A 46,823-nucleotide genomic window follows, 5' to 3' on the forward strand; every position below is an offset into this window, starting at 1 on the left:
GGACCGGGCGCTCGCGCTGACGGACGCGGCGGCGGCGGGGGAGTTGCTCGTGGGCGCCTCGGTGAAGGCGCTGCTGGTGGAAGCGGGTGGGGTGCGCTTCGGCCCGGCGCGCGAACTGCCCGGCGGCACGGCGTGGCGGGTGGAAGTGGGCCCTCCTCCGGTCCGCGTGGAGTCCCTGGTGGGGCGCGACGAGGCGCTGGCCGAGGCGCGAGCGGTGGTGGATTCGGCGCGCAAGGGCGAGGGCGGCGCGCGGCTCTTCGTGGGCCCCACGGGCGTGGGCCGCAGCCGCTTCCTGGAGGCGGTGGAGGACCTGGCGGCGAATGCCACGCCGCTGCGGGTGGTGCACGCCTGGGGCGGAGACCCCCGGTCCGCGGGCGCGCTGGGCCTGGTGCGCACGGTGTTCGTCGCGCTGTCCCGCGCCGCGATGGGGACGGACGTGTCGGGCCCGCCGCTGTCGGGGCTGGGGCTCTCCGAAGCGGAGGCCCAGGCGCTCTGGCGGAGGCTCGCGCGGGGCGCGCCGATGGGCGGCCACCTGCCGGCGGGGGACGGGGCGGTGGTGGAGGCGCTGCGGCGCGTGGCTCAGCCGTCGGGCCTGTTGCTGCTGGTGGACGACGTGCACCGCGTGGACGGTGCGTCGTTGGAGCTGCTCGCCGGGGTGCTGGCGACGAAGGACACGCGCGTGGCGCTGGTGGGCACGGGCGACGTGGACGCGGTGCCCACGGCCCTGGCGTCGTTGCCGGTGACGGTGCTGGAGGGCCTGTCGTCCTCGGAGCTGAACGCGCTCCTGACCGCGAGCCTGGGGACGTCCCTGTCGCCGTCGCTGGAGCGCGCGGTGGGCGACCGGGTGCGAGGCAATCCCGCGCACGCGCTGGCCCTGGTGCGGCTGCTCGTCGCGGTGGGCGTGTTGCAGCGCACGGAGGAGGGGTTCCAGGCCAACGGACCGCTGTCCGCCGCATCCCTGCCGCAGGACCTGGGCCAGGTGCTTGGGGCGCGGCTGGAGCTGCTGCCTTCCGCGTCGCTGCGCTTCTTGCAGCGCGCCGCGGTGGAGGGCTCGCTCTTCTCCGCGGAGCTGGTGCGGGCGTCGCTGCCGAGCGCGGAGGGCGCGGAGGTGCTCGACGACGCCGAGTGGGTGGTGCCGGTGCCCCGGCAGCCCGGCAGCTTCCGCTTCACGCGGGAGGAGGCTCGGCAGGTGCTGCGCGAGCGCCTGTCGCCCATGCAGTTGCGGAACGCCCACGAAGAGCTGGCGGAGACGCTGGAGCGCGAGGCGTTCGCCAGCGAGCCGGCCCGCGAGGTGCGGGTGGCGGATCACCTGCTCGGGGCGGATGCACCCGGTGCGCAGGCCGCGTGCGAGCGGGCGGGAGACGGGTTCGCGGCGCGGGGCGAGTGGCGCGCGGCGGTGGAGTTCTACCGCTGGGCCCTGGGCCGCGCGCCTGGAGCGACGGCGGCGGTGGTGCGCTGGCAGTTGGGCGTGCTCGCGAGCGCGGCGCGGTGTCTCACGCAGGTGGATCCAGCGTCCGTGGACGGGCTGGTGACGCCGTGGCTGGACCGCGTGTCGGTGATGCAGACGCCGGGCACGTGGGCGGAGGCCGCACGGCGGCTGGCCATCGCGGAGCTGAAGCTGGGACGCATCGCGGACGCGGAGGTGCGCTTGAGCATGGCGCAGGGCCCGGCGAGCGCGGATCCAGAGGTCGAGGCCCTGGTGCTGGGAGAGCTGGCGCGGGTGCGCGAGGCCAAGGGCGAGACGACGGCCGCGGTGGAGTTGCTGGCGCGGGCCTTCCAGCGCATGGGCAACCGGACCGCGCGGGCGCCGGACTTCTACTGGGAGCACTACCTGTTGCTGGGCCGGTTGCAGCAGCGGCTGGGGCAACTCGACCGGGCGCGGGTGGCCTTCACGCGCGCGGCGGAGCAGGCGCGGTCGGTGGCGAGCGCGGTGGGACAGGCGCGGGCCCTGTCGCAGCTCGCGGGCCTGCGGGTGCTCGCGGGGGAGCCGGCGCAGGCGCTGTCTGAGCTGGAGCGCGCGCTGGTGCTGGCCGACCAGGGCGGGGATGCCCAGGAGGTGGCTCGCATCCACTTCAACGCCGGAAGGTTGCTGGTGGCGGGAGGGCGGGTGCCGGAGGCGCGCGAGCGGCTGGAGCAGGCCCGGGAGCGTGCCCGGGTGGCGGGTTGGCGGGAAGGTGAAGCCCTGGCCGCGCAGGTGCTGGGGACGATGGAAGGCCGGACCCCGCGCCGCTGATGTGCGAAAAAAATGTCAGCAGGCGTGCAGGCGTGCTGACTTCGACAGGGAGGGGCGTGGTTTTCCCGCCCGTCGCGCGGTGGGTCGATAGACTCCGGTGTCTTCCCTTCCGCCCTTTTCGCCTGCCATCGTGAATACGTTGCGTCTTTCTTCCCGTTCCCTGTGGGGTCTCGTCGCGCTGGGTGTCCTCGGTGCGTGTGGCCCGTCTCCGACGACCATCACCGTGGATCCGCCCGAGCTGCGCTACCTGCGCACGCAGGGGCAGAACCTGCCGTTGAAGTACACGGTGCTGGATGCGGATGGGCGCAAGATGATGGACGCGCGGCTGCGCTGGACCAGCTCCGCGCCGGAGGTGGCCTCCGTGCAGGAGGACGGCACGGTGGTGGCGCGCAAGTCCGGCAAGACCATCATCGGCGTGCAGGGGGGACGGGCGAAGGCGGCGCTGCCGTTGGACCTGACCATCCTCGCCACGCTGGAGGTGCGAGCGCCGGGCGCGGACTTCGTGGAGATGGGGCGCACCATCAAGCTGCGCGTGGTCGCGCGCAACGAGGTGGGCCACGTCATCCCCGACGCCATGCCTGCCTTCCGTTCCAGCAATGAAGCGGTGGCGCACGTGGAGAACGGGGAGCTCATCGCCTCGACGGCGGGCGTGGCCACTGTCACTGCGACGCTGGGACACCTGAGCCGCGCCATCGCGGTGCAGGTGGTGCCGCCGGACTTCGCCCGCCTGGGCCTGAACCTGACGTCGTACACCTTCAAGAAGAAGGGCCAGTCGGTGCAGGTCCAGGCGCGTGCGTACAACCGCAACGGCGCGGTGCTGGAGCGCGTGCCGCTGGAGTGGTTCAGCTCCAACGCGGCCGTGGTGACGGTGTCGCCCGAGGGCCGGGTGACGGCCGTGGGCACGGGCCGCGCGGTGGTGTCGGTGGTGGCCGGCCGTCGCCGCACCGCCGCGGACTTCATCGTCGAGTAGGCCTGTTCCGCTGCGTGGGTGCCCCGCCGTCATGAAGCGGCGGGGGCGAGCAACCAGGCCAGCCCGCTACTTCTTCTTCGCGGGCGGCGCGGACTTCGGCGCGGAGGGCTTGGGCGCGGTGTTCTTGCGGCCCTTCTTCGGCACCTCGTCCTCGGGGCAGGGCGGGCGGGGCCCATCGACGGGCGGCTGGATGGTGAACTCGACGCGGCGGTTGAGGGCCATGCCCTCTTCCGAGGCGTTGTCGGCCACGGGCTTGCTGCGCCCGAAGCCCTGCGAGCACACGCGCTCCGTGGCGACGCCGCTCTCGATGAGGAAGCGCTTCACGCTGGCGGCGCGGCGCTTGGACAGCTCCAGGTTGTAGCTGTCGCTGGCGCGCGAGTCGGTGTGGCCCTCGATGAGGATGCGGTCGAGCTTCGGGTTCACTTCCATCACCCGCGCCACCTCCTCCAGCACGGGGAAGGACTCGGACAGGATGACGTCCTGGTCGGTGGCGAAGTTCACCTGCTCCAGGATGACGATCTTGTTGCCCACGGTGCGCGCGAGCGGACAGCCGTCCCGGCCCCGCGTCCCAGCGGGCACGTCCGGGCACTTGTCGATCCGGTCCACCACGCCATCGCTGTCGCCGTCGGAGTCCGGGCAGCCGCCGTTCTCCACCGGGCCTGCCACGGTGGGGCAGCGGTCCTTCTCGCCAATGACGAAGTCGCCGTCCGGGTCGATGGGCGGCGGGGGCGGCTCGGGCGGCTCCTTGAAGCGCTCGATGGCCTCCCACTCACGCGTCTTGGCGGGCACCCAGATGATGGACGTAAAGAAGCTCAGGTTCGGTGACGCGAGCGAACAGCCGCAGCCCAGGCCGCCGCCGAAGGTGAAGGTGATGCCGGTGGAGCTGTACCAGCGCAGACCGATGAGCAGCTCGGCGGGAATCTGCCGGGGCTGATCCGGCTCTTTCTCCAGGCCCACCGCGCCGTTCACCATGCCGAGCAAGGTGATGCCGCTGCCGCGCAGCAGGGGCACCTCCGTGCCCAGGCCGAAGGGCGCCATGTCGCCCATGTTCACGCCGCTGAAGATGCGGTCCGGCCGCTTCCAGAAGCCGCCGTTGAGGGCCAGCAGGATGCCGGACTCGAAGCGGTAGTCGAGCACGAGCCCCGGCGCCCAGGTGAGTTCTCCATCACCCGCGAAGGCTTCCTGCACGCCGGTGGGGAAGCTGACGTTGAGGGTGAGCGCGCTGCCCCAGCCGTGGCCTTCCGCGGAGCGGCGCAGGCCGGGGAGGGCCACCTTGCCGGTGAGGCGCAGGTCGCCGAGCGCGAAGCTCTCCACCGGACCCTCGGTGCCGATGACCTCCAGGTTCTGGCCGCCCTGGAGCATCACGAGCGGCATGTCCACGCCCACTTCGGCCCAGTCGAAGAGGCCGACGGTGGCCATGACATCCAACTGGAGCCGGTTGCCCACGAGGCTGATGGAGCCCAGGTCTCCGTCCTTGGGGACGAGGGAGAGTGGGTTGAGGGAGTAGCTGAAGTAGGGCCCGGCGGAGACGGACAGGTGGGACAGGGGCCGGGACTGGGTGACCATCACCAGGTCCTGCGGCGCGCCGGACGGACGAAAGAGCTGGAGATTGAAGCGCGCATCCGGCGCGGCGCTGGCGGCGGTGGACAGCGACAGGGCCAGCAGCAGCAGCGGGAGGAGCGGCGTGCGGGAAGGCTTCATCGGACGCGGCGTGCGGAGCGCAGGAAGAGGAAGCCCATGGCGAGGGTGACCAGGATGGCGGCGCTGCCGGTGGGCGTGTCCTCGGCGGTGGTGCCGCAGCAGAAGGCGCCGCCCTGCGGTTCGGTGCCGGGCTTGCGGCGGCCGCGCTCGCACTGGAGGGTTTCGGCCGAGCAGAACTCGACGCCCAGGCAGTCGCCGCTGTCGGCGCAGGACTCGCTGCAGGTGTTGGAGGCGAGGTCGCAGGTGCCGCCGCAGGGGCAGTGGGCATCGGCGAAGCACTCGACGCACGCGGCGCCGTCGCACACGAGGCCCTCCGCGCACGTCACGGCGCAGGCGCCGGTGTTGGAGCAGGTGCGGGTGGTGGGGTCGCAGGTGCCGCTGCCGCAGTCGGAGTCATTGACGCAGCCCACGCAGACGCTGTTCTGCACGGAGCCGTCGGTGAGGCAGAACGGGGTGGCGTCACCGCAGGCGTCGCAGCGGTTGCCGCAGCGCTCGTCGGTGGTGCAGGCGCTGCATTCACCGCTCAGGCAGAACTGGCCGTCGCCGCATTCGAGGTCGGTGCGGCATTCGACGCAGACCTCGCCGTCGAGACAGAAGGGGCGCTCGCCGGGGCACTTCGAGCAGCCGGGGCCGCAGCGGTCGGCGGTGTTGCACTCCGGGACGGCGTCGACGCAGGCGCCGTTCAAGGTGTCGCAGCGCTGGCCGTTGGAGCACTGGCTGTCGGTGGTGCACTCGACACAGGACGGCGGGGCGCCGGGAGTGGGCGCGGCGCACTGGGTGCCATTGGGGCAGCAGTTGCAGGAGTTGCCGGCGCAGGCGTCGTTGGAGTCACAGAGGACGCAGACGTGGTTGGAGCAGGTCAGGCCCCGGTCGCAGTCGCTGTCCTGGTTGCATTCCGCGCAGGTGTTCGAGGTGGGGTCGCAGACCTGTCCGTTGGCGCAGTTCTCGTCGCCGGTGCACTGGACGCAGGTGAAGGTGGGCTCGTCGCAGACCTGACCGGAGCCGCACTGGGCATCGTTGACGCAGCCCTTGCAGGCGTTGTCGGTCAGGTCGCAGCGGCCGGTGGGGCAGTCGGCGTTGTCATTGCATCCGCGGCAGAAGTTGTCGGTCGGGTCACAGCGTCCATTGGGGCACTGGGAGTCCTCCGTGCACTGGACGCAGGTCGTCTGGCCGTTGAGGTTCGCGCAGTAGGGCGTGGACTGGCCGCACGGGGAGCAGCTCGCGCCGCAGAAGAGGGCGGAGTCACAGGGGGCGCAGAGCGCGGCGGAGTTGCAGTAGTAGTACGGACCGCAGGTGCTGTTGTTCTGCGCGTTCGCGTCGTTGCGGTTGCACTGTTCGCACTGGTTCAGGTTCGCCGGGTAGGACGGGCGCCCGTTCTCCGACTGGTAGAACTGGGCGGGCTGGACCAGGGAGAAGCCAGAGGAGGACAGGGGGACGAGAGGAGGCGTGTTCGCGGGGCGATCGAAGTCCGTGAACGTGCCGTCCAGGATGGCGAACTCCAGGGCTCCGTGCTCCACGATCTGCACGTAGAGCAGTTCGATCGGGTAGAGCCCTGACTGGGTGAAGGTCACGGCGTTAGTCGTGCGCCGTGTTGGAGCCCCCAGTTGCGGTGGGCGGATGATGACGTTGTAGCGCGCATTGGTCCGGTCGAAGATGACCAGGCTGATGGCATCGTCGGCATAGAAGCCGAAGTGCAGGACGCGCCCGACCATGTCCTGCGTGACGTTCAGGTATCCGCGAAACCGCGAGACGAAGGACGTGTCGGGGTTGTTGTAGTGGAAGCCGCAGCCTCCAATGGGGCAGCCCGTGACCACGTTCACGTAGTCGCCGTAGCTGAGCGTGCGACCGTCATTCAGGTTGTTCGACAGGTCGAACGTGGAGCGCAGCACGGAGGTCTGCCGCGTCGCGCGGTTCTCCTCCATGTATGTGTTCAGGTCGCCCGTGTAGTTCGTCTGGCTCTGCGGAAAGTCATTCAGGGCCCGCGTCCACACGTTGGACGCCATGCAGAGGCCGGTGCCGACCTCGCTGTTCGGGGACGGGGCCACCGGTGCTCCGGTCACCACCACATCCGGCAGCTTCTGGGCCACGGCAGGCGCGCTCGCGAGGCACACAGCGAGCAGGGACAGCGCGGCACACGCGCGGAAGGGGAGGGGGGAGGGTCGCACGTCGGGGCGCAGCCTTTCAGATTTGCTTGACGTTCTCAACTTCCTTTCCCACGTCACACATCCCAGCCCTTGGATGCGACCTCCAGGGTCCTCCGCCCGTCAGACGACGTCCGTCAGGAGCGAAATCAAACTCAGTCCGTACAGCAGGCAAAACTGGAAATTAGTGCGGTGACGAACGGGTCACGCGCGACGGCACGCGACATCACCGTCCTGCGAGCGGATGAAGGCCGCGGCCAGCTCCCCGCCCAGCGCCGCGCAGAGCACCTCGAAGGTCCGCCGCCGCGCGCCACCGAAGAATGCCGGTTGCCGGGCGAGCGTCTCCGGGTGACGCACGAAGACGTTGTACCCGAGGATGCACCCGTCCGCGCGCAGCACGGTGATTCCGTCGGTGGCCATCATGCCACGCAACAGTTGCGCGCTCGCCCGCACCGCGGACGCGGCGCTGCCATCCGGCGTCGCGTGGTGCCGGTCCAGCAGCGCCACCACGTCCATGGGCCGGGGCAACAGGATGCCGTCCACGAAGAGCGCGGAGCCCGCGCGTTCCCGGGGCAGCACCGCCACCAGCGTGCCGTGCGAGGACTGCATGACCTCGAACAGCACCCGCCGGAAGAAGCCTTTCGCGTGCTCGCGGCTGGAGGGCAGGACCTGTTCGGTCACCGCGCTGGCCAGTGAGTCCAGCACCACCGAGGGCGGCTCCAGGTCGATGCGCGCACCGGACAGGTACACGTGCCGGACCAGTCCGCCGCCCGCGCGCAGCTCGATGATGTTGTCCGCGAGCTGCAACACGCCCACCACGCGCACGCCCCGGTCCTGCGCATGCCGCAGGCGCTCCAACGGCGTCTCCGCGAGCGGGAACGGATCCGTCCGGAAGATGCCGTAGGTGAGGCCCTCCGGCTCGCGCAGCAGGTACAGCGCCCACCAGCGCCCCTGGCCCAGCGGCGCGCACTGCTTGAGGGCCCGCTGGATGGTGGCGCGGTTGCGCGGCCCCGAGCCGATGGGGATGGGGTCGTGCCCGCCCAGCAGCTCCAGCATCGCGCCCAGGTCGTCGCCCAGGAACGCGGTGGGGAACAGGAGCGCGCCCTCTTCGCGGTAGCGCGACAGCGTCACCAGCAGCTCGCTGAGCGCATCCGCCGTCAGCGGGCACGTCATGTCCGCCTCGTCGAGGAACGCCCCGACGGACTCGGTCAGCAGGTGACGGAACGACAGGATGTGAGGAGAACCCGCCTCCGGGCCCGGACCGGTCATGGCGGATCCAGCATGACGCATCGGTGGTGGCGTAGCACGAAGTCTTCCCTCCGCCCGGAAGGCCGGAGGGTGTTCGGAAGCGGCCGCCTACTCCGTCGCCGCCCGCGCCGCCTCCAGGGTGGCCGCGGTGCGCAGCCATCCGTCGGCCTGGGCGTCCAGGTGGGACAGCAGGTCCGTGAAGAAGCGCGTCTCCAATGCCTGCGCCAGCGTGGCCCCATGGGCATCCGCCCATTTGCGCGTCACCGTCGCGCGCACCTGGGCCCCCAGCAGGTCCACGAAGCGCTCCAGGAGCGGCGTGGACAGGAGCGTCCCCGCCCACACCACCGCGTCATGTCCCAAACCGCCGGTGGCCACCGTCACCACCGCCGCCGCCCCCGACGGCACCGAGTACACCAGCGTGGTGAGCGTCTGGAGCATCTCCTCGCGCATGCCGCCCTGCAGCTCGCGGCCCACCAGCTCACGACAGAAGTCATACAGCGTCGCCCGGTCCGCCGCGTGCGCGTGCAACGCGCCCAGCTCCAGCGGCGCATCCAGTCGGCCGAGCATCGCGGGCCCGAAGGACTCCGCCAGCTTCTGCTTCGTCTCCGCGTCCCCGCGCCACGCGGCGACCTCCGGCGCGAAGGCGTCCACCAGGCGCCGCAACCCGTCCTTCAGTGAGTCGTCCACCGCCTGCGTGGGCAGCGCTTCGTGGGGCCGGGGACCGGTGAAGGACTCGCGCACCTTGCGGGTCACGAACGTGAGCGCCGTGGCCAGTCCCCGGAACGGCAGTCGCACCATCCGGTGGAAGGTGCTGCGCGCGTCCAGTTCGTCGCGGAACGCATCCACGAGCACGTCCGCGGGCACCGCCTTCAACGCGGCCTGCGCGCCAATGCCCCGCAGGTCGTGCCGCAGCCGTTGCCGCAGCCGCTCCGGCTCCCGTGCCGCGCGGGTCGCCGCCCGGGCCACCGCGTCCAGCTCCGCGCGTGCATCCGACAGCGATGCCTCCAGCGCCCGGGCCTTCAACTCGCGCGCATGCTCCGCCTGTCCCAGCAGCGCGGCGAGCGGAGGCCGTCCATCCAGCGGCTCGGTGGAGAGCGGCTTCAGTCCCGCCTCCACGTCCGGCTGGTGCGGCGCCAGGTAGCGCGCGAGCGGCGGGTGGCCCACGTCCTGGGCCAGCTTCTCCAGGTGGCCCCGGGCCACGTCCTCGCGGGTGGCCTCGTTGTAGACGAGCAGGTACGGACGCCCGTGGCCCACGGCCGCGCGCAGGAAGTCCACCAGCGCCGCGTTCTGGTACGTCTGCCGGCTCACCACGAACACCAGCACGTCCACCGTGACGAGCAGCGCTTCGGCCCGCTCGCGGTTGTCGCGGTACACGCTGTCGAAGTCCGGCGTGTCCATCACCAGCAGTCCGCGTGGCACCGCGTCCGACAGCACCAGGTACAGCCGGCCCGCGGGCCCGGGCGCATCCACGGGGGCGACCGTGCCCTCCACCACCGGGACGATGTCGTAGCGCTGCGTGAGCACGTCCTTCAGCTCGCCCGTCCACGTCTCCGGATTCGCCGCGGCCAGGCACTGCTTGGTCAGTCCGCCCTCGGGGCGCGCGGGGGACAGGGACGCCTTCGCCAGCGCGTTGAAGAGCGTGGACTTGCCGACGTTGTTGGGTCCGGCGATGGCCACGAGGAGCAGGGGCACGTCCGCCGTGCCGGAGCCCAGGCGGGGCAACAGGTCGCGGCGCAGGCGTTCGGCCAGGCGGCGGGCCATGTCGGCATCGGTGCCTTCCGGAAACAGCTCCGAGGCGGGCAGGGCTTCCAGGGCGGACGCGAGGGCGGTGCGCAGGGCGCGAGGGTCCTTCATGGGCATAGGGGCCCGCGCAGGACAGCACGCACGCGCGCCGGTGCCCAGACAATGTGTGCGCGCACTGTCCACCGGGGACATCCACGACGGTGCCGCGCCGCGCTGGTAGGGTGCGCCGCATGCGCTCCCTCCTCGTCTGCCTGCTTCTGTCGGGGTCCATCGCCTGCACCGCCACGCACGCCAACGCGCCCGTGGCCGACGCGCACGCTCAAGGCCCGCTGCCCTTCATCCCGGACGACTACGCCCGCGCGCTCGCCGATGCGAAGGCGAAGGGCGTGCCCCTGTTCGTCGACACGTGGGCACCGTGGTGTCACACCTGCCGCTCCATGCGCGCCTACGTCTTCACCGACAAGGCCCTGGCGAAGCACGCGGACCGCTTCGTTTGGCTGGAGCTCAACACCGACCTGACCCAGAACGCGACGTTCCAGGAGAAGTATCCGGTGGAGTTCTGGCCCACCTTCTTCATCATCGATCCGCGCGAGGAGAAGGCCCTCCTGCGCTTCGCCGGCAGCGCCACGGTGCCCCAGTTGGAGCGCCTCTTCGAGGACGGCGAACTCGCGTACAAGGGCGGCGCCACGGGCGCGGATGCACTGCTCGCCCGGGGCGACGCGCTCTACGGTGAGCGCAAGCCCGCGGAGGCCGCCGAGGCCCTGTCGCTCGCGCTCGCGGAGGCCCCCGCCGACTGGTCCCGCCGGGGCCGTGCGCTGGAGTCGCTGCTGATGGCCCAATACGGCGCGAAGCAGTACGTGCCGTGTGCCCAGAAGGCCGTGGCGGAGCTGCCGAAGGTGCCGCGCTCGCTCAACCTGGCCAACGGCGTCCTCAACGGCCTCTCCTGCGCGCTGGCCATTCCGGCGGGCACACCCGAGGCCGCCGACCTTCGCCACGCGCTGGAGGCGAAGGCGCGTGAGGTGCTCGCGCCTCCCGCCATCGCGATGGCCGCGGATGACCGCTCCGGCCTGTACGAGGTGCTGGTGGAGGCGCGCAAGGCGGACCAGGACACCGCGGGCGCGAAGAAGGTGGCGGAGGAGTGGCTCGCATTCCTGGAGGGCGAGGCCGCGAAGGCGCCCAACCCCGAGGCGCGCACCGTGTTCGATTCGCACCGCATGCTCGCGGCGATGACGCTGGAGCAGCCGCAGCGTGCCATCCCCGCGCTGGAGCAGAGCGAGCGCGACCTGCCGAAGGACTACAACCCGCCCGCGCGGCTCGCGACGCTGTACCGCCTGTCGGGGCGGCTGGATGACGCGCTCGCCGCGAACGACCGGGCCCTGGCGCGCGTGCAGGGGGCGCGGCGGCTGTCCGTCCTTTCCGGCCGCGCGGACATCTACGTGGCCCGCAAGGACACCGCCTCCGCGACGAAGACGCTGGAGGAGGCGCTCACCTTCGTGAAGACGCTGCCCGCTGCCCAGGTGTCGCCGCGTCAGGTCGAAGGGCTTGAGAAGAAGCTCGCCGGCCTCAAGACTCCGGCCGCATCTCCAGGCGCGGCGCCGTAGTCCGCAGTCCAGAGCATCCCCTTCGCGCGTGCCGTGAATCCGGACCGCGCGAAGGGTCCACGCGGTTCGGAGCGTCGACCCGCGCGGACGAAGAGCGTTGGGCCTGGGTTCGGCGTCTCGATGCGGAGTCAGGCCTCGCGCAGGCGCAAAGCCCGTGTTGAAGCGGTGCCGAGCAGCCTCAAGAAGCCAGGGGCACCGCGCGCCGCGTCTCCAGGTCGAACAGTTCGAAGTCCTCGGCCCTGCCCTCGCGCATGGCGCCATCGGTGAACACCATCACCGCTTCACTCGGGCCTGTGTCCCGCGGAGGCCCGTGCGCGTACTCCACGCGCGTCCCCTCCGTCACCAGATGGCGCAGCACTCCGTCCCGCACCGGCCCCGGGGACACCAGCTCTCGGACCCGCTTGTCGCGCGTGTGGCCCACCACCTGGGTCAACCCGAGGGGCAGCCGCCGGGGATCGAACCGCCGCCGGGGCGTCCCGCGCACGCGCTCCGCGTCCTCCGCCTGGAGGCTGGGCCGCTGGTAGAAGATGCCCGTTCCCTCGCCCGACGCCGCGTTGCCCGGGTGGTGCAATCGCGGCAGCACCAGCGGCCCGTCCGTCCACGCCGCCACCGTCCGGTCCATCACGCCGTTGAGCGCGTCCGCCACCGCGCGCGCATCCGCCCATCGCTCGCGCTCAAGCCCCACCACCTCCAGGTCCTCGCGCGTGACGCCCGCGTGCAACACCAGCAGCGCCGCCCCCGCCGCATGCGCCACGCGGAATCGCCGCGCCCGCAGCAGGTGCTCCACCCACGCACGCTGCTCCTCGTTCCACGCACTGAAGTCCCGCGCCACCAGCTCCACGGTGGGCAGCCCCGGCCAGCGCGCGATGAAGTCCCGTTCGGCCGCCGCGTCCGTGTCGTCCCCCCGGTAGAGCCCATCCGCCTCCACCTGCGCCTCGCGGAAGGTCGCATCGGTGAAGTCCGCCAGCTCCCCAACGCGTCCCAGGTCGTGGTTGCCCAGGAGCAGCACGGTTTGATCCGCTGGATGCGACGCGAGCCACGCCACCAATCGCAGGCCGCTTCGGGCCACACGCTCGCGCTCGGACGCGGGGCCCCAGTCGAAGTGGTCGCCCACGGACACCAGGCACACGTCCGGGTGCAGCCCTCCGTCCTCGCCCAGCAACCCGTGCAGCGACAGGATGGACATCACCCGCTCGAAGTCCGCCTGCGGATCTCCCATCGCCACATGCCGCGTGCGGCGGCGCCCGTCCGGGGGCGTCGCATGCGGCCCCTTCGCCACGGCCGCGTCGGCGCGGGCCAACGCCTTCTTGAGGAGCGCTTCGTCCATCCCCTCATCCTACGCATGCCCCGCGCGGCGCCCCACCTGCCTCGGAGGGGCCTCGCGTCAGGACTGGAAGAAGCGCGAGATGAGCGCGGAGCGGCTCTCCACCTGGGCCTTGTTCAGCAGGTGCGTGACGTGCACCTCCACCGTGCGCTCGGCGCAACCCAGGTGCAGGGCGATCGCCTTGTTCGTCTCCCCCTGCACCACGTGCTCCAACACCTGCGCCTCGCGGGCGGTGAGCCCCCAGCGCTGGGCCAGCACCGGGAGCTTCGCGCTCGGCTCGATGGCCGGTGGGCCCGGATCCAGCACCAGATAGTGGTCCGGCAGTCCCGCCGTGCGCAGCGGCCCGGAGGAGAAGAGGGGCCCCGTGCCCGGAGGGCTCCGGATGCAGTCGCGCACCTGCGCCGTCAGGCCCTGGACGTCCTGGTCCAACCGGGTCCGGCCTGCCTTGTTGGTGTGCATCACCCGGCCGCTGAACGTGACGACCCACGCGGGCCGCCCCAGCACCTCCAACGCCGCCCCCAGCGCCGAACCCAGGAGCCCCGCTTCCCGCAGCCTCCGGTCCATGGCCATCCGCCGCTGGATGGCCGGCGTCAGCATCTGGAGCATCTGCTGCTCCCGCTCCGTGAAGGGCTCGGGGCGGAAGGCCCCCACCCAGCCGAGCAGCGTCTCGCCCTCGCACACCAGCACCCGCAACTGGGCCATGTGCTCCAACCCCAGACGTTGGTACAGGCCCATGGCGTGGACGGCGAGCTGGGTCCGGGCCCGCTCCCACTCCGCCTCGCTCAACCCCAGCCGCTCCCACAGCGTGCCGTTGCCAGCCAGGGGCAGGGCGCGCAGCGTCTCCGTCAGCCCCAGCGCGGAGAAGCGCATCGGTTGGTTGCGCTGGGCCGGTGGCGGCCGCGCCGGGTCGAAGTAGCCAAAGCCACTCCCCGCCGGCGGCAACGACGCGTCGAACAGCTCCGCCAGCACCGGGGGCGGTTCGGGGAAGCCCACGCCGTGGACGAAGGTGGTGTGGTAGCGGTCCGCACCTGCGTCCACCCCGTAGGCCGCCGTCCGCTCCGCGCGCAAGGCGTCCCGGAGGGCCACGAGGACCGTGGGCAGGGCCTCGGAGCCGGGTTCCACCACCCCCAGCAGGCCCTCCAACTCCCTCAGCAGGCGTTGGTCCTCGGAAATCAAATCAATCACGGTTTCTTAGTATATCCATTGGCGCCAATTGGAAGACTTGTGAGGTCGGAAGTGGAATCCACAGCCCTTCCCTCTGTCCGGGTGGGAAGTCATTCCAGGCATACCGAGTCGTTTAGGACTCGCGTGCTTTCCTCAATAGAAATGGCTTTCGGCGGGGGGCACGATGCCGCTCCGTGCCCTTCCGGGGGGGTGGGCCGACCTGGAGTCGAAGAAACCGTGTGTGCGCGCGCCGGCGTTCCCCCAGGGATGTCCGGCGCGCTGCCCCTTTTTCCGACGACCCTTCCTGGAACGCCGGTGCGTGTCCGACACCCCACGCATCCGGTGTCATATCGCGCCAGGGCGTGACGTGGCGCGGCGATGATGGCTGCTCTCTCTGCCTGCCCGCACCGAGGAGGTCCTGACGTGACGCGTGACCATGCCTATTACGCCCGGGCGCTGGAGGGGCGGCGGCTGCCGTTGGCCTTCGCGGACGTGGACCTGCTGGGTGAGAACGCGGCGGCGCTGGTGCGGCGCGCGGGGGGCCGGCCGGTGCGCCTGGCCACGAAGTCGGTGCGGTGCGTGGCGCTGCTGCGGCGGGTGCTCGACGGGCATCCCGGCTTCCAGGGCCTCATGTGCTTCAGCGCCGACGAGGCCGTGCGGCTGCGCGAGCGCGGCTTTACGGACCTGCTCATGGGCTACCCCATCGTGGATCCGGAGGCCCTGGCGGAACTCTGCCGGCCCCCGGCGCCAGTGACGCTGATGGTGGACTGCCAGGAGCACGTGGTGCTCGCGGCCCGGGCGGCCCGGCGCCAAGGCACGCGAGTCCCCCTGTGCCTGGACGTGGACCTGTCGGTGGACCTGCCGGGGCTGCGCTTCGGCGTGCACCGCTCCCCGGTGCGCACGCCCGAGGACGCGCTGGCGGTGGCGCGGAGCATCGCGGCGGAAGGTGACGTGTTCCTCGCGGGCGTCATGGGCTACGAGGCGCAGCTCGCGGGCGTGCCGGACGCGGCGCCGCACGCCCGGGCGAAGAACCTGGCCATCCGCGCGCTCAAGCGGGCCTCCGTGGGGCCGGTGCGCACGCGAAGACAGTCGGTGGTGGCGGCGCTGAAGGACGCGGGCTTCCCGGTGCGCTTCGTGAACGGCGGCGGCACCGGCAGCCTGGAGACCACGCGCGAGGACTCGAGCGTCACCGAACTCACCGCGGGCAGCGGCCTGTACTCCCCCGCGCTCTTCGACGGCTATCGCGGCTTCCACCACCTGCCCGCGGTGGCCTTCGCCATCCCCGTCACGCGCCGTCCCGGCCCGGGCCTCTTCACCCTTCAGGGCGGCGGCTATGTGGCGTCTGGAGCGGCGGGCGCGGACAAGCTGCCCGTGCCCTACCTGCCCGAGGGCGCGAAGCTGTTGCCATTGGAAGGCGCGGGCGAGGTGCAGACGCCCATCGCGTACACGGGGCCGGTGCCCCTGCCGCTGGGCGCGCCCGTGTTCTTCCGGCACGCGAAGGCAGGCGAAATCTGCGAACACTTCCGCACGCTCCTGCTCATCTCGGAGGGACGTGTGGTGGATGAAGTCCCGACCTACCGGGGCGAGTGGGGATGAGGGCATGGCGTCCGTGACGGCGAAGACGAAGACGTGGCGCAACTGGTCCGGCGCGGTGGTGGCCCACCCGTCGGAGTTCCTCCAGCCCGCGTCGGTGGACGCACTGAAGGCCGCGCTCCGCGATGCCCAGGCACGGGGTCGCACCGTGCGGGTGGTGGGCAGCGGCCACTCCTTCCCGCCCCTGTGCGCGACGGACGAAACCATGGTGTCGCTCGGCGCCCTCTCCGGCGTCGAAGCGGTGGAGCCTGCCGCGCGCGAGGCCACCGTGTGGGCCGGCACGAACCTGCGCGAGCTGGGCTCCCTGCTCGCGGCGCACGGCCTGGCGATGGAGAACCTGGGCGACATCAACAAGCAGTCACTCGGGGGCGCGCTGGGCACGGGCACGCACGGCACGGGCGTGGGGCTGGGCATCCTCTCCACGCAGGCGAAGGCCATCACGCTCGTCACCGCGAGCGGCGAGGAGGTGACGGGTTCGGAGGACTCGGCGCCGGAGCTGCTCCAGGCGGCGCGCGTATCGCTGGGGGCGCTGGGAGTGGTGACGCGCGTGCGGCTGCGGCTCCTGCCCGCGTACCGGCTGCGGCTGACGCGGCGGAACCTGGGGCTGGAGGAATGCCTCTCCGGCCTGGATGAAGCGCGCGCTCGCCACCGGCACTACGAGTTCTTCTGGTTCCCCCACTCGGACCGGGTGATGACGAAGGCGATGGACCTCACCGACGAGGCGCCACACGGGGTGGGCGTGGGGCGCTGGCTCAACGAGATGGTGATGGAGAACGCGGTCTTCGGCGCGGTGAGCCGCGCGTGCCGGATGAACCCCGCGTGGTGCGCGCCGGTGAGCCGGCTGTCGGCGAAGCTGGCGTCGGAAGGGGTGCTGGCGGGACAGAGCCATGCGTTATTTGCCACGCCGCGCTTGGTCCGCTTCCAGGAGATGGAATACGGCGTGCCGGTGGAGCGGGGCCCGGACTGCCTGCGCGAGCTGTCCGAATACATCACGCGCGAGAAGCTGCCCGTGCACTTCCCGGTGGAGTACCGCTTCGTGCGCGGGGACGACGTGTTCCTGAGCCCGGCGCACGGCGGGGACCGGGCCTTCATCGCGGTGCACCAGTACCAGGGCATGCCCCTGGAGCCGTACTTCTCCGGCGCGGAGGCCATCTTCCGCAACCACGGGGGCCGGCCGCACTGGGGCAAGCTGCACACGCAGACGGCGGCGACGTTGAAACACCTGTATCCGCGCTGGGACGACTTCCAGCGCGTGCGCGAGCAACTGGACCCGGAGGGACGGTTCCTCAATCCCTATCTGCGACGTCTCTTCGTGGAGGAACAGCCTGCCCGTGCGCGGAGTGAATCCGAGAACGCACGGCTCGCGTAGCGCCGGCCTGCCTGACGCACACGGGCGCGAAATCCGCGACGCACCCTGATACATCCGTTGCGCGCCTGACGCGCGAGGTCATCGTCCAAGCCGCTGATAATGCACCCGTCCCGAGCCGGCATGCGGTTGGCTAGGGAAGGGCCGCGCAGGACGCGGTGATGACCTTCGAGGGGGATGGATGCGGATGGAGCACTCGTGGAAACGCGTGGTGATGGTGTCGATGGTGGTGCTCGCGGTGGGCTGTCGCACGCCCGCCGGAGGCCTCAGGGCCGCGGGGGCATCGGACTCGGGCAACTCCAGCGCGGGTGATTCGAGCAAGTCGGACTCGGGCAACTCGAGTCAGGGCAACTCCAGCCAGGGGGATTCGAGCAAGTCGGACTCGGGCAACTCCAGCGGCGGAGATTCGAGCCGCTCCGGCTCCGGTGATTCGAGCGAGTCGGGGTCGGGGGACTCCAGCGGCGGAGATTCGAGCCGGTCCGAGTCCAGTGGCACCAGTGAAGAGGGTTCCAGCCATTCGGGCTCCAGTGATTCCAGCGACTCCACCGACTCGGACTCGGGCAACTCCAGCGAGTCGGATTCAGGCAGCTCCCGCGAGGGCCACGCCAGCCACTCGGAGTCGAGCGAGAACAGCAACTCGGACAGCAGCAAGTCGAGCCAGGCGGACCAGGGCGAGGACTCCAGCTCGCGAAGCGCGAGCAGCAACGAGCGGGGCAACCAGTTGCTGAGCACCGCCGCGGTGGCCCTGACGGTGCTGGGCCTGGGCGTCGTCATCTGGCAGGTGCACGAGCACTCGGAGCGGCGCAAGGGGTTCAAGCCCTCACCGCAGGAGGTGGGGCGCGCGGCCCAGGTGTACCTGCGCGCGCGCACGCACCAACTGCGTGAGGACCTGGCCCTGGGCGCGGGCCCGACGGTGGAGGACCTGGCCCAGGCGGCGCGCATCCGCCGTGAGAACCTGGATGTCTTTGGCCGGCTGCTGCGCTCGCACCGAAAGGAGCTGCTGGCGATGGCGGAGACGAAGGCCCTGACGCCCGACCGGGCCCGTGAGTGGCTGGAGCGGGTGGGGGAACTGGCGCGCACCGAACCGCGGCTCGAAGAGGACCGTCAGGCGTTCCTCCTGCGGCAGGAAGGGGAGGCTCCGTCGGTCGAGGTCACGCGTTGAGGCCCCGTGAAGCGGCGCTCCCGGCGCGAGGCTTCCGGATCAGGATGGGCCTGCTCGCGCTGCTGGTGTTGCCCGTCGGAGCCTGGGCTGGTGAACAGGCTGCCTCGGAGGTTCCGTCCGAGGTGACGACCGCATCCGGCCCGGTCCATGCGCCCAGCGTGGACGAGGGCACGGGCACCCCGTCCCAGGTTCCATCCGTCTCAAGCGCCGGGGCGAGCGCGAACGACGCAGCGGTGTTCCCGAGCGCGAAGCCCCCTGTGATGCAGGCGGCGGAGTCTCTCGACGAAGAGCCCCGCAGTGGTCCCGTTGAATCCCTCTCGCTTGCGTCCCGCGTGGCCGCGCTGGAAGCCACCACGGGCATCATCCTGCACGGCGCGGCGGCGCGGGATGCCGAGCTGATCTCCGACGTGGAAGCAGGCCTCGCCGCGTTGCCACCCGCGATGCGCCGTCCTCCCGGAGGCCGCCTGGAACTCGTGCTCCATCCGGAGTCCGCGCCGCTGGGCCTGGGCGACGGCTCGAAGGAGCACCCCGACTGGTCCGAGGACCGCGAGCAGTTCCACCTCTACCGCTACGCCCCCACGGCGGAGCGTCGTGCCACCCTGCGCCTGTCACGTCTCACGGAGGCGGAGGCCGAACACCTGTGGCGCCGCCGGGCCGTGGTGCACGCGGTGATGCAGCGCTGGGATGACTTGAAGAACTGGAGCCGGAGTCGGCAGTGGCGCCGGCTGGACGGGTGGATCCTCCCCTTCGAGCGCCCCCTCACGTGGAAGGAGTCCGCGAGCATCACCTACGCCGGAGCCTTCAGCCGCGCGCGAGGCCAGGTCAGCGCCTCGCTGGACCTCGTCACCTTCGCGGAAGAGCTGTTCATCCCCGCCGAGTCCCTGCGCGCGGACGCGCTGCCCGTGGATGATCAGGTGCGCTGTCAGGAGATGTCCAAGGCGCGCGCCCTGTCGGAGTTCGTCGCGGAAGCCCACCTGGGCGACCTGCCCGCGCGAGGTGACTGCCCTGCCTTCGACGCCTGGGCGGACGCGGACGCGCTCTCCCACCTGGAGGTCCTGCTGGTCGCGGCCACGGGCCGGCAACCCCAGTCCCTCTTTGGCCACATCCTCCTGCGTCCGGTGTGGCGCGAGGGTGCCGTGGTGCAGGGCCCCGGCTTCGAGCGCGTGGTGCAACTGGTGGCCCTCACCGGCCTGGAGTCGAAGGGCCTGGGCTACCTGATGAAGGGCATGACGGGCGGCTTCAGCACCGTCTTCCTCACCGGCACCCTGGGCGACATCTCCCACGAATCGCTGGAGCTGGAGCAGCGCACCATCCGCCGCTTCCGGCTGAACCTCACGCAAGGCGAAGCCCGACGCATGCTGGAGCGCACCTGGGAACTCGAGCGGCGCGGGTACCTGGGCTACTACTTCTTCACCGACAACTGTGCCGCCGCGCTCCTCTTCCTCCTCAACGGAGCGCTGGAAGACGACCGCTACGTGCGAGCCCCCGGCACGCTGTGGGTCCTGCCCACCGCCACGCTGGACACGCTGGCGAAGACCGAAGTGGTGGACGCGAACGGACGCGCGGTGTCGCTCCTGGAGCACCTCCCGGATGCGCTCGAATCCACGGGCGACCGGGCCCGGCGCGCCCTCACGGAACAGGAGCGGATCCTCACCACGCTCGCCACGCTGCTTCCGTCCCACGCCCTGGAGCCCCTGCGCGGCGTGCACCGCATCCTCCAGTCCGCCGAACCCGACGTGCGCCGCAATGGCTACGAACGCCTGACGCAGGCCGTGACGACGGCGCTGGCCTCCTCCCGTCCTGCATCGCGCGCGGAGGTGCGGGATGCCCTGCACGCCTACGTCGCGCACGCGGTGCGGGTCGAGCGCGCGGCGGTGGATCAGTCGGAGGCGGAGACGCTGGCCATCGACCGCGAGCGGCTCCTCGCCCTCGACCTGAAGGACGGCAAGGCCTCCGACAACGCGCTCGACCGGCAGCGCCTCTTCGAGCGCGAAGACGCCCTGCAGCGGAAGCTCGCGGTGCTGGACCGCACGGCGGTGCTTCAACAGGCACTGGCTTCGGCCACCAAGCGCCCACCCACACCCGATGAACTCAAGGCGCTGGTGCGTGCGCAACACACCGAGGCCGCCTTCGCCGCCGCCACCGAGGCACAGGGCGCGCTCAACGATGGACCGCTGGCGGAAGTGGATCCGCGCGCGTTCCTCGCCCGGGACCGTCAGCGCAAGACGGAAGCCGAAGCCACCTGGGCCCAGGGCGCCCTGCGCGAATCCGGCGCATCCCGCACGGTGGTGAGCGCCGGCATGGACTTCCCGGACATGGGAGAGGCAAGGCCCGTGGTGAGCCTGCGCACCTCCGCGATGAACGAAGCGCTGGGCGACGCGCGCCTGCACGGCTTCCAGTCCAGCAGCGAGCTGCGCGTCCTGGACGGGGAGCTCTCGGTGGAGCCTCGCTGGGGCGTGCCGCGCATCCTCGGCTCGCGCCTGACGCTGGTGGGCTACCGCACGCTGCTACCGGAGCTGCCCCAGCAACGGCGCTCGGTCTCGGACTCACTGGGCTGGGGCGCGGAGGCGGGGATGTCCACGAATTTCGAACGCCTGTTGCCCTACCGCGTCTCGGTGCAGGCGGAGGCGCTGGGCGTGGTGGCCTCGTCGGAGCGCTTCGACACCTTCCTCGCGGTGGGCGTGGGGGCTCGGGCCACGATGGACTGGAGCCAGTTCCAGTCCGCGCCGGCCGTGGGCCCCCGCCTGTCCTTGTCCCACCGCGCGGGCCTGCCCGGACCGGGCGGCAGCGCGCTGCGGTTGGAGGCCGCGTACGTGCCCGCGTGGCGTTCGGGCACGACGTCGGGCTTCACGCACGAAGCGGACGCGACGCTCCAGGTGGAGTGGTACCTGGGGAAAATCGCCCATTGGAGCGTGCTGCTCACTCCCCGCGCACAGGTCCACTGGGAGGGACGACTTGCGTCGTGGTCAGGTCCCGGGAGTAGTCGTGCGAGCCTTCCGGAAGGATGGGCGCGGCGTCGCCTTGCGCTAGGAGTGGAGCTCCGCTGACGCGCGGGACGGTGAGGATGGGAACCTCGCCGCTGAAGACGGGCCGGCTGGCGGCACCGGAGATGGCGCCCACGAAGACCCCGATGGCGTGCAGGACGCTCCACGTCGTGAAGCCCAGGCCGGAGAAGATGCGCACGCTGCCCACGCCGAAGACGTAGAAGAGCGTGTAGAGCACGCCGGGCACCACGAGCGCGGTGACGAGCGCGGCCCCCAGCGCACGGCGCGGCCTGCCCGCGTGGAAGCCGCCGAACACACCCGCCAGCAAGCCGTTGACCAGCGGCGCGAAGAAGGTGGCGAGGCTGATGAGCACCATCGTCACCACGCTCACCTTGAACCGGTTGTGCTTCCAATCAATGTGCGCGTGCATCACCCGGGTGTTCGCCGGGTGGCTCTCATACTCCAGCGTCTCGTTCGGCAGCGGCGGCAGGCGGTGCGAGGGCCTCTGGCGCTCAGGGGCGTCCGTATAGGTCTCATCCATGGGGCGTTGGCCTCCGTGCGGGCGGGGGAAGGACGGTGCCCGGACAGGATTTGAGATGGTGCTGGAAGCGGGCAGGTGGAAGGGCTGACGGCCCCTCCGGACCCCGAGAGGAAGGGCGCCCGCCATGCCTGCCCGCCGGGAATTTTCGCGACGCGGCGTGGGGGCGGCTGCCGCACGCCGGGGCCGTGACGCATCGGAGACTTGGCGTCTGGTAGCTGGCGGCTATGCTGCCGCGCCTCTGACGTACCGCTTCCCAGCCTGGATGGACCCCATGAGCCTTCGCCGCAACCTGCTGACCGTCGCCCTTCTCTCCTCCGCGCTGCTGTCGGCGTGCTCGCTCTCGCTGCGCCCGCGCTACAAGGACCTGGTCCAGACGAGCGGCCCGCAGCTCACCGAGGATCAGCTCGTGGTCCTGCGCGTGACGGACTCTGCGACGGGCCAGCCGGTGAAGGGCGCCAAGGTGTCCGGCGGTGAGTACCGCAACCGCCTCAACGCCGTCAGCGACGCGAACGGCGAGGTGTCCCTCAAGGTCAACCAGGCCCTGCTGACCGAGAACCCCCTGGTGGAGGTCGTGCTGCCCAAGGGCGTGCACGGCTACAAGCTCAACCTGGTGCCCTCCGGTGAGGCCCCTGCCTCCGAAGGCGCTCCGGTCGTCGCGCCCCCCAGCATCCCGAACGAGCCCACGTCCCCCGCCGCTCCTACCGCGCCCACCGAGCCCGTCGCGCCCGTCGCGCCCGGTGCCCCCACCGAGACGCCCATCCAGCCGGCGCCCGCCAGCGGCACCTGAGCCGCGCTCAGGTGAACCAGCGGACCAGGCGCTTGCCCTGCAGGCGCCGGTACGCGACCAGCCGTCGCTGGAAGTCCCCGTCGATGCTCACGAAGCGCACGCCGTAGCGTCCCCGCGCGCGCTCCCCGGCGGAGCGGCGCGTCCACATCACCTCGCCCTGGAAGGGAACCTCTTCGTCCCCCAGGAGCAGCGCGCCCTCCAGCACGTCGCCCGCCTTCATCGGCTGGAGCATGTCCGCGCAGAAGCCACTCGCCGACACGTCCCGCGTGTACACCGGCAGCATGCCGCGCAGACGGACAGCCAGGCGATGCTCGAAGCGGGGCACGGTTCGGGGCAGGTGCATGCCGCCCAGTCTGGCAGAGTCCGCTTCGGCAATAAAATTGCGTCGGAGTGAAATCAGGCAGGGGGGCGTGCCCGGCGTGCAAATCCCGGGAAACGTTGAGAAATCTCCCGGCAGGAGGGCGTGACCCATGTCGAAGGCGTTCACGAAGGAAGACGGGGGCGGTGACGAGGGGCTCACCCCCATGCGTCCCCGGTCGGCGTCGGGGGAGCGGCGCTACATCACCCCGGAAGGCTACCGCGCGCTCCAGGAGGAGCTGCTGGCCTCGCAGGGGCCCATCCCCCAGGACTGGCCGGAGCTGGAGGCGGGCGTGCGCAAGCGCGAACGCGAGCGCCGGGCGCGTGAGGTCGCCGCCATCCTGGAGGAGGTGCGGGTGGTGGAGCCGGATCCTTCGCAGGCGGGTCGCGTCTTCTTCGGCGCGTGGGTGGTGCTGGAGGACGAGGACGGCGAGCCCCTGCGCTATCGCATCGTCGGGCCGGACGAAGCGGACGTGAAGGCGGGGCGGTTGAGCGTGGAGTCCCCGCTGGCGCGCGCGCTGCTGGGCAAGGAGGCCGGAGAGGTCGTCCTGGTGGAGCGTCCGCGCGGCCCGGTGGAGTACGAACTGCTCGCGGTGGAGTACGCGGAGTCGGAAGTGTCCGCGCCGGGGCCATGAGTGGCGCTCAGCGCTTCGTGGCGTGCACGGTGACGAGGCCGGTGAAGGGCTTCGGCATGCCGCCCTCGCGCACCTCGACGGTGAACCCCTCGGCCTCCAGCAGGGTGCGGGCCCGGGGCACGAGGAACGTCAGGTAGTACATGACGAAGGGCGGCTTCCAGAGGGCGTTGCGCACGCGCATGGCCGCGTTGAAGCCCTTGGCCACCCAGTAGCCGGGGTTGAGCGCGGACGGCGGATGGCCGGTGACGAAGACGAACCGCCCCCCCGGCTTCAGCGCTCGCGCGATGCCCTTCACGAGGCGCGGCTCGTCCTCTTCCAGGATGTGTCCGAAGGCGCCGAAGCTGGTGACGAGGTCGAACTCCGCCGTGAAGGGCAGCTCCAGCGCGTCACCCCGCACGAAGTCGAGCCTCGCGTCCCCGGGCGCATCCCCCAGCAGCCTCCGAGCCTCGTCCAGCATCCCCTGGCTCAGGTCGAAGCCGACGACGCGGTCGCGACACAGCGGGCGCAGCACGCGCATCGCGGCGCCGGTGCCGCAGCACACGTCCAGCGCGGCGCCCACGCTCCTCTCCGGGCCCACCTGCGCGAGCGAGGCCTTGAGCACCGCATCCGGCGTGCGGAACGGGGTGTGCTCGAACTTGGGGGCGAGCAGGTCATAGCCCTGCTCGACGGAGGTGAGGGCCTGCCGGGTCAGCTCCCGGAAGGTGGGGCCATCGCGGTGGAACATGGGATGAGGTGTACCCACATCCACCGCCTTCCGTCACCTGGGGGGCGTGGGACCCGACCGACTTTGAATGTTTCGGCGGGGCCTGCGTCAGTCAGGACAAGCAACACAACGGAGGATGGAAGACATGGCTTTCAAGACTGCGCTCTCGACCCTGGCCTTCGGTGCACTGCTGCTCGGTTCCTCCACGGCGTTCGCGGAAGACTGGCGCGGCCAGACCCGTGCGGATGCGAACTGGGGACACCAGAGCCGGGGCGGTTGGGAGGCTCCGCAGGGCCAGGCGTTCCGTTACGACGATGACGACGCGCGCACGCGCCGCTTCATGGGGTGCCGCGGCCCGAACTGCGATGCCCGCCCGATGCCGCGCCCGGTGGACTCGCGGGGCCGCTACGAGTTGCAGACGGTGGAGCGCTGGGTGCCGGCGCGCTACGAGCAGGTCTGGGTGCCGGAGCAGTGCGTGTCCCGCGGCCGCCGCGGTCGCCAGGTGCGCTGCACGCCGGGCTACTACGACCAGCGCCTCATCCCGGCCAACTACCAGGCCGTGACGGAGTGGGTCTGGGTGCCGTACGCGGGGCGCCGTTGGGTGACCGTGCAGGCGGCGGCCTACTACCCGTAGTCGAAGCTTTCTGAGGGCAGCACGGGACGAACGCAGCAAGGGGACGAACGCAGCAGGCAGGGGACACGTGGGGCGGTACCTGGAGAGGGGGTCTCCAGGTGTCGCCCCGCGGTGTTTTGTAGCCGAAGGCGCCGGGTGCCTTTCGCGAGCGGGCCTGTTAGGCAGGGCCCGCATATGGGGACCGCATTCATCACGGGCGCGGGCGTGCGCGTCGGAAGCGCGGTGGCCCGCGCGCTGGGCCGTGCCGGCTATGACCTGGCGCTCCACGCGAACCGCTCCGTGGGCTCGCTGGAGTCGCTGGCGGACGAGCTGAGGGCGCTGGGCCGCGACGTCACGCTCTACAGCGCCGACCTCTCCGACCCGGAGGCGGTGGACGCGCTGGGCGCGAAGGTGGCGGGGGCGCATCCCGCGCTGGACGTGGTCGTCCACAACGCGGGCCTGTACGAGCGCGTGGCCTTCGCGGCCATCACCCGGGTGCAGTACCGCAAGATGCTCGGCGTGAACGTGGACGCGCCCTTCTTCCTGACGCAGGCGCTGTTGCCGTCGCTGCGCGCGGGGAAGGACCCCGTGGTGGTGCACCTGACCGACATCGGCGGCGAGCGGGCGGTGAACCACTACGCGCACTATTCGGTGAGCAAGGCGGGGCTGGTGATGCTGACGCGCGCGCTGGCGGTGGAGCTGGCGCCGCACGTGCGCGTCAACGCCATCTCCCCGGGCGTGGTGGCCTTCCCCGAGCACTTCGACGAAGCGGCGCGACAGGCCGAGCTCCAGCGCGTCCCCATGGGCCGCGAGGGCAGCGTGGAGGATGTCGCGCGCACGGTCCTCTTCCTGGCGCGCGAGGCGCCGTACCTCACCGGACAGGTCATTGCCCTGGACGGTGGAAGGAGCGCCCAACTGTGAGTGACGAGCCCGCGTTGATCCACCCCCTCGTCACCGACGCGCAGGGCCGTCCGCTGGACGTGATGCAACTGCGCGGGCTCACGGTGGACTGCATCGTGGGCCTCTACAACCGCGAGCGCGTGACGCCGCAGCCGCTGCGCCTGGACGTGGCGCTCTTCCTGGACGCAAGGCAGGCGGCGGTGGGCGGGAAGCTGGCGAACACGGTGCACTACGGACGGCTGGCCGGAGAGCTGAGATTCCTCCTGGATGCCTGCCGCTTCGAACTGCTGGAGTCCGCGGCGGAGGCGGTGTGCCGGTACATCCTGGCGCCACCCACGGACGCCGCGCCGCACGCGCGGGTGCGGGCAGCCACGGTGCGCGTGACGAAGCCGGAGGCGCTGGGCGGGTGGGCCATCCCCTCGCTCCAGGTGCACCGTACGGCGGAGGAGATGCTCTTCCGTACTGAGGAGAAGCCCTTCGGCCGGGTGGACGTCATCCACGAGGGCGCGACCTACGGCATCTACCGGCTGCGGGTGGACTCGGGAGGACGCATCCCCGTGCGCACGGACGGGCACACCGAAGGGTGTGAGCTGGTGCTGGGTGCGGGGTTGTTGCTCCAGGGCCAGCCGGTGTCGCGGGGCATGGCCTTCCACGTGCCGCGCGACCGGGTGCACCGCTACGACAACCCGACGACCACCGAGCAGACGGTGCTGGGCGTGTACCGGCCGCGCCTCGTGCCGCAGGGGGAGGGAAGTCCGGACGCGGTGGAAGCCGCGCCGGGGCCGGGGACGCTGTACTACCTGCCCGAGTAGGCAGCATCGCTCGCCTCGGGGGTGGGCGGCCAGGCGACGCCCCCGGTAGGGTGTGCTTAGCTCCGGGGTGTTCCGGGGACGGCCCCCTGGGCGTGGCGTTGGCGCACGAAGGACTCGTCGGATGAACCTGGACAGGCGGATTCAGCTCTTCATGGTGCTCGCGGGGGTGTTCATCACCTCGCTGGTGGTGGGCGACATCATCGGAGTGAAGCTGTTTGAAGTGCACCTGGGCTCGATGCCGGTGGTGCTGTCGGCGGGGATGTTGACGTTCCCGGTGACGTTCCTGCTCACGGACATCCTCAACGAGTTCTACGGCAAGAAGGCCGCGCGCTTCATCACGTGGGTGGGCTTCTTCATGGCCATCTTCACCTTCGCGGTCATCGCCGTGGCGGTGCGGGTGGAGTGGGCGCCCATGACGCTGGCAAAGGACTACAGCGGGACGGTGGCGGGGTCGTTCAACAACGTCTTCGCCGGCTCGCAGCGCATCCTGATGGCGTCGATGGTGGCGTACCTGGTGGGCCAGTTCGCGGACATCGGGATGTTCAACCTGCTCAAGCGCACGACGAACAACCGGATGCTGTGGCTGCGCGCCACGGGCTCCACGGTGGTGTCGCAGCTCATCGACACGACGGTGGTGCAGTACATCGCGTGGACGGGCGTGCTGCCCCACGACGTCATCGTGCGGATCATCTACACGTCGTACGCGGCGAAGCTGCTGGTGGCGCTGGGCCTGACGCCGCTCATCTACCTGGGGCACACGTTCGTGGAGCGCAAGCTGGGCATCGCCCCGGTGGTGCTGGGCCCGGACGGTGAGCCGGTAAACCTCCCGGCACCCGCCGCCGAGTCCTCTCCGGCACGCGCGGCCTGAACGGCGTAGACTGCGTGGGAGGGAGGACGCACCCATGCAGTTCACGCTTGTTGAGTGCTCACCATCGCTTGTTGAGCAGTTCTTCATGACAATGCTCTTCGCCTTGTTTCTGGTGGGCATCCCCCTGGTGCTCTGGTTGAGGCAGGGCCCTCGCGACGGGCGTGACGTCCTGGGCTCAGCGTCGGCGCCACCCCGAAGCTTCTTCCAGGGCTTCCGAGACCTCATGGGCTGGGCCTGCCTGGCGGTCCTCTTCAGCGGGCCGGTGCTGGTCGCCATGGCCGTCGTCATCAAGGCGGATGCGATATTCTTCGACCCTGCCGACGCGATGCTCGGAGGCTCCCTGATCAATTTGCTGGTCGATACCCCTTTCACCTGGGGGTTGTTCGCCGCGATGACGGTGCTTGGAGCCCTCTTACGGGTGCGGTGGCTGCGGAACGATTCGTCCTACCGGGACGTGCTCCACATTGGAGCCCACGCAACCTGACGGACAAGGAGGGGCGAGGCTCGTGGAAGGAGCCTGGCCCTTCTTCATCTAGCGAGCGGTCGCGGCCGGGTGCTTGAGCACCTGCATGGTGCCGCGCGTGACGCCAAACTGCTCATGCACGGCGGCGCGCTTCACGGCCTCCGTGGGTGACAGCCGTCCCGCGAGCAGCTCCTGATACGCGGTCAGCACGCGCGCTGCTTCCTCGCGTGTCTCGCGCACGAACTCCACCCGGAACCGCCGCACGCCCCGCTCCAACAATCTGGGCACCAGCGACGCCGCGCTCTGTGCCTGCGCGTTGAACACCGTGTTGCGGCACCCCACGTCCACGACGACCGGATGCTCCAGCCCCAGCCGGTCCTTGAGCGCGATGGCGTGCTTCTCACACGGCCGTCCGCAGGTCCGGTAGTCGCGCCCGTTGGACAGCGTGTGCGAATACACGCAGTGCTCGGTGTGGAACGTGGCGATGTGGTGGTGCAGCGCCACCGCGAACCGGTGCGCGGGCGCCTTCTCCAGGAGCGCGAAGAGCTGATCCGAGTCCAGGTCGTGGGAAACCGTCAGCGTGTCCAGCCCCAGCCCCAGCAGGTGCGCCGCCGTCAGTGAGTTGGTGACGTTGAGCGAGAAGTCCCCATGCAGCGCCGGCCGTGACGCCCCCGCCGGCTGCTCCAGGAAGTGCATCATCGCGCCCCAGTGCCGCACCAGCACCGCGTCCGGGCGCAGCCGGTCCAGGCGCGTGTCGTAGCCCTCCTCGCCCGGCTTCTGCACGCGCACGGTGGCGATGGTGACGCGAAGCCCCGCCGCCCGAGCCCGCTCCACCGCGCGCTGGAGCCCCACCATCTCCATCCAGTCCAGCTCCACCTCGCCCACGCCCGCCGCGATGGCCGCCTCCAACTGCGCCTCGTTCCGGCACAGCGGCAGCAACCTCGGTCCCGCGTCCACGGGCCGTGACTCCACCCGCGCCAGCAATCCCTGGCGGACCCCGTCCTCCACAGCGTCGGCGCTCACGGTCCGCGCTGGCCCCCGCTCCACGTCCGCCGTCAGCTCCGCCACCAACTGCCGGCGCAGCGCCTTCAGCTCCGACACCGGCAGGTGCAGCCCCGGCGCCAGGCCCGAGCAATCCAGCGCCGCCAGATGGAACGAAGTCCCACCCAGCGCCGCCAGCTTGTCCTTGAGCAGCGCCGCGTCCACGCCCGCACCTCGCGAAGGCGCGAGCACTGTCGTCCCCACCGCCTCCCGCACGAACCGCCCCGCGCTCATCCGCACGCGAAGCGGAGCCCCCTCCACGCCAGACACCCACAGCGACAGCGGGATGCGGCCTTCGGGCTCACCTTCCGCGAGCAGCCCCTCCGTGCGTCGTGCGAGCGCGGGGTCGCTGTTCAGCCACACGCGCTGCCCCGGCTCCACGCGGCCCAGGTCTGGCCCGGGGTGGCCAAAGCCCAGCACCCACGCATCGCCCTCGCGGTCCACGCGGAAGATGGGGCCGCCCGGCTCATGCTTGTCCTCGGGAGCGCCCGCGTCGAACACCACGCCCATGCCCGGACGCGGATCCACATCCGCCGGATCCGGCTCGCCTGAAAGTGGCGCGGACACCGCTCCCGTCGCGGACTCCGGCCGCTGTTCGCCCAAGCCCAGCGCACCCGTCCACGGCCGGTCATCCGGCGCCACCAGCACGTCCTTGCCCGCCACCGCGATGACCCGGCCCAGGTACAGCCCGCGGTGTTTCGGGAAGCGCCCCTCCACCAGCGTCTGGTGGTCGGACCCGGCCAGGAACCCGTGCGAGAACCCCCGGCTGTACGACAGCGACATCTCCGCCAGGTCCTTCGCCAGCCGCGCGCCGTCGGGCTTCCCGGCCATCACGCCGTCCAGCCAGCGGCGGTAGCCCTGCACCGTGCTGGAGACGTACTGCGGTCCTTTGAGCCGACCCTCAATCTTGAGGCTGTGCACGCCGATGTCCGCCAGCTCCGGCACCGCCCTCACGCCCGCCAGGTCCTTGGGGCTGAGCAGGTACTTCACCTCGCCCAGGTCGCGCGTCTCGCCGTCCACCACCAGGTCGTAAGGCAGCCGGCAGGACTGCGCGCACTGGCCCCGGTTGGCGCTGCGTCCGCCCCACGCCTCGCTCGTGAGGCACTGGCCGCTCCAAGACATGCAGAGCGCGCCGTGGATGAAGACCTCCAGCTCGATGTCTGTCTGGGATGCCAGCCGGCGGATCTCCGCTACCGACAACTCGCGCGGCACCACCATGCGTGTGAAGCCCAGGCCCGTGGCGAACCGTGCCCCCTCCGCGCTGGACAGCGTCATCTGAGTGGACGCATGCAACTCCAACTGAGGGCACACCGCCCGCGCCAGCAGCGCCACCGCCGGGTCCTGGACGATGAGGGCATCCACGCCCGCCCGCGCCACGCCGCGCAGCAGGTGCTCCACCACCGGCAGCTCCGGTTCGAACACCAACGTGTTCAACGTCACGTAGGCGCGTGCACCGGCGCGGTGGATGAGACCCACCGTGTCCGGCAGTCGTTCGAGCGAGAAGTTCTCCGCGCGGGCGCGCGCGTTGAACCCCTCGTCGAGCCCGAAGTACACAGCGTCCGCGCCACTGGTGAGGGCGGCACGCAACGACTCCAGGTCACCAGCAGGGGCGAGGATTTCGGGGCGTCGGGAAGACATGCCCCCTACCTAGCAAAAGGCCCCAATCCCGCTCAATCCCGTAGGACTCCAAACGAGACGGATTCTCTTGCGTGACAAGGGTTTCGGTTGGAGGGGAACCGTGTGGTCGGATGTTTGTGATTGTTCTGGAGGTCGAGCCGCGCCATTTCCAGAAGGGACATCCAATGGAGCGCGAGCAGAGGTCCGGGGTGGGGTCCGCCCCTGGATGGCTGGAAGCGGTGGATGCCATGCGGGGCACGGTGATGCTGCTCGTGTTCCTTTCGCACTTCGCGGATGCGTCTCTCCATCCGTTGGGCGGAGAGGCCGTGCACCTACGCGAGGCTGCCGTCGGGCGTGCCTGCGTCTGGCGCTTCGTAGGAGCAGGCGGGCAGGGGAGCGGACGTCCTTTCGTTGGGTGGCGGAGGCAGTACGGCGTCCACACCCTTCGACGCAGGAGGTCGTGAATGCCCGACGTCGTCGTCTACATGAAGCCCACCTGCCCCTATTCGCGCCAGGCCATGGACCTGCTCAACGAGAAGGGCTGCGAGTTCCAGAAGGTGAATGTCGCCGCGGACGAAGCGCGGCACGAGGAGATGAAGGAGCGCTGCGGCCGTCACACCGTGCCGCAGATCTTCATCGCGGGTCGCCACGTCGGTGGCTGCGATGACCTGTATGCGCTGGAGGAGCGTGGCGAACTGGATGGGCTGCTCGGCGGCGCCCCGTCGCCCACCGCGCTCTGACCGGGTTCATCCGTCGTCTTTCGAGCCGTGTCCGTACTGGGAGGCATCCTCCCGCCGGGCGCGGCTCGAGTCTTTCAGACACCCCGCATTGGTACTTCCGTTCAGTGGTCATTTCCGGGGAGGAGGCTGACTTTGTCGCCCCTCGGTGACGAGGAAATGCCCGTGGATGTTCGCGAAGGTGGGTGCCGCCTGTCCTGCGCGCGGTGCCTACCCCGCGCCACATCCGCGGTTCTCTGGCGCCGCGCCCAACCGCGCGGATTCACGCTCCCTGCATGATGGCACAGCAGGCAGGCGACCGGTGCGGCCCTGAAGTCCGGGGAATGCGCGCCGTGACTGTTGCCGTTGCCGGCCGACCCCGCGAGCGCCCTCCCGCGCCGTGAACCCACGAGGAGTCCGCATGCGCTTCCGCCTGCCCCTGACGACCATCGTCTGTTCCGCCGGGTTGATGGCGGGCCTCGTCGGCTGTACCGGCAAGGTGGAACCCGCGCCCATAGGACGGAGTCCGGGAACGGCGACGCCGCCCATCGTCAACCGTCCGGTGCCCACCGCCGATGCAGGCACCCGTGCCGATGCCGATGCCGGTGTCCCTGACAGTGGCAGCGCCGACCCGACGACTCCTCCACCCACCGACCCGCCGCCTCCGACGAATCCGCCGCCCGCGGAGGCGCAGTACACGCGCGTGCTCTGGGTGTCGCCCACCGGAAATGACACCGCGGCCGGCACGGAAGGCCTGCCCCTGCGCACGGTGGCGCGAGCGCTGTCGCTGGTGAAGCCCGGCGAGGCGGTGTTCCTCCAGTCGGGCACGTGGCGTGAGCACGTGAAGCTTCAGGAGAAGCAGGGCACGGCGGCGAAGCCGCTGACGCTCCGGTCCGCGCCCGGCGCCACGGCCATCCTCAAGGGCGGCTCCATCGGTGAGACGGCGCTGGTGGACGTGAGCGGCGCGTACTGGAACGTGGAGGGGCTCACGGTGGACGTGGGCGGTGAGGCCACGTTCGCGGTGATGTGGCGGGGCGTGGGCGCGCACCACGGCGTGCTGAAGAAGAGCATCGTGAAGAACGGCACGGAGGGCGCGGGCGTCTACGTGACGGAGAAGGCCCACGACGTCCTCATCGCGGACAACGACATCTCCCATTTCGACAAGGGCGACGACGACAGCCACGGCGTCGCGGTGCAGACCTCCGCCAGCAACGTGGTGGTGCGCGGCAACGACATCCACCACAACTCCGGAGACGGCGTGCAGTGCCTGGGGCCGGAAGGCGGCGCCACGCTGCCCGGCACGCCGTTCGACAACCTGCTCGTGGAAGGCAACAAGCTGCACGACAACCGCGAGAACGGCGTGGACATCAAGACGTGCACGCGCGTCACCCTGCGCGGCAACACCATCTACAACCACCGCAGTGTGTCCTCCGCCGCGGGCGAGGGCATCATCGTGCACCTGTCCCCCACGGACGTCACGCTGGAGGACAACGTCCTCTACGCCAACGCGCGCGCCATCCAGATTGGCGGCTACCGCGAGGGCGCCCCTCCCACCCGCGTCATCATCCGTCGCAACCTCATCCACGACGGCCTGGGGGAGTCCGAGGGCGAGGAGGGCACCGGCATCCGCGTGGACGCCTCCGTGAACGTGAAGGTGCAGCACAACACCGTGTGGAACCTGAGCGGCGCGTGTCTCATCTTCGGCGAGGGCTCCACGGGCGCGAGCCAGGGCCTGGACGTGCGCAACAACATCTTCGCGGGCTGCGGTCTGGGCGCGCGCGGAGGGGCGGGCCGGAGCGGCGCGGTGATGGACGGCAACCTCTACTTCTCCAGTGGGAGCGCGGTGACGTTCCGTCTGGACAACGCCGCGATGGGGCTTGCGGCGTGGCGCTCGAACGCTGGCCTGGACAAGCGCTCGCAGGAGCGCGCCCCCGGCTTCGTGGACACGGGCAGGGACGACTACCACCTCACCCCGGCCTCCGCCGCGCGTGAATCAGGCCTGTCGCTGGGCCTGCCCTTCTGCGGGGCCGCGCCGGACCAGGGCGCCTTCGAGTCGGGCTGCCCCTGACCCCACGGGGCGTGTAGACTCCGGGCCCCCTCGCTCCGGAGTCTTCCGCCCACCGTGTCGGCCCCGTCGGAACCCGCCTTCGGCATCGTCCTCGTCCCACCGGTCTCGGTTGCCCGAGAACCCCTGAACGCCGCCGCCGAGCGCGCGGGGCTGCGCGTGGTGGACAACCCGGACGATGCCGCCCTGGCGTTGGTGGACCTCACCGCTCCGGGCTGCGGCCCGGCCGTGGTGGAGCTGCTCACGTCCCTCAACGGTCCGCACCTCACGCTCATCGCGCTGGTGTCGCCGGATCCGCGCGGCTTCGCCGCCGTGGACACGCTGCGCCCCACCGACATCCTCACCCACCAGGGGCTGCCGCACGAGCTCACCTGGCGCCTGCAACGCGCCGCCGAACGCCACCGCGAGCGCGAGGAACAGGCCCGCAGCCAGACGGACCTGGCGCTGCTGTTGGAGCTCACCGCCGACTACGCGGAGAGTTCCGACGTGGAAGCGCTCCTGCACGGCGTGACGCGGCGCCTCGCGGAGCAGTTGGACATCGCGCGCGCCACGTTGGTGATGCTGGGCGGCGGCGCGGACGAGGGCATCATCGTCGCCGCCAGCGACGACCCGGGCCTCAAGGACCTGCGCATCGACCTGGCGCGCTACCCCGAAATCCGCGAGGTGGTGCGCACCGGCAAGCCGGTGGTGATGCAGGAAGCCGCCACGCATCCGTTGCTGGGCGACCTGGAGCGCCGGGCCGTGGCCGCGCGAGGCATCCACGCCATCGCCGCGCTGCCCCTGCCCATCCGCGGCGAGGTGCGGGGCGTGCTGCTGCTGCGCGCGGCGGGCCGGCGCCGGACCTTCAGCACGCGCGAAATCGACTTCCTCACCACGGTGGCGCACGCGACGGCGGTGGCCCTGCGCAGCGCTTCGGTGCTCCAGTCGGTGCAGACCGCGCGGCTGGCGGCGGAGGAGAAGGCCGCGTCCTTCAAGCCCTACCAGCTCTTCTTCGCGCACGTGAGCGAGGGCGTGGCCATCCTGGACGACAAGGCCGGGGTGCTGTCGCTCAACCCCTCCGGCGCGCAGATGCTGGACACGCCCGCGAACGAAGCGCGCGGCAAGCACCTGAATCAAATCACCCAGCCCCTGGACGAAGGCGTCCTGATGGAGCTGGTGACGTCCGCGTCGCGGGGCGAGGCGCGCTCGGGCGTGGACGTGGTGGTGCGCACGCCCGCGGGCCGCTGCCTCACGCTGTCCATGTCCGCGGCGCCGCTGCGCGACGAGGACGCGGCCACCATCCTGTCCTTCCGCGACGTGACGGACGCGCGCAAGCTGGAGGACGAGCTGCGCAACACGAAGGACTTCCTGGAGCGGCTCATCGACTCGTCGGTGGACGCCATCATCGCCGCGGACCTGAAGGGGCGGATCATCCTCTTCAACAAGGGCGCGGAGGCCATGTGCGGCTACTCCGCCGCCGAGGCCCAGGAGAAGCTCACCGTCCTCCAGTTGTATCCGCCCGGCGTCGCGCAGCGGGTGATGGCGCAGATCCGCAGCCCGGAGCTGGGCGGTCGCGGCCGGCTGTCGCTCATCCGCCAGGAGCTGGTGCACCGCTCCGGGGAGCGGGTGCCCGTGAACATGACGGCCTCCATCGTCTACGAGGGCGGCCGCGAGTCCTTCAGCGTGGGCATCTTCACCGACCTCCGGGACCGGGTGCAGTTGGAGCGCAAGCTGTCGGACGTGGAGACGCGGCTGGAGGAGAGCGAGAAGAGCGCGGTCATCGTCGCGCTCGCCGGCACCGCGGCCCATGAGCTCAACCAGCCCCTCACCTCCGTGATGGGCTACGCGGAGCTGCTCAAGCGCAAGCTCAAGGAGGAGGACTTCGCCTGGAGGCCGGTGGACATCATCTACCGCGAGGCGGAGCGCATGGCGGAGATCGTCCGGAAGATCGGGAAGATCACCCGCTACGAGACGAAGTCGTACGTGGGAGCGCAGCAGATCCTCGACCTCGACAAGGCGACGTCCCATGAAGAGTGAGGTCCGCGCCGTGCGCCCGCCCGGAACCCCGACTCCGGACGCCTTCCAGGCCTTCTTCGACGCGCTCGACGAGCCCGCGGCGCTCTGTGACGCGTCCCTGCGCGTCTCGGCCGTGAACCCCGCGCTGCGCCGCTTCTGCGAGGCGCACGGCATTGGCGTGGATGTCGTGGAGGAGGCCCTGTCCGGCGCCAGCGCTCCCGACGACGGTCAGGCCCACGAGGTGGACCTGGTGCTGGCGAGCGGCACCTCGCTGGTGCTCACCCTGTCGCGCAAGGCGGACACCGTGGCGGTGCGCGCCCGCGTGGACACGGAGGTCATCAGCGGCCGGCTGGTGGTGGCCGAGCGGGCCCTCCTGGAGCAGGCGCGCACCGAAGGCGTGCTGCTGGACCTGGGCCGCAGCGTGGCGGAGGTGGGCGGCGAGGAGGAACTGGTGGCCGCGGTGGCGCGCGGGGTGAAGGAGCTGTTTCCCGCCCGCTCCTTCTGCATCCGCATCGTGGACGCGCGCACCGGAGGCCTGACGTCGCTCTACGCCGAAGGCCGGCTCAAGGAGGGCGCGCACGAACCGCTGGTGCTCTCCCAGCGCTCGGTGGAGAAGACGAACCTGTCGCTGACCTCCCTGCCGCAGGGCCGGGTGTCCATCTCGGAAGAGGTGCCACTGCTCTTCCACGGCAGCACCCGCGCGGTGAGCGCCCCGCTGGTCGCGAGCGGTCAGCTCTTCGGCGCCATCAACATGGAGTACCCGGACGGCCTGGACGCGGACATCGCGCACGACGAGCGCGTGCTGCTCCAACTCGCAAGCCAGGTCGCCGTGGCGGTGAAGAACGCCAAGCTCATCGACGAGCTGACGTTCGTGCGCAAGTACCTGGAGGAGCTGCTGGAGAAGGCCAACGCGCTCATCCTGGTGGTGAACCGGGACAAGCAGGTGGTGGTCTTCAACGAGGCGCTGAGCGCGCTCACCGGCCTCTCCAAGGAGCAGGTGCTGGGGCGGGATTTGTCCTCGCTCGTGGCGGACAGCGAGCAGCTCAGGCTCGCCCCGGTGCTGGCGGCGGCCATGCGCGGCGAGTCGGTGAACAACTTCGAGACGCGCCTGCTCACCCACGACGGTGGCGAGGTGCGCGTGTCCTTCGCCACCTCCTCCATGCTCACCCAGCCGGGCGAGGTGGAGGGCGTCATCGCCATCGGCCAGGACGTCACGGTGGTGAAGGAGCTGGAGAAGCGCATCATCCACGCGGAGAAGCTGGCCTCCATCGGGCAGCTCGCGGCCAGCGTGGTGCATGAAATCAACAACCCCATGACGGCGGTGGCCACCTACGCGGACGCGCTGCTCCAGCGCTCGCGCCTGACGCCGGGCGCGAACCCGGCGGACCAGGAGAAGCTGCGCAAGATCCTGGAGAGCAGCCACCGCATCCTGCGCTTCACGCGCGACCTGGTGAGCTACGCGCGGCCCGCGCAGGACCGGCCGGAGCGCGTGGCCCTCAACGCCGTCGTCGACATGGCGGTGGGCTTCTGCGAGCACGTCGTGTCCCAGGCGCGCGTCACCGTGCACCGCGAGTACGCGGGCGACGTGCCGCCGCTGGCCGCCGTGCGCGCCAACCTGGTGCAGGTGTTCGTCAACCTCATCACCAACGCGTGCCACGCGATGCCGCCGGGCGGCGCCGTGCACCTCGTCACCGCGCAGGATGGGCAGGAGGCCGTGGTGCGCGTGCGCGACACCGGCACCGGCATCGAGCCGCGCAACCTGTCGCGCATCTTCGAGCCCTTCTTCACCACCAAGCCGGAGGGGCGCGGCACCGGCCTGGGGCTCTCCATCTGCCAGGGCATCGTGGAGAACCACGGCGGACGGCTCACCGTGGAGAGCACCGTGGGGCAGGGCACCACCTTCACCGTGCGACTGCCGCTGGCCGTGGACTGACGGTCCCCAGGGCCGCGCGGGGGGCTTCAGCCCTCGCCGGCCTCGTCGTCCAGTTCGCGCCGGAACTCCTCGTTCGACAGCAGTCCCTTGCGCGCCATGATGCGCATCAGCGCCCAGAAGCGGCGCTCCAGCTCCTCCAGTCGGTCCGGCTCCTCGCGAGCCGCCTGACCGAAGAGGTAGTCCAGGTCGTCAAGGACACCGCCCGCGGGCGCCTTGGGCTTGTCTTGCGCCGGGCTTGGGCTCGCGCCAGCACTCCGGCGCCGCTTCGCCTGCTCCTCGCGCTCCCGGATGAGGTCCGCCAGCGACGTGCGCTGCGTCTTCTCCGACGCCGGCAGCTCCTCCCCGACGATGACCTCCTCGTCGTCGTCCACCGGCACCGGCGCGCGCGGGGGCGGCGGAGCGGGCCTTGCAGGCCTTGCAGGCGCCGCGCCCGTCCGGGGCCCGGCCGCCACGGGGACCTTGTGGTAGTAGCGCAGGATGGCGCCGCGCACCGCGGACAGCGCTGTCACCCGGCCGCTGACCTTCAGTCCGCTGGTGAACTCGATTTCCTCGATTGCCGTGAGGTTGAGCGGGTCCGCCATGGCCACCACCAACTGGCGCCGGCCGCCCACGCTCTCCAGCGCGAAGGGGAACAGGTCGTGCTGTTCGCAGAAGCGCGCCCGGAGCAGGTGCACCGCCGCCCAGTCCGGGGTGATCGCCGCCAGGTCCACCTGGGGCATCTCCAGCGCTTCACTCAGGGCCTGGGCGAGCGTCGCCTCCGTGATGGCGCCCTGACCGATGAGCGTCACGCCCAACCGCTGCCGCGTCTGCCGCTGGGCCGTCAGCCCTGCCTCAAGCTGGGCGGGCGTGATCGCGCCACGTTCCACCAGCAGCTCCCCGATGCGCTTCCTGGCCATGGTTTCCCGCCCTAGCACGGCCTCTGGAGGTGCCCAAATCGCTGGCCCGCTTGTCGCGGAAGCCGCTGGGAAGGGCTCGCCATGCAACCTGTCCAGTAGCTTGGCAAGCCGCGCGCCAACGCAAAATTCCTGTGAGATTTCAGTAACTAACGCTGGGGGTGGCTGCCTTGACACGTCCGGAAGCGGTTCCTAGACTCGCGCCACCGTGATCCCTTATTCCTGCTAACTGCCTGGGTGGATGTCCACCCGGCGGGAAGCAGTCCGGAACAGCTCGCAAGCGCGAGCTTCGCCGCCCATTTGGAGGCCATCAGTGATGAACCTGGGGTTTGTGACCAATCTGTCCATTCTCGCCAACGCAGGCGGCGGCAACGAGTCGTTCATGCAGGAGCTGGGTCGCCGCTGGGAGTCCGGTCAGGCGGGCATGTACCCCATCGCGCTCTGCCTCGTGGTGGCGCTGGCCATCATCGTCGAGCGCAGCATCGTCCTGTTCGGCAAGGCCTCCATCAACAAGGAAGGCTTCCTGCGCGGGCTGAAGAAGCACATCTACGCGGGTGACCTGGACAAGGCCATCAACTACGTGGCCGGCCAGAAGAACACGCCGCTGACGAACGTCGTCAAGGCCGGTCTGATGAACGTCCCCAAGGGCCAGGACGAGGTCCAGGCGGCGCTCGACGAGGCCAGCCTGCGTGAGACGCCTCGGCTGGAGGCGCGCACGGGCTACCTGGCGATGCTCGGCAACGCGGCCATGCTCGCCGGTCTGCTCGGAACGGTGAACGGTCTCATCACCTGCTTCGAGGCCGTGGCGAACGTGAACCCGGCCGACAAGGCGACCATTCTCGCGAACGGTATTTCTGAAGCCATGAACTGCACGGGCTTCGGTCTGCTGACCGCCATCCCGGCGCTGGTCGCCTTCTCCGTGCTGATGGGCCGCACCCAGAGCATCATCAACGACATCAATGAGACCAGCGTCTCCGTGCTGAACCTCATCGTGGCCAACCGCGACAAGTTCAAGAACCTGAACATCCCCGCGTCCGCCCACGCGCACGCCGAGGAGTAGTCCTCCTCAAAGCAGCGCCGGGTTGGAACCGGATGCACCGGCGCGCTGTCTGGTAGCCCCGAAGTGGTGGACCCAGACAGTCGCGTCCGTTCCCAGAGTCTTCTTGAAACGTCGTTCGTGCGCGAAGAGCGCGGTAGAGCAGGGAGGTAGTCGCCATGGCCGGCGGAATGGATCTGGGCACAGGTGGGAAGGGTGGCAAGAAGCCGCTCGATACCGCCATCAACATGGTGCCCTTCATCGACCTGATGGCAGTGACCATCAGCTTCCTCATCATGACGGCGGTCTGGACCCAGATCGGCCGTCTCCAGGTGTCGCAGGCCGGCGGAGCCTCTTCGGACGAGCAGCAGGAGGAAGAGAAGACCAAGACGGTCCAGCTCACCCTCCTGGTGTCTCCCACGGAGATGCGGCTCACCGCCGACCAGAGCGCCTTCGACCCCATTCCCCTCACCCGGGATGACAAGGGCCGGCCGGACCTGACCAAGCTGGTGGCGCGCTTCAAGGAATTGAAGGCGCAGCTTCCGGATCAGGCCGCCATCACCCTCCAGACCGAGGACCTGGTCCGCTACGAGGACCTGGTTCGCATCATCGACGAGTGCATTGGCTCTGGGTTGCCCCAGGTGTCCGTGTCCGCGGCGATGGGCTAACAGGAGCACTTCAAGCCATGGGTATCAAGGTTCCGGGCAAGCGGTACGGCAAGCGGCTGGAGCACTCCAAGGTGTTCGGCCACGGCGGGCACGGCAAGAAGAACGGGAACGCGGACCTGCTCATCACGCCCCTCGTCGACATGTTCGTCATCATCGTGCTCTTCCTCATCGCGAACTTCTCCGCGACGGGCGAGGTGCTGATGATGACCAAGGACATCGTCCTTCCCGAAGCGGTCAACGTGAAGGAAGTGGAGATGCACCCGGTGGTGATGGTGTCCAACGACCAGGTCAGCGTGTCGGGCACCATCGTCGGCCGGGTGGAGGACCTCACCAAGGACGAGTACCTCAACATCCCCGCGCTGGAAGAGAAGCTGCGGGACATGAAGAAGCAGTTCGAGGACCTCCACTCCATGGCGGGTGGCACGGAGACCTTCAAGGGTGACGTGAACATCCAGGCGAACAAGGACGTTCAGTTCAAGGTCATCAAGCGCGTGATGTTCAGTTGCGCCACGGCGGGCTACAGCAACATCAACTTCGCCGTCATCCAGGCCGGTGGCGCTGCCGCCGGTGAGAAGACCGCCGCCGCCACGCCGTAGGCTTCGACGCTTCGCTCCTCAAGTTCACGGACGCCCTGACCCCTTCGTGGGTCGGGGCGTTCTCGTTTTGAAGAAAGGCTTCCTTCGTCATGCCCCTTGGCGCCGTGCTCTTCGACCTGGATGGGACGCTGGTGGATTCGCTGGGGGACATCGCCGCGGCGATGAACCACGCCCTGGAGCACCACGGCCTGTCCCCGCACCCGGAGGCCGCCTACCTGCGCTTCGTGGGCGAGGGCGTGTCCCAGCTCGCGCACCGGGCCACCGGCGGGGCGGACCCTGCCCTCCAGGGTCGCGTGCTCTCCACGTACCATGGCTACTACGACGCCCACCTGTTCGACCGCACGAGCCCCTACCCGGGCGTGGTGGAGATGCTCCAGGCGCTCGCGGCGGACGGCCTGCCGCTGGGCGTGCTCAGCAACAAGTCCGACGACTTCGTGAAGCGGCTGGCCGCGCGGCTGTTGCCTGGGGTGTCCTTCGCGGCCGTGTACGGCGAGCGCCCGGGCATCCCGCGCAAGCCGGACCCCACCGCGGCGCTGGCCCTGGCGGCGGAGCTGGGCGTGGCGCCCGCCGCGTGCGGCTTCGTGGGGGACACCTCCGTGGACATGGACACCGCGAAGGCGGCGGGCATGTACGGCGTGGGCGTCACCTGGGGCTTCCGGCCCGCGGAGCTGGAGGCGCACGGGGCGAAGGCCGTCGTGTCCTCGGCGGCGGCCCTGCTGGCCGCGCTGCGCGCCGCCTGAGGCCCCAAAGCGAAGGGGCCGCCTCCCTGGAAGGAGGACGGCCCCTGGAGGCTTCCCGGCGTTACCCGCGGTGGCTCAGGCGGCCACGGCCAGCTTCGGCTCGGAGACCGCCACCGGCGCGCGGCTGAGCTGCTTGAGCATCCGGTAGTGCGACCCCACCGCGCCCAGGAAGGTCTCCGACTCCGGGTAGGGCAGGCCGTGCTCCTTGGCGGTGGCCTGCACGATTTCGCTCAGCGCCGGGTAGTGGATGCTGCACACCTTGGGGAACAGGTGGTGCTCAATCTGGTAGTTGAGCCCGCCCACGTACCAGCTCAGCAGGCGGTTCTTGCGGGCGAAGTTCGCCGTGGTGCGCAGTTGGTGCACCATCCACGCGTCCTCCACGTTGCCGGTGGCGTCCGGCAGGGGGAACTCGGTGGTCTCCACCACGTGGGCCAACTGGAAGACGATGCCCAGGATGAAGCCCGCGGTCATGTGCATGGCGAGCAGGCCCACCACGAACTGCCACCAGGTGACGTTCAGCACCATCCACGGAATCACCAGCGTCCAGCCGTAGTACACGGCCTTCATGACGATGAGGCGCGCCCACTCGGCCGGCGCGTGCTTCTTGTCCTTGTAGGGGCCCAGGTCCTTCTGGAAGAAGTACTTGTAGTCCTTGGCGAAGACCCAGAAGACGGTGGTCAGCGAGTAGGCCAGGAACGCGTACAGGTGCTGCGCGCGGTGGTACGGCTTCCACTCGGAGTGGGGCGACAGGCGCAACTGCGGGCTGACCGTCAGGTCCTCATCCATGTTCTGGATGTTCGTATACGTGTGGTGCAGCACGTTGTGCGTGATGCGCCACATGTAGCTGTTCGCCCCGATGAGGTCGAACGCCAGACCCACCACCGAGTTCACGCGCGCGTTGTCGCTGTACGAGCCGTGCACGCCGTCGTGGCCCACGCAGAAGCCGATGCCCGCGATGCCCACGCCCATCAGCACCGCCATGCCCAGCATGGCCCAGGGACCGAACCAGCCCGTCAGCAGCAACCCGTAGACGCTGAACGTGAAGCCCAGGATGGCCAGGGCCTTCACGTACATGGCGCCGTTGGCCCGCTGGGACAGCTTCCGGGTCTCGAAGTATTCAGAGACCCTGCGCTTCAGGTCCTCGGCGAAGGACGCATCGCGCTGTCCGAAGGTCACACGGGTGGGGTTGGTCACAGGGGGGTACGCCTCACGGGTCGGGACGGCAGGGGTAGAATGGGACCAGCGTCCCCAGGATAGGCGACGTCGGAGTGGAAGTGTTCAGGCCTGGAAACTATTCCTGAACACCCAGCCGCCCGAGGGGTGTTACTCCTGGCTGGCTGGAGCGTCGGCCAGCGGGAAATGGACCCGCCCAAGAAGGCGTTTCACCGCACGACCTGGGTTGTTACCTTCGACGGCGTGAAGCCAGGACGGGAGTGGTTCCCGGCTCGACTTCATGCCTGTTCAGGGTTAAGGCGCCGTCTAGGCCCCGAAAGCAGGGGCGGGCAGGCTGGCGATGAAGCCTTTCTGCCAGTGGGACAAGGAAGCAGATTATGGCAAGCGGTACGGTGAAGTGGTTCAATGATGCGAAGGGCTTCGGCTTCATCACGCAGGACAGTGGTGGGCCGGACGTGTTCTGCCATCACACGGCGATCGTAGCGGATGGTTTCCGTACCCTGGCCGAGGGCCAGAAGGTGGAGTTCGAAGTGAAGAAGGGCCCCAAGGGCCTGCAGGCGGAGAACGTCCGCCCGGTCTGAGCCCTCCGGCTCGGCTGCCTCTTCACTCACCCACGAGGTCCGGCCTTGACGAGGCCGGACCTCTTTTTCGCTAATTTCTCCCGGGAGGTCCCATGCAGGGAAGGTCCACGAAGCGGCAGAAGGAAATGGCGCGCCAGCAGAAGCAGCGTGAGAAGGACACCAAGAAGGCCGAGCGCAAGACGGAGAAGGATCAGCGTCCCGAGCGCGTTGCCGGTGACGTCGATCCAGACATCGCCGGAATCGTCCCCGGGCCGCAGCCGCTGCCCGATGCGTTCAACGACTGATGCGGTGCGCATGAAAAACCGCCCCGGCCTGTGAAGGCGCCGGGGCGGCGGTAGAGAAGGGGCTGGAAGGCCCCTTTTTCATGTCCGGACGGTGGATCAGCCGGTGCCGTAGCGCAGGCGCTCGCGGTCCTTGTCCTCCGCGCGGTTGTAGGCGGTGGCCGCGGCGATGATGTGACACACCCAGCCCAGCAGCCCGCCCGTGCCCAGCCAGAAGCCGGGGGTGATGATGAGCCAGAAGACCCCGCGCAGGATGTCTCCGTTGTAGATCTGCCCCACGCCAGGGATGAAGAACGACAGCAGCGCAGCAACACCGGGACGCGACATGGATTCGTTCCTCCTTGTTCCCTGATACGGCCCGGCGGGGCGCCCATTGCATCCCCTGTTGGACAGCGCCTGCCTGCCAGGCAGGCGGGTGGAAGCATGGGGTGCAACGCCTCCGCGTCCCCGCTAGCATGACGCATGTTCTTCCGGCCTGGATGTCTGGCTCGGAGGCACGGGGGGAAGTGATCATCCAAGCTCGGCATCAGGCCCGTGTGGCGGCGGCGTTCCAGGGTGGGGGCCTCGTCGAGGTCATCGCGTTGGCGGGCGTGTATCTCGCGGCCGCGCGCGCGGGCCTTTCGCTTTCCGCGGAGGGCACCCACATCAGCGCCGTCTGGCTTCCGTCAGGCGTGGCGCTGGGCGGACTGCTGCTGTGGGGCGTGTCGCGCTGGCCCGCCGTGTTCCTGGGCGCGTGGACGGTGGCGCTCGCGGTGGACGTGTCCCCGCTGGTGGGACTGGGCGTCGCCGCCGGGGCCACGTTGGAGGCCGTGCTGGGGGCCCTGCTCCTGCGCCGGGTGGCGTGTTCGCGGGAGCTGCACCGGGTGCGCGACGTCGTGTGGCTGGGCGGTGGCGCCGCGCTGGGCGCGCTCCTGGGCTCGGGGCTGGGCACGCTGAGCCTGGTGCTGGGAGGGGGCGTGCCCCACGCGCAGTGGGTCTCGTCCGCGTGGCTGTGGTGGATGGCGAACCTGCTGGGCATGTTGCTGGTGACGCCGCCGCTGCTGCTGCTGTTCCGGTCCTGGCGCGTGCGCTGGACGTGGGAGGCGTGGGTGCTGCCGGTGGCGACGGTGGCGGTGTGCGTGGGCGTCTTCGCCTTCCCGCGGCCGGGCTCCGGGGAAGCGCACGCGCTGATGTTCCTGCTCTTCCCGCTGTCGGCGTGGGCGGCCCTGCGCTTCGGGCCCCGGGGCGCGGCGCTGGCCTCGCTGTTCATCGCCCTGACGGCCATCGCCGGCACCGCGCGGGGGCTGGGGCCGTTCTTCACGGCGGACTCCCCGCCCCACGGGCTGGTGGTGTTGCAGCTCTTCATCGGCATCACCACGCTGACGGGCCTGCTGCTCGCGGCCGCGCGGGCCGAGCGCCGCGAGGCGGTGGAGATGTTGGAGCTGCTCGCCACCACCGTGCGCGCGGTGCACGAAGGCGTGCTCATCTGCGAGGTGCGCGAGCCGGGCGTGCTGCGCACGGTGTTCGTCAACGAGGCGCTGTGCGCGCTGGTGGGCCAGCGGCGAGAGGAGCTGGTGGGCGCCGCTCCCGGAGCGCTGCTGACGTCGGGCGACGGCGAGGATCCCCGGCGGCTGGCGGAGGCGCTGCGCGAGGAGCGTTCGCTGCGCGCGGAGGTGGTGCTCAGCCGGCCGGACGGCACGCGCGTGTGGAGTGAGATGCAGTTGTCCCCGGTGCGCGCCAACGGCCAGGGCGTGACGCACTTCGTGGCCACCCACCGCGACGTCACCGCGACGAAGGAGCTGCAGGCCCGGCTGGTGGCCGCCGAACGCGTGGCCGCGGTGGGGACGCTGGCCGCGGGCGTGGGCCATGAAATCAACAACCCGCTGGCCTACCTGGCGCTGAACCTGGAGGCCGCCGAGCGCGCGCTCGCGGCGGAAGGCACGGCGGCCGCCAAGGGCGTGCGCGACGCACTGAACAGCGTGAGAGGGGCCCAGGAGGGCGCCGAGCGCATCCGCCTCATCGTGAAGGACCTGCGGGTGTTCAGCCGCGAGGAGTCGCCCGAGCACGGGCTGGTGGACCTGAACGCGCTGGTGCCACCCGCGGCGCGCGTCGTGCTCCATGCGCTGCGGCCCCGCGCTCGGCTGGTGGAGTCGTTCGGTCCGGTGCCCCGGGTGCTGGGCAGCGAGGCGCGGCTGGGGCAGGTGCTGCTCAACCTGCTGGTGAACGCCATGCAGGCCATCCCCGAAGGCGACCCCGGCCGCCACGAGGTGCGCGTGCGCACCGGCACGGAGGCCTCCGGCCACGCGCGCGTGGAGGTGGAGGACACCGGTGGGGGCATTCCGCCGGATGTGCTGCCGCGCATCTTCGACCCGTTCTTCACCACCAAGGGCAGCGACGAGGGCACCGGCCTGGGGCTCGCCATCTGCCAGCAGATCGTCCGCGCGCACGGGGGCGAACTGCGCGTGCACAGCGTTCAGGGCCAGGGCGCCACCTTCACGCTGCTCCTGCCGCCCGCGCCCGTGCAGAGCGCGGGCGTGTCCTCCCTGCCCCTGCCTTCTTCCCGTCCGGGCGCGCGGGACGTGGAGGCGCCCTGGCTGCCGGCTTCCTCCTCGCGGCGGGGACGGGTGCTCATCGTGGACGACGAGCCTCGGCTGGCGCAGTCCATGCGCCTGCTGCTGGAGCCCTTCCACGACGTCGTCACCGCCACGGACGGCGAGGCCGCGCTCGCTCGGGTGATGCAGGGCGAGTCCTTCGACGTGGTGCTGTGCGACCTGCAGATGCCGGGCATGGACGGCATCGCGGTGCACCGGCGGCTGCTGGACCTGGCGCCCGCGCTGGTGTCGCGGCTGGTGTTCATCTCCGGCGGCGCGTCTTCACCGGAGGCGAGGACGTTCGTGGAGACGGTGGCCAACCGGGTGCTGGAGAAGCCGGTGCGTCCGGACGTGCTGCTGTCCACGGTGGAGGCCACGCTCGGCGGCGGGCCCCCGGAAGTGACGGCGCGGGACGCGGTGGGCGCCACGCGCCACGGCTAGCGCGTCAGACGCGCAGCCACTTGCGCGCGGTGGGCCCGAAGAAGCGCACCACGCTGCCCACCAGGAAGAAGCGCACCGAGCGGCCGATGACGGACGCCAGCAGGAACTGCCCCAGCGGCACGGACACCAGCCCGCTGCCAATGGCGACGATCTTGAACGGCGTGGGCAGGATGGAGCACAAGAGCGCCAGCACCCAGAAGTTGCGCCCCAGCAATTCGCCCACCGTGCCGGACACGCCGAAGCGGTCCACGCGCACGTTCAGGTCGATGTGCAGGAACTGCGTGATGCCTTCCCCCACGAACGCGCCCAGCCCGTAGCCGATGAGGCCTCCCACCAGGCTCGCCAGGGTGCCCAGCAGGCAGTAGCGCACCCACTTCTTCGGCTGGGCGAGCACCATGGGGACCAGGATGGCGAACGGGGGGATGGGGAAGACGGACCCGTCCACCACCGACACCGCCATCATCGTGGCCAGCGCGTGGGGCGTGGAGGCGGCGGCTTCCACGCGCAGGTATGTCCGACGGTACCAGGAGACCTTCGGCGCTTCGGCCGGGGCCGGGGTGGTCGGGGA

The 46,823-nt window shown here is 70.5% G+C and carries 38 protein-coding genes; 25 read left to right on the top strand and 13 right to left on the bottom strand.

Annotated elements, in window-relative coordinates:
* A partial coding sequence (locus tag D7V88_RS45075; protein WP_147448636.1) for a tetratricopeptide repeat protein occupies positions 1–2,233 on the top strand: 2,233 nt, incomplete at its 5' end.
* A 223-nt stretch (positions 2,234–2,456) separates the two neighbouring features.
* Positions 2,457–3,203: an Ig-like domain-containing protein gene (locus D7V88_RS06175; protein ID WP_244238011.1), complete on the top strand. Its 747-nt coding sequence runs from the start codon at positions 2,457–2,459 to the stop codon at positions 3,201–3,203.
* A gap of 66 nt (positions 3,204–3,269) precedes the next feature.
* On the opposite strand, the gene traB is transcribed toward D7V88_RS06175, so the two are convergent.
* The 4 genes from traB to D7V88_RS06195 form a co-directional block, all read right to left on the bottom strand.
* Positions 3,270–4,904: an outer membrane exchange protein TraB gene (gene traB / locus D7V88_RS06180; RefSeq protein ID WP_120539672.1), complete on the bottom strand. Its 1,635-nt coding sequence runs from the start codon at positions 4,902–4,904 to the stop codon at positions 3,270–3,272.
* Positions 4,901–7,069: an outer membrane exchange protein TraA family protein gene (traA, locus tag D7V88_RS06185; RefSeq protein ID WP_244238012.1), complete on the bottom strand. Its 2,169-nt coding sequence runs from the start codon at positions 7,067–7,069 to the stop codon at positions 4,901–4,903. The genes traB and traA overlap by 4 nt, the downstream gene beginning before the upstream one ends.
* 180 nt (positions 7,070–7,249) lie before the next feature.
* A complete protein-coding gene (locus tag D7V88_RS06190; protein WP_120539673.1) occupies positions 7,250–8,314 on the bottom strand; it encodes a hypothetical protein in 1,065 nt (354 codons plus the stop codon).
* A gap of 87 nt (positions 8,315–8,401) precedes the next feature.
* Entirely contained in the window at positions 8,402–10,147 is a 1,746-nt protein-coding gene (locus D7V88_RS06195; RefSeq protein ID WP_208726143.1) for a GTPase, read from the bottom strand.
* Positions 10,148–10,266: 119 nt separating this feature from the next.
* Here D7V88_RS06195 and D7V88_RS06200 point away from each other — a divergent pair, with 119 nt between their 5' ends.
* On the top strand, positions 10,267–11,637 hold the full coding sequence (locus D7V88_RS06200) for a thioredoxin family protein (protein ID WP_120539675.1): 1,371 nt from the start codon (positions 10,267–10,269) through the stop codon (positions 11,635–11,637).
* Positions 11,638–11,815: 178 nt separating this feature from the next.
* On the opposite strand, the gene D7V88_RS06205 is transcribed toward D7V88_RS06200, so the two are convergent.
* Together D7V88_RS06205 and D7V88_RS06210 are read right to left on the bottom strand one after the other, a co-directional pair.
* Positions 11,816–12,964, bottom strand: coding sequence for a metallophosphoesterase (locus D7V88_RS06205; RefSeq protein ID WP_120539676.1), 1,149 nt, complete (start codon positions 12,962–12,964; stop codon positions 11,816–11,818).
* 57 nt (positions 12,965–13,021) lie between these two features.
* Positions 13,022–14,146, bottom strand: coding sequence for a helix-turn-helix transcriptional regulator (locus D7V88_RS06210; protein ID WP_120539677.1), 1,125 nt, complete (start codon positions 14,144–14,146; stop codon positions 13,022–13,024).
* A gap of 402 nt (positions 14,147–14,548) precedes the next feature.
* On the opposite strand from D7V88_RS06210, the gene D7V88_RS06215 reads away from it, so the two are divergent.
* The 5 genes from D7V88_RS06215 to D7V88_RS42545 all read left to right on the top strand — a co-directional run bounded on the left by D7V88_RS06215 (position 14,549) and on the right by D7V88_RS42545 (position 22,558).
* A complete protein-coding gene (locus D7V88_RS06215) occupies positions 14,549–15,721 on the top strand; it encodes an amino acid deaminase/aldolase (RefSeq protein ID WP_208726145.1) in 1,173 nt (390 codons plus the stop codon).
* Positions 15,687–17,087: a D-arabinono-1,4-lactone oxidase gene (locus D7V88_RS06220; RefSeq protein ID WP_244238013.1), complete on the top strand. Its 1,401-nt coding sequence runs from the start codon at positions 15,687–15,689 to the stop codon at positions 17,085–17,087. The genes D7V88_RS06215 and D7V88_RS06220 overlap by 35 nt, the downstream gene beginning before the upstream one ends.
* A 184-nt stretch (positions 17,088–17,271) precedes the next feature.
* On the top strand, positions 17,272–18,246 hold the full coding sequence (locus tag D7V88_RS44280) for a hypothetical protein (protein ID WP_244238014.1): 975 nt from the start codon (positions 17,272–17,274) through the stop codon (positions 18,244–18,246).
* A gap of 44 nt (positions 18,247–18,290) precedes the next feature.
* Positions 18,291–21,293 carry an Lnb N-terminal periplasmic domain-containing protein gene (locus D7V88_RS06235; protein ID WP_244238015.1) on the top strand — a complete coding sequence of 1,001 codons (3,003 nt, stop codon included), beginning with the start codon at positions 18,291–18,293 and terminating at the stop codon, positions 21,291–21,293.
* A gap of 749 nt (positions 21,294–22,042) precedes the next feature.
* Entirely contained in the window at positions 22,043–22,558 is a 516-nt protein-coding gene (locus tag D7V88_RS42545) for a hypothetical protein (RefSeq protein WP_147448637.1), read from the top strand.
* Between the two features lie 7 nt (positions 22,559–22,565).
* On the opposite strand, the gene D7V88_RS42920 is transcribed toward D7V88_RS42545, so the two are convergent.
* Positions 22,566–22,901: a PilZ domain-containing protein gene (locus D7V88_RS42920; protein ID WP_158625014.1), complete on the bottom strand. Its 336-nt coding sequence runs from the start codon at positions 22,899–22,901 to the stop codon at positions 22,566–22,568.
* Between the two features lie 127 nt (positions 22,902–23,028).
* On the opposite strand from D7V88_RS42920, the gene D7V88_RS06250 reads away from it, so the two are divergent.
* On the top strand, positions 23,029–23,550 hold the full coding sequence (locus D7V88_RS06250) for a GreA/GreB family elongation factor (RefSeq protein ID WP_120539682.1): 522 nt from the start codon (positions 23,029–23,031) through the stop codon (positions 23,548–23,550).
* 7 nt (positions 23,551–23,557) lie between these two features.
* Here D7V88_RS06250 and D7V88_RS06255 read toward each other — a convergent pair whose 3' ends face one another.
* A complete protein-coding gene (locus D7V88_RS06255) occupies positions 23,558–24,274 on the bottom strand; it encodes a class I SAM-dependent methyltransferase (protein WP_120539683.1) in 717 nt (238 codons plus the stop codon).
* Between the two features lie 124 nt (positions 24,275–24,398).
* On the opposite strand from D7V88_RS06255, the gene D7V88_RS06260 reads away from it, so the two are divergent.
* The 5 genes from D7V88_RS06260 to D7V88_RS06280 all read left to right on the top strand — a co-directional run bounded on the left by D7V88_RS06260 (position 24,399) and on the right by D7V88_RS06280 (position 27,930).
* Positions 24,399–24,887: a hypothetical protein gene (locus D7V88_RS06260; RefSeq protein WP_244238016.1), complete on the top strand. Its 489-nt coding sequence runs from the start codon at positions 24,399–24,401 to the stop codon at positions 24,885–24,887.
* 174 nt (positions 24,888–25,061) lie between these two features.
* A complete protein-coding gene (locus D7V88_RS06265; protein WP_120539685.1) occupies positions 25,062–25,787 on the top strand; it encodes an SDR family oxidoreductase in 726 nt (241 codons plus the stop codon).
* Positions 25,784–26,578 carry a dihydroneopterin aldolase gene (locus D7V88_RS06270; protein WP_372241069.1) on the top strand — a complete coding sequence of 265 codons (795 nt, stop codon included), beginning with the start codon at positions 25,784–25,786 and terminating at the stop codon, positions 26,576–26,578. Before D7V88_RS06265 ends, D7V88_RS06270 begins: the two co-directional genes overlap by 4 nt.
* Positions 26,579–26,699: 121 nt before the next feature.
* Positions 26,700–27,446 carry a queuosine precursor transporter gene (locus D7V88_RS06275; protein ID WP_120539686.1) on the top strand — a complete coding sequence of 249 codons (747 nt, stop codon included), beginning with the start codon at positions 26,700–26,702 and terminating at the stop codon, positions 27,444–27,446.
* Between the two features lie 34 nt (positions 27,447–27,480).
* Entirely contained in the window at positions 27,481–27,930 is a 450-nt protein-coding gene (locus tag D7V88_RS06280; RefSeq protein WP_120539687.1) for a hypothetical protein, read from the top strand.
* Between the two features lie 48 nt (positions 27,931–27,978).
* Here the strand turns inward: D7V88_RS06280 and D7V88_RS06285 are convergent, their stop codons facing one another.
* Positions 27,979–30,588 (bottom strand): U32 family peptidase, encoded by a 2,610-nt coding sequence (locus D7V88_RS06285; protein ID WP_120539688.1) that lies wholly within the window; start codon positions 30,586–30,588, stop codon positions 27,979–27,981.
* Between the two features lie 443 nt (positions 30,589–31,031).
* On the opposite strand from D7V88_RS06285, the gene grxC reads away from it, so the two are divergent.
* The 4 genes from grxC to D7V88_RS06310 all read left to right on the top strand — a co-directional run bounded on the left by grxC (position 31,032) and on the right by D7V88_RS06310 (position 37,276).
* Positions 31,032–31,307 (top strand): glutaredoxin 3, encoded by a 276-nt coding sequence (gene grxC / locus D7V88_RS06295; RefSeq protein ID WP_120539690.1) that lies wholly within the window; start codon positions 31,032–31,034, stop codon positions 31,305–31,307.
* 397 nt (positions 31,308–31,704) lie between these two features.
* On the top strand, positions 31,705–33,351 hold the full coding sequence (locus D7V88_RS06300; RefSeq protein WP_167509815.1) for a right-handed parallel beta-helix repeat-containing protein: 1,647 nt from the start codon (positions 31,705–31,707) through the stop codon (positions 33,349–33,351).
* Between the two features lie 54 nt (positions 33,352–33,405).
* The gene (locus tag D7V88_RS06305; RefSeq protein WP_208726147.1) at positions 33,406–35,364 is read left to right on the top strand and encodes a PAS domain S-box protein; all 1,959 of its coding nucleotides are present in this window, start codon (positions 33,406–33,408) and stop codon (positions 35,362–35,364) included.
* Complete coding sequence (locus D7V88_RS06310; RefSeq protein ID WP_120539691.1) at positions 35,354–37,276, top strand: ATP-binding protein; 1,923 nt, start codon at positions 35,354–35,356, stop codon at positions 37,274–37,276. Before D7V88_RS06305 ends, D7V88_RS06310 begins: the two co-directional genes overlap by 11 nt.
* A gap of 26 nt (positions 37,277–37,302) precedes the next feature.
* On the opposite strand, the gene D7V88_RS06315 is transcribed toward D7V88_RS06310, so the two are convergent.
* Positions 37,303–38,172, bottom strand: a complete 870-nt coding sequence (locus tag D7V88_RS06315) for a cyclic di-GMP-binding domain-containing protein, MshE-related (RefSeq protein WP_120539692.1) — start codon at positions 38,170–38,172, stop codon at positions 37,303–37,305.
* Between the two features lie 313 nt (positions 38,173–38,485).
* On the opposite strand from D7V88_RS06315, the gene D7V88_RS06320 reads away from it, so the two are divergent.
* From D7V88_RS06320 to D7V88_RS06335, 4 genes are all read left to right on the top strand, one after another.
* Positions 38,486–39,229, top strand: coding sequence for a MotA/TolQ/ExbB proton channel family protein (locus D7V88_RS06320; RefSeq protein WP_120539693.1), 744 nt, complete (start codon positions 38,486–38,488; stop codon positions 39,227–39,229).
* 155 nt (positions 39,230–39,384) lie between these two features.
* Positions 39,385–39,873, top strand: coding sequence for an ExbD/TolR family protein (locus D7V88_RS06325; RefSeq protein ID WP_120539694.1), 489 nt, complete (start codon positions 39,385–39,387; stop codon positions 39,871–39,873).
* Positions 39,874–39,890: 17 nt separating this feature from the next.
* A complete protein-coding gene (locus D7V88_RS06330) occupies positions 39,891–40,469 on the top strand; it encodes an ExbD/TolR family protein (RefSeq protein WP_120539695.1) in 579 nt (192 codons plus the stop codon).
* 89 nt (positions 40,470–40,558) lie between these two features.
* Positions 40,559–41,209: an HAD family hydrolase gene (locus tag D7V88_RS06335; protein ID WP_120539696.1), complete on the top strand. Its 651-nt coding sequence runs from the start codon at positions 40,559–40,561 to the stop codon at positions 41,207–41,209.
* A 75-nt stretch (positions 41,210–41,284) separates the two neighbouring features.
* Here D7V88_RS06335 and D7V88_RS06340 read toward each other — a convergent pair whose 3' ends face one another.
* Positions 41,285–42,403: a fatty acid desaturase family protein gene (locus tag D7V88_RS06340; protein WP_120539697.1), complete on the bottom strand. Its 1,119-nt coding sequence runs from the start codon at positions 42,401–42,403 to the stop codon at positions 41,285–41,287.
* Positions 42,404–42,759: 356 nt separating this feature from the next.
* Here D7V88_RS06340 and D7V88_RS06345 point away from each other — a divergent pair, with 356 nt between their 5' ends.
* Both D7V88_RS06345 and D7V88_RS06350 read left to right on the top strand, forming a co-directional pair.
* A complete protein-coding gene (locus D7V88_RS06345; RefSeq protein WP_120534739.1) occupies positions 42,760–42,963 on the top strand; it encodes a cold-shock protein in 204 nt (67 codons plus the stop codon).
* Positions 42,964–43,055: 92 nt separating this feature from the next.
* Positions 43,056–43,247 carry a hypothetical protein gene (locus tag D7V88_RS06350; RefSeq protein ID WP_120534740.1) on the top strand — a complete coding sequence of 64 codons (192 nt, stop codon included), beginning with the start codon at positions 43,056–43,058 and terminating at the stop codon, positions 43,245–43,247.
* Between the two features lie 96 nt (positions 43,248–43,343).
* On the opposite strand, the gene D7V88_RS06355 is transcribed toward D7V88_RS06350, so the two are convergent.
* Positions 43,344–43,571, bottom strand: a complete 228-nt coding sequence (locus D7V88_RS06355) for a hypothetical protein (protein ID WP_120539698.1) — start codon at positions 43,569–43,571, stop codon at positions 43,344–43,346.
* Positions 43,572–43,750: 179 nt separating this feature from the next.
* Here D7V88_RS06355 and espC point away from each other — a divergent pair, with 179 nt between their 5' ends.
* Positions 43,751–46,255 (top strand): serine histidine kinase EspC, encoded by a 2,505-nt coding sequence (gene espC / locus D7V88_RS06360; protein ID WP_244238017.1) that lies wholly within the window; start codon positions 43,751–43,753, stop codon positions 46,253–46,255.
* Positions 46,256–46,259: 4 nt separating this feature from the next.
* Here the strand turns inward: espC and D7V88_RS06365 are convergent.
* Positions 46,260–46,823 (bottom strand): YqaA family protein (locus D7V88_RS06365; protein ID WP_244238018.1); only part of this gene is annotated, 564 nt, incomplete at its 5' end.

Source organism: Corallococcus terminator (genome assembly GCF_003611635.1).
GTDB lineage: Bacteria > Myxococcota > Myxococcia > Myxococcales > Myxococcaceae > Corallococcus > Corallococcus terminator.

Coding starts and splice junctions, on each gene's coding strand:
- D7V88_RS06300 (WP_167509815.1), top strand. CDS start 31,705: ATGCGCTTCCGCCTGCCCCTGACGACCATCGTCTGTTCCGCCGGGTTG.
- D7V88_RS42920 (WP_158625014.1), bottom strand. CDS start 22,901: ATGCACCTGCCCCGAACCGTGCCCCGCTTCGAGCATCGCCTGGCTGTC.
- D7V88_RS06205 (WP_120539676.1), bottom strand. CDS start 12,964: ATGGACGAAGCGCTCCTCAAGAAGGCGTTGGCCCGCGCCGACGCGGCC.
- D7V88_RS06315 (WP_120539692.1), bottom strand. CDS start 38,172: ATGGCCAGGAAGCGCATCGGGGAGCTGCTGGTGGAACGTGGCGCGATC.
- D7V88_RS06235 (WP_244238015.1), top strand. CDS start 18,291: ATGGGCCTGCTCGCGCTGCTGGTGTTGCCCGTCGGAGCCTGGGCTGGT.
- D7V88_RS06250 (WP_120539682.1), top strand. CDS start 23,029: ATGTCGAAGGCGTTCACGAAGGAAGACGGGGGCGGTGACGAGGGGCTC.
- D7V88_RS06220 (WP_244238013.1), top strand. CDS start 15,687: ATGAAGTCCCGACCTACCGGGGCGAGTGGGGATGAGGGCATGGCGTCC.
- D7V88_RS06345 (WP_120534739.1), top strand. CDS start 42,760: ATGGCAAGCGGTACGGTGAAGTGGTTCAATGATGCGAAGGGCTTCGGC.
- D7V88_RS06190 (WP_120539673.1), bottom strand. CDS start 8,314: ATGACCGGTCCGGGCCCGGAGGCGGGTTCTCCTCACATCCTGTCGTTC.
- D7V88_RS06325 (WP_120539694.1), top strand. CDS start 39,385: ATGGCCGGCGGAATGGATCTGGGCACAGGTGGGAAGGGTGGCAAGAAG.
- D7V88_RS06310 (WP_120539691.1), top strand. CDS start 35,354: ATGAAGAGTGAGGTCCGCGCCGTGCGCCCGCCCGGAACCCCGACTCCG.
- D7V88_RS06320 (WP_120539693.1), top strand. CDS start 38,486: ATGAACCTGGGGTTTGTGACCAATCTGTCCATTCTCGCCAACGCAGGC.
- D7V88_RS44280 (WP_244238014.1), top strand. CDS start 17,272: ATGGAGCACTCGTGGAAACGCGTGGTGATGGTGTCGATGGTGGTGCTC.
- D7V88_RS06275 (WP_120539686.1), top strand. CDS start 26,700: ATGAACCTGGACAGGCGGATTCAGCTCTTCATGGTGCTCGCGGGGGTG.
- D7V88_RS06335 (WP_120539696.1), top strand. CDS start 40,559: ATGCCCCTTGGCGCCGTGCTCTTCGACCTGGATGGGACGCTGGTGGAT.
- D7V88_RS06280 (WP_120539687.1), top strand. CDS start 27,481: ATGCAGTTCACGCTTGTTGAGTGCTCACCATCGCTTGTTGAGCAGTTC.
- D7V88_RS06350 (WP_120534740.1), top strand. CDS start 43,056: ATGCAGGGAAGGTCCACGAAGCGGCAGAAGGAAATGGCGCGCCAGCAG.
- D7V88_RS06265 (WP_120539685.1), top strand. CDS start 25,062: ATGGGGACCGCATTCATCACGGGCGCGGGCGTGCGCGTCGGAAGCGCG.
- D7V88_RS06285 (WP_120539688.1), bottom strand. CDS start 30,588: ATGTCTTCCCGACGCCCCGAAATCCTCGCCCCTGCTGGTGACCTGGAG.
- D7V88_RS06260 (WP_244238016.1), top strand. CDS start 24,399: ATGGCTTTCAAGACTGCGCTCTCGACCCTGGCCTTCGGTGCACTGCTG.
- D7V88_RS06255 (WP_120539683.1), bottom strand. CDS start 24,274: ATGTTCCACCGCGATGGCCCCACCTTCCGGGAGCTGACCCGGCAGGCC.
- D7V88_RS06330 (WP_120539695.1), top strand. CDS start 39,891: ATGGGTATCAAGGTTCCGGGCAAGCGGTACGGCAAGCGGCTGGAGCAC.
- traB (WP_120539672.1), bottom strand. CDS start 4,904: ATGAAGCCTTCCCGCACGCCGCTCCTCCCGCTGCTGCTGCTGGCCCTG.
- D7V88_RS06195 (WP_208726143.1), bottom strand. CDS start 10,147: ATGAAGGACCCTCGCGCCCTGCGCACCGCCCTCGCGTCCGCCCTGGAA.
- grxC (WP_120539690.1), top strand. CDS start 31,032: ATGCCCGACGTCGTCGTCTACATGAAGCCCACCTGCCCCTATTCGCGC.
- D7V88_RS42545 (WP_147448637.1), top strand. CDS start 22,043: ATGAGCCTTCGCCGCAACCTGCTGACCGTCGCCCTTCTCTCCTCCGCG.
- D7V88_RS06355 (WP_120539698.1), bottom strand. CDS start 43,571: ATGTCGCGTCCCGGTGTTGCTGCGCTGCTGTCGTTCTTCATCCCTGGC.
- D7V88_RS06200 (WP_120539675.1), top strand. CDS start 10,267: ATGCGCTCCCTCCTCGTCTGCCTGCTTCTGTCGGGGTCCATCGCCTGC.